This window comes from uncultured Sulfitobacter sp. (genome assembly GCF_964021855.1).
Lineage (GTDB): Bacteria > Pseudomonadota > Alphaproteobacteria > Rhodobacterales > Rhodobacteraceae > Sulfitobacter.
Map to the genome: position 1 here is coordinate 1,022,636 of NZ_CAXHZD010000001.1, position 57,671 is coordinate 1,080,306.

The 57,671-nt window shown below is 58.5% G+C and carries 52 protein-coding genes and 1 tRNA gene (2 of these 53 running past the window's edge); 29 read left to right on the plus strand and 24 right to left on the minus strand.

Annotated features, from left to right (window positions below):
• The 5 genes from AADJ11_RS04985 to AADJ11_RS05005 form a co-directional block, all read left to right on the plus strand.
• A protein-coding gene (locus tag AADJ11_RS04985; RefSeq protein ID WP_341233428.1) for a cytochrome c oxidase subunit 3 crosses the window boundary here: on the plus strand, window positions 1–248 show its 3' portion. Its footprint begins 556 nt before the window's first position; the window shows 248 of its 804 coding nt (coding positions 557–804); the start codon falls outside the window, past its left edge; it ends in the stop codon at window positions 246–248.
• 118 nt (window positions 249–366) lie between these two features.
• A complete protein-coding gene (locus AADJ11_RS04990; RefSeq protein ID WP_341233429.1) occupies window positions 367–1,047 on the plus strand; it encodes an SURF1 family protein in 681 nt (226 codons plus the stop codon).
• 8 nt (window positions 1,048–1,055) lie between these two features.
• Window positions 1,056–2,444: a threonine synthase gene (gene thrC, locus AADJ11_RS04995; protein WP_341233430.1), complete on the plus strand. Its 1,389-nt coding sequence runs from the start codon at window positions 1,056–1,058 to the stop codon at window positions 2,442–2,444.
• Window positions 2,441–3,703, plus strand: a complete 1,263-nt coding sequence (locus tag AADJ11_RS05000) for a pitrilysin family protein (RefSeq protein WP_341233431.1) — start codon at window positions 2,441–2,443, stop codon at window positions 3,701–3,703. Before thrC ends, AADJ11_RS05000 begins: the two co-directional genes overlap by 4 nt.
• Window positions 3,703–4,287: a GNAT family protein gene (locus AADJ11_RS05005; RefSeq protein ID WP_341233432.1), complete on the plus strand. Its 585-nt coding sequence runs from the start codon at window positions 3,703–3,705 to the stop codon at window positions 4,285–4,287. Before AADJ11_RS05000 ends, AADJ11_RS05005 begins: the two co-directional genes overlap by 1 nt.
• 73 nt (window positions 4,288–4,360) lie before the next feature.
• On the opposite strand, the gene AADJ11_RS05010 is transcribed toward AADJ11_RS05005, so the two are convergent.
• Window positions 4,361–4,936, minus strand: a complete 576-nt coding sequence (locus AADJ11_RS05010; RefSeq protein WP_341233433.1) for a GcrA family cell cycle regulator — start codon at window positions 4,934–4,936, stop codon at window positions 4,361–4,363.
• Between the two features lie 427 nt (window positions 4,937–5,363).
• Here AADJ11_RS05010 and AADJ11_RS05015 point away from each other — a divergent pair, with 427 nt between their 5' ends.
• The 3 genes from AADJ11_RS05015 to AADJ11_RS05025 all read left to right on the plus strand — a co-directional run bounded on the left by AADJ11_RS05015 (window position 5,364) and on the right by AADJ11_RS05025 (window position 8,505).
• On the plus strand, window positions 5,364–6,539 hold the full coding sequence (locus AADJ11_RS05015; protein WP_341233434.1) for an aspartate aminotransferase family protein: 1,176 nt from the start codon (window positions 5,364–5,366) through the stop codon (window positions 6,537–6,539).
• A 74-nt stretch (window positions 6,540–6,613) separates the two neighbouring features.
• A complete protein-coding gene (gene argF, locus AADJ11_RS05020; protein WP_341233435.1) occupies window positions 6,614–7,519 on the plus strand; it encodes an ornithine carbamoyltransferase in 906 nt (301 codons plus the stop codon).
• On the plus strand, window positions 7,519–8,505 hold the full coding sequence (locus tag AADJ11_RS05025) for a 2-dehydropantoate 2-reductase (RefSeq protein ID WP_341233436.1): 987 nt from the start codon (window positions 7,519–7,521) through the stop codon (window positions 8,503–8,505). The genes argF and AADJ11_RS05025 overlap by 1 nt, the downstream gene beginning before the upstream one ends.
• On the opposite strand, the gene AADJ11_RS05030 is transcribed toward AADJ11_RS05025, so the two are convergent.
• Window positions 8,502–9,983, minus strand: coding sequence for an inorganic phosphate transporter (locus tag AADJ11_RS05030; RefSeq protein WP_341233437.1), 1,482 nt, complete (start codon window positions 9,981–9,983; stop codon window positions 8,502–8,504). The genes AADJ11_RS05025 and AADJ11_RS05030 overlap by 4 nt on opposite strands.
• 94 nt (window positions 9,984–10,077) lie before the next feature.
• On the minus strand, window positions 10,078–10,536 hold the full coding sequence (locus AADJ11_RS05035; RefSeq protein WP_341233438.1) for an NUDIX hydrolase: 459 nt from the start codon (window positions 10,534–10,536) through the stop codon (window positions 10,078–10,080).
• A gap of 149 nt (window positions 10,537–10,685) precedes the next feature.
• On the opposite strand from AADJ11_RS05035, the gene gndA reads away from it, so the two are divergent.
• The gene (gene gndA, locus AADJ11_RS05040) at window positions 10,686–12,113 is read left to right on the plus strand and encodes an NADP-dependent phosphogluconate dehydrogenase (RefSeq protein WP_341233439.1); all 1,428 of its coding nucleotides are present in this window, start codon (window positions 10,686–10,688) and stop codon (window positions 12,111–12,113) included.
• Here the strand turns inward: gndA and truA are convergent.
• The gene (gene truA / locus AADJ11_RS05045; protein ID WP_341233440.1) at window positions 12,110–12,880 is read right to left on the minus strand and encodes a tRNA pseudouridine(38-40) synthase TruA; all 771 of its coding nucleotides are present in this window, start codon (window positions 12,878–12,880) and stop codon (window positions 12,110–12,112) included. The two genes, gndA and truA, sit on opposite strands and share 4 nt — an antisense overlap.
• A 93-nt stretch (window positions 12,881–12,973) precedes the next feature.
• Between truA and AADJ11_RS05050 the strand changes: the two genes are divergently transcribed.
• The 5 genes from AADJ11_RS05050 to AADJ11_RS05070 all read left to right on the plus strand — a co-directional run bounded on the left by AADJ11_RS05050 (window position 12,974) and on the right by AADJ11_RS05070 (window position 19,493).
• Complete coding sequence (locus tag AADJ11_RS05050) at window positions 12,974–14,386, plus strand: YcjX family protein (protein ID WP_341233441.1); 1,413 nt, start codon at window positions 12,974–12,976, stop codon at window positions 14,384–14,386.
• Window positions 14,383–14,826, plus strand: a complete 444-nt coding sequence (locus tag AADJ11_RS05055) for a GNAT family N-acetyltransferase (protein WP_341233442.1) — start codon at window positions 14,383–14,385, stop codon at window positions 14,824–14,826. Before AADJ11_RS05050 ends, AADJ11_RS05055 begins: the two co-directional genes overlap by 4 nt.
• Window positions 14,826–15,839 (plus strand): TIGR01620 family protein, encoded by a 1,014-nt coding sequence (locus AADJ11_RS05060; protein ID WP_341233443.1) that lies wholly within the window; start codon window positions 14,826–14,828, stop codon window positions 15,837–15,839. The genes AADJ11_RS05055 and AADJ11_RS05060 overlap by 1 nt, the downstream gene beginning before the upstream one ends.
• Before the next feature lie 251 nt (window positions 15,840–16,090).
• Window positions 16,091–19,006, plus strand: coding sequence for an isoleucine--tRNA ligase (ileS, locus tag AADJ11_RS05065; RefSeq protein WP_341233444.1), 2,916 nt, complete (start codon window positions 16,091–16,093; stop codon window positions 19,004–19,006).
• A gap of 73 nt (window positions 19,007–19,079) precedes the next feature.
• Window positions 19,080–19,493 (plus strand): methylated-DNA--[protein]-cysteine S-methyltransferase, encoded by a 414-nt coding sequence (locus AADJ11_RS05070; protein ID WP_341233445.1) that lies wholly within the window; start codon window positions 19,080–19,082, stop codon window positions 19,491–19,493.
• Between the two features lie 61 nt (window positions 19,494–19,554).
• Here AADJ11_RS05070 and AADJ11_RS05075 read toward each other — a convergent pair whose 3' ends face one another.
• The gene (locus tag AADJ11_RS05075; RefSeq protein WP_341233446.1) at window positions 19,555–20,250 is read right to left on the minus strand and encodes a CDP-alcohol phosphatidyltransferase family protein; all 696 of its coding nucleotides are present in this window, start codon (window positions 20,248–20,250) and stop codon (window positions 19,555–19,557) included.
• A gap of 188 nt (window positions 20,251–20,438) precedes the next feature.
• On the opposite strand from AADJ11_RS05075, the gene rpmB reads away from it, so the two are divergent.
• From rpmB to AADJ11_RS05090, 3 genes are all read left to right on the plus strand, one after another.
• Complete coding sequence (gene rpmB / locus AADJ11_RS05080; RefSeq protein WP_341233447.1) at window positions 20,439–20,738, plus strand: 50S ribosomal protein L28; 300 nt, start codon at window positions 20,439–20,441, stop codon at window positions 20,736–20,738.
• Between the two features lie 99 nt (window positions 20,739–20,837).
• The gene (locus tag AADJ11_RS05085) at window positions 20,838–21,182 is read left to right on the plus strand and encodes a hypothetical protein (protein ID WP_341233448.1); all 345 of its coding nucleotides are present in this window, start codon (window positions 20,838–20,840) and stop codon (window positions 21,180–21,182) included.
• Window positions 21,183–21,223: 41 nt separating this feature from the next.
• A complete protein-coding gene (locus AADJ11_RS05090; RefSeq protein WP_341233449.1) occupies window positions 21,224–21,745 on the plus strand; it encodes a copper chaperone PCu(A)C in 522 nt (173 codons plus the stop codon).
• Window positions 21,746–21,774: 29 nt separating this feature from the next.
• On the opposite strand, the gene AADJ11_RS05095 is transcribed toward AADJ11_RS05090, so the two are convergent.
• Both AADJ11_RS05095 and AADJ11_RS05100 read right to left on the minus strand, forming a co-directional pair.
• Window positions 21,775–22,497 carry an NAD-dependent deacylase gene (locus AADJ11_RS05095; RefSeq protein ID WP_341233450.1) on the minus strand — a complete coding sequence of 241 codons (723 nt, stop codon included), beginning with the start codon at window positions 22,495–22,497 and terminating at the stop codon, window positions 21,775–21,777.
• A gap of 29 nt (window positions 22,498–22,526) precedes the next feature.
• Window positions 22,527–23,492, minus strand: a complete 966-nt coding sequence (locus AADJ11_RS05100) for a LysR family transcriptional regulator (protein ID WP_341233451.1) — start codon at window positions 23,490–23,492, stop codon at window positions 22,527–22,529.
• Window positions 23,493–23,672: 180 nt separating this feature from the next.
• Between AADJ11_RS05100 and AADJ11_RS05105 the strand changes: the two genes are divergently transcribed.
• From AADJ11_RS05105 to yacG, 5 genes are all read left to right on the plus strand, one after another.
• The gene (locus AADJ11_RS05105) at window positions 23,673–24,548 is read left to right on the plus strand and encodes a carbon-nitrogen hydrolase family protein (RefSeq protein ID WP_341233452.1); all 876 of its coding nucleotides are present in this window, start codon (window positions 23,673–23,675) and stop codon (window positions 24,546–24,548) included.
• Window positions 24,549–24,629: 81 nt separating this feature from the next.
• Window positions 24,630–24,848, plus strand: a complete 219-nt coding sequence (gene infA / locus AADJ11_RS05110; RefSeq protein ID WP_005851736.1) for a translation initiation factor IF-1 — start codon at window positions 24,630–24,632, stop codon at window positions 24,846–24,848.
• 51 nt (window positions 24,849–24,899) lie between these two features.
• Window positions 24,900–25,478 (plus strand): Maf family protein, encoded by a 579-nt coding sequence (locus tag AADJ11_RS05115; RefSeq protein WP_341233453.1) that lies wholly within the window; start codon window positions 24,900–24,902, stop codon window positions 25,476–25,478.
• The gene (locus AADJ11_RS05120) at window positions 25,475–26,497 is read left to right on the plus strand and encodes a ribonuclease E/G (protein WP_341233454.1); all 1,023 of its coding nucleotides are present in this window, start codon (window positions 25,475–25,477) and stop codon (window positions 26,495–26,497) included. The genes AADJ11_RS05115 and AADJ11_RS05120 overlap by 4 nt, the downstream gene beginning before the upstream one ends.
• A complete protein-coding gene (gene yacG, locus AADJ11_RS05125; RefSeq protein ID WP_341233455.1) occupies window positions 26,494–26,685 on the plus strand; it encodes a DNA gyrase inhibitor YacG in 192 nt (63 codons plus the stop codon). The genes AADJ11_RS05120 and yacG overlap by 4 nt, the downstream gene beginning before the upstream one ends.
• 2 nt (window positions 26,686–26,687) lie before the next feature.
• Here the strand turns inward: yacG and AADJ11_RS05130 are convergent, their stop codons facing one another.
• Complete coding sequence (locus tag AADJ11_RS05130; RefSeq protein WP_341233456.1) at window positions 26,688–27,578, minus strand: hydrogen peroxide-inducible genes activator; 891 nt, start codon at window positions 27,576–27,578, stop codon at window positions 26,688–26,690.
• Between the two features lie 186 nt (window positions 27,579–27,764).
• Between AADJ11_RS05130 and katG the strand changes: the two genes are divergently transcribed.
• On the plus strand, window positions 27,765–29,942 hold the full coding sequence (katG, locus tag AADJ11_RS05135; RefSeq protein WP_341233457.1) for a catalase/peroxidase HPI: 2,178 nt from the start codon (window positions 27,765–27,767) through the stop codon (window positions 29,940–29,942).
• Window positions 29,943–30,170: 228 nt separating this feature from the next.
• On the opposite strand, the gene AADJ11_RS05140 is transcribed toward katG, so the two are convergent.
• The 4 genes from AADJ11_RS05140 to AADJ11_RS05155 form a co-directional block, all read right to left on the minus strand.
• A tRNA-Gln gene (locus AADJ11_RS05140) sits at window positions 30,171–30,245 on the minus strand.
• Window positions 30,246–30,324: 79 nt separating this feature from the next.
• Window positions 30,325–31,641, minus strand: coding sequence for a mechanosensitive ion channel family protein (locus AADJ11_RS05145; RefSeq protein WP_341233458.1), 1,317 nt, complete (start codon window positions 31,639–31,641; stop codon window positions 30,325–30,327).
• A gap of 116 nt (window positions 31,642–31,757) precedes the next feature.
• A complete protein-coding gene (locus AADJ11_RS05150) occupies window positions 31,758–32,747 on the minus strand; it encodes an NADPH:quinone reductase (RefSeq protein WP_341233459.1) in 990 nt (329 codons plus the stop codon).
• A gap of 53 nt (window positions 32,748–32,800) precedes the next feature.
• Window positions 32,801–33,310: an SH3 domain-containing protein gene (locus tag AADJ11_RS05155; RefSeq protein WP_341233460.1), complete on the minus strand. Its 510-nt coding sequence runs from the start codon at window positions 33,308–33,310 to the stop codon at window positions 32,801–32,803.
• 126 nt (window positions 33,311–33,436) lie between these two features.
• Between AADJ11_RS05155 and AADJ11_RS05160 the strand changes: the two genes are divergently transcribed.
• From AADJ11_RS05160 to AADJ11_RS05175, 4 genes are all read left to right on the plus strand, one after another.
• Window positions 33,437–34,423 (plus strand): D-glycerate dehydrogenase, encoded by a 987-nt coding sequence (locus tag AADJ11_RS05160; protein WP_341233461.1) that lies wholly within the window; start codon window positions 33,437–33,439, stop codon window positions 34,421–34,423.
• A 29-nt stretch (window positions 34,424–34,452) separates the two neighbouring features.
• Window positions 34,453–36,231: a gamma-glutamyltransferase gene (gene ggt, locus AADJ11_RS05165; protein ID WP_341233462.1), complete on the plus strand. Its 1,779-nt coding sequence runs from the start codon at window positions 34,453–34,455 to the stop codon at window positions 36,229–36,231.
• A 15-nt stretch (window positions 36,232–36,246) separates the two neighbouring features.
• Entirely contained in the window at window positions 36,247–37,650 is a 1,404-nt protein-coding gene (locus tag AADJ11_RS05170) for an FAD-linked oxidase C-terminal domain-containing protein (protein WP_341233463.1), read from the plus strand.
• A gap of 219 nt (window positions 37,651–37,869) precedes the next feature.
• Complete coding sequence (locus AADJ11_RS05175; protein WP_341233464.1) at window positions 37,870–40,365, plus strand: FAD-dependent oxidoreductase; 2,496 nt, start codon at window positions 37,870–37,872, stop codon at window positions 40,363–40,365.
• A 19-nt stretch (window positions 40,366–40,384) separates the two neighbouring features.
• On the opposite strand, the gene AADJ11_RS05180 is transcribed toward AADJ11_RS05175, so the two are convergent.
• Genes AADJ11_RS05180 through AADJ11_RS05200 form a run of 5 tightly spaced genes read right to left on the minus strand, consistent with a single transcriptional unit; the run spans window position 40,385 to window position 44,588 of the window.
• On the minus strand, window positions 40,385–41,167 hold the full coding sequence (locus AADJ11_RS05180) for a GH25 family lysozyme (protein WP_341233670.1): 783 nt from the start codon (window positions 41,165–41,167) through the stop codon (window positions 40,385–40,387).
• A 2-nt stretch (window positions 41,168–41,169) separates the two neighbouring features.
• Window positions 41,170–41,820 (minus strand): DUF938 domain-containing protein, encoded by a 651-nt coding sequence (locus AADJ11_RS05185; RefSeq protein WP_341233465.1) that lies wholly within the window; start codon window positions 41,818–41,820, stop codon window positions 41,170–41,172.
• Window positions 41,817–42,896 (minus strand): FAD-dependent oxidoreductase, encoded by a 1,080-nt coding sequence (locus AADJ11_RS05190; protein WP_341233466.1) that lies wholly within the window; start codon window positions 42,894–42,896, stop codon window positions 41,817–41,819. Before AADJ11_RS05190 ends, AADJ11_RS05185 begins: the two co-directional genes overlap by 4 nt.
• On the minus strand, window positions 42,893–43,831 hold the full coding sequence (locus tag AADJ11_RS05195; RefSeq protein WP_341233467.1) for an aldo/keto reductase: 939 nt from the start codon (window positions 43,829–43,831) through the stop codon (window positions 42,893–42,895). The genes AADJ11_RS05190 and AADJ11_RS05195 overlap by 4 nt, the downstream gene beginning before the upstream one ends.
• A 43-nt stretch (window positions 43,832–43,874) precedes the next feature.
• A complete protein-coding gene (locus AADJ11_RS05200) occupies window positions 43,875–44,588 on the minus strand; it encodes a glutathione S-transferase (RefSeq protein WP_341233468.1) in 714 nt (237 codons plus the stop codon).
• A 61-nt stretch (window positions 44,589–44,649) separates the two neighbouring features.
• On the opposite strand from AADJ11_RS05200, the gene AADJ11_RS05205 reads away from it, so the two are divergent.
• On the plus strand, window positions 44,650–45,699 hold the full coding sequence (locus AADJ11_RS05205; RefSeq protein WP_341233469.1) for a YeeE/YedE family protein: 1,050 nt from the start codon (window positions 44,650–44,652) through the stop codon (window positions 45,697–45,699).
• Window positions 45,700–45,774: 75 nt separating this feature from the next.
• Here AADJ11_RS05205 and AADJ11_RS05210 read toward each other — a convergent pair whose 3' ends face one another.
• The 7 genes from AADJ11_RS05210 to xdhA form a co-directional block, all read right to left on the minus strand.
• Window positions 45,775–46,848, minus strand: a complete 1,074-nt coding sequence (locus tag AADJ11_RS05210; protein ID WP_341233470.1) for a BMP family ABC transporter substrate-binding protein — start codon at window positions 46,846–46,848, stop codon at window positions 45,775–45,777.
• Between the two features lie 56 nt (window positions 46,849–46,904).
• Window positions 46,905–47,825 carry an ABC transporter permease gene (locus tag AADJ11_RS05215; protein ID WP_341233471.1) on the minus strand — a complete coding sequence of 307 codons (921 nt, stop codon included), beginning with the start codon at window positions 47,823–47,825 and terminating at the stop codon, window positions 46,905–46,907.
• Window positions 47,825–48,907, minus strand: a complete 1,083-nt coding sequence (locus AADJ11_RS05220; RefSeq protein ID WP_341233472.1) for an ABC transporter permease — start codon at window positions 48,905–48,907, stop codon at window positions 47,825–47,827. Before AADJ11_RS05220 ends, AADJ11_RS05215 begins: the two co-directional genes overlap by 1 nt.
• 108 nt (window positions 48,908–49,015) lie before the next feature.
• Window positions 49,016–50,536, minus strand: a complete 1,521-nt coding sequence (locus AADJ11_RS05225) for an ABC transporter ATP-binding protein (RefSeq protein WP_341233473.1) — start codon at window positions 50,534–50,536, stop codon at window positions 49,016–49,018.
• Entirely contained in the window at window positions 50,533–51,297 is a 765-nt protein-coding gene (gene xdhC, locus AADJ11_RS05230) for a xanthine dehydrogenase accessory protein XdhC (RefSeq protein WP_341233474.1), read from the minus strand. The genes AADJ11_RS05225 and xdhC overlap by 4 nt, the downstream gene beginning before the upstream one ends.
• Window positions 51,294–53,579 (minus strand): xanthine dehydrogenase molybdopterin binding subunit, encoded by a 2,286-nt coding sequence (gene xdhB / locus AADJ11_RS05235; protein ID WP_341233475.1) that lies wholly within the window; start codon window positions 53,577–53,579, stop codon window positions 51,294–51,296. Before xdhB ends, xdhC begins: the two co-directional genes overlap by 4 nt.
• Complete coding sequence (gene xdhA / locus AADJ11_RS05240) at window positions 53,576–54,982, minus strand: xanthine dehydrogenase small subunit (RefSeq protein ID WP_341233476.1); 1,407 nt, start codon at window positions 54,980–54,982, stop codon at window positions 53,576–53,578. The genes xdhB and xdhA overlap by 4 nt, the downstream gene beginning before the upstream one ends.
• Before the next feature lie 222 nt (window positions 54,983–55,204).
• Between xdhA and dnaE the strand changes: the two genes are divergently transcribed.
• Window positions 55,205–57,671: the 5' portion of a DNA polymerase III subunit alpha gene (gene dnaE / locus AADJ11_RS05245; RefSeq protein WP_341233477.1), read on the plus strand. It continues 1,067 nt past the right edge of the window; only the first 2,467 of its 3,534 coding nucleotides appear in the window; its start codon is at window positions 55,205–55,207; the stop codon falls past the right edge of the window.

Genomic DNA, 57,671 nt, shown 5'->3' on the forward strand with positions numbered 1-57,671 from the left:
TGCTTGCGCATGATGACTGGACCTTTGGCGGTGATCTGTTCTTCTCCAGCTTCTTTATGGCAACCGGCTTTCACGGTTTTCACGTGATCATCGGCACGATCTTTCTGACCGTGTGTCTGATCCGCGCGATGCGGGGCGATTTCACGCCCGAGCAGCACGTTGGTTTCGAAGCCGCAGCATGGTACTGGCACTTTGTTGATGTGGTATGGCTGTTTCTTTTCTTCGCCGTCTACATGTGGGGCATCTAAACGCCCCGCCTGCTTGCAAACCGGCAGGTAATCACTAAAAGCAACAGGCGCGTAAGGGGAACCTTGCGCGCCTTTGTCTTGATGTTGCCCCGGCGGTAACCAACCACAAGAGAGCCGTATGCGCCGCACGCTATTCCTGCTGATTATCGGCCTTGGGGGGGCTGCTATCCTGATCTCTCTTGGGGTCTGGCAGGTACAGCGGCTTGCTTGGAAGCAGGCAATCATCGCCGATATCAACGCGCGTATTACCGCAACACCTGTCACGCTGCCTGAAACTGTCGACCCGCTGACCGATGCCTATCTGCCGATTACCGCAGATGGCGTCATAGAGGACGGCGAAATTCACGTGCTGGTGTCGCAAAAGGACATCGGTGCAGGCTACCGCATTATCGCGCCGTTCCAATTGCAAGATGGCCGCCAAATCATGGTCGACCGCGGCTTTGCCCTTACCACAGCCAAAGACACCGAACGCGCCCTCGGCCCTGCGACGGTCATTGGTAATCTGCAATGGCCCCAAGAGACCGATGGCTTTACCCCCGCGCCAGACATGAATGCCAACATCTGGTTCGCGCGCGACGTGGGTGCAATGGCCGCGCAGTTACAAACCCTACCGATCTTGCTGGTGGCGCGGTCAAGCTCTTTGCCCGAGCCGGGGATAAGTGCGCTGCCTGTTGATACAGCCCGTATTCCCAATGACCACTTGCAATACGCGATCACCTGGTTCTCTCTTGCCGCCATCTGGCTTGGCATGAGCCTATTTTTCCTGCGCCGCCGTGGCGCATCCAAAGTCGAAAGCTGACCTTCCTTATGCGTTATGTATCTACTCGTGGATCTGCCCCTGTTCTGAACTTCGAAGAGGCGTTGCTGACCGGCCTTGCCCGCGATGGCGGCCTTTATGTGCCCGAAACGATCCCGACCCTATCACGCGAAGACCTGACCGAGATGGCAACGATGTCTTACGAAGACGTCGCATTCAAAGTGATGCGCCCCTTTGTCGGTGACACGTTCACGGATGAAGAATTCAAACAGCTCATTGCCAAAGCCTATGCCGGGTTCAACCACACGGTCCGCGCGCCTTTGGTGCAATTGGATCAGGGGCATTTCTTGCTGGAACTGTTCCACGGCCCGACACTGGCTTTCAAAGATTTCGCCATGCAATTGATCGGCCACATGTTTCAGGCGGTTCTGTCGCGCAAGGGTGACCGGGTGACCATCGTCGGCGCAACCTCTGGCGATACCGGATCGGCCGCGATCGAGGCATTTCGCGGATTGGACAATGTCGACGTGTTTATCCTGTACCCGCATGGCCGCGTGTCCGACGTGCAGCGCCGCCAGATGACCACCCCATCTGAAAGCAACGTGCATGCCTTGGCGCTGGACGGGGATTTCGACGATTGTCAGGCCCGCCTCAAGGACATGTTCAACGACCATGAATTCCGCGACGGCGTAAAGCTGGCTGGTGTGAACAGCATCAACTGGGGCCGTGTGCTGGCGCAGGTTGTTTACTATTTCACCGCAGGGCTGGCGATGGGCGCGTTGGATCGCAAGGTCAGCTTTACCGTTCCAACTGGAAACTTTGGCGATATTTTTGCGGGCTATATTGCCCGCCAGATGGGCCTACCGATTGCCGATCTGGTCGTCGCGACAAACCAGAATGACATTCTGCACCGTTGCCTGATCACTGGCGGCTACCACAAGGGCGAGGTGCATCCGTCAATCAGCCCGTCGATGGATATTCAGGTCAGCTCGAACTTTGAACGCGCATTGTATTTCGCCTATGGGCAGGACAGTGACGCGATCAACGGTTTGATGGACGATCTGGCCAAGGGCGGTTTTGATGTCGGCGACAATGCCCTGCGCGATCTAAAGAATACCTACAAGTCCGGTCGCGTGTCGGAAGAGGAAACCTCGGCCACGATCAAGGAATTCTATGCCAACACAAACGAGCTTCTGTGCCCGCATTCAGCCATCGGTGTGCGCGTGGCCCAAGCGCTGCGTGATCCGGCGACGCCCATGATCACCTTGGCCACCGCGCATCCGGCGAAATTCCCCGACGCGGTCGAGGCGGCCACAGGCGTGCGCCCACCATTGCCACCGCATATGGCAGATTTATTCGACCGCGAGGAACGTATGACTCGTGTGCCCAACGATCTGGCCGCCCTCAAGGACATCATCAAAGGGGGCATCGCCCAGTGAGCCTGCAACAACACCGCCTGTCCAACGGGTTCCGCATCGTAACAGAGCATATGCCCGGTCTGGCCTCGGCCTCCATCGGGGTGTGGGTGACGGCAGGCGCGCGCCACGAGACGCCGAAACAGAACGGCATCGCGCATTTTCTTGAACACATGGCGTTTAAAGGCACGGCAAAGCGCACGTCGCTGCAAATTGCCGAGGCAATTGAGGACGTTGGCGGCTATATCAACGCCTATACCTCGCGCGAGGTGACGGCTTATTACGTGCGGGTGCTAGAAAACGATGTGGCGCTTGGGCTGGACGTGATCGCCGATATTCTGCGCAATCCGATCTTGGACAAGAACGAGATCGAGGTCGAGCGCGGCGTGATCTTGCAAGAGATCGGCCAGGCATTGGACACGCCAGATGATGTGATCTTTGACTGGTTGCAGGAAGAGGCGTATCCGGATCAACCACTGGGTCGCACCATTCTTGGCCCCCAAGAACGCGTTTCCAATTTCACCCGCGAAGACCTGTCTGGTTTCATCGCGCAGCATTACGGGCCTGAACAGATGATCCTGTCGGCAGCGGGTGCCGTTGATCATGATGAAATCATTCGACTGGCCGAGAAACTATTCGGTGACATGCCAGCCAAGCCGCTGTTCGATGTGGACGCTGCGAAGTTTTCAGGCGGGGAAATCCGCCAGATCAAACCGCTTGAGCAGGCGCATTTCGCCCTTGGTTTTGAATCGCCCGGCTACCGCGCTGATGATATCTATGTCGCGCAAATTTATGCGTCCGCACTTGGCGGCGGCATGTCGAGCCGTCTGTTTCAGGAAATCCGCGAAAACCGTGGGCTGTGCTATACGATCTTTGCACAAGCGGGGGCCTATGCCGACACAGGCATGATGACGATCTATGCGGGCACCAGCGGTGAACAACTGCCCGAACTTGCAGGCATCACCATCGACGAGATGAAGCGCGCCGCATCAGATATGTCACCTGCCGAGGTCGCACGCGCGCGCGCGCAGATGAAAGCCGGGTTGCTGATGGGGCTGGAAAGCCCGTCAAACCGCGCCGAACGTCTGGCGCGACTGATGCAGATTTGGGATCGCATTCCACCGTTGGAGGAAACGATTGCGCAAATCGATGCCGTAACCACAGGCGACGTGCGTGACATTGCCCAACAGATGGCATCAACGGCCCCGGCTGCCTTGGCGCTTTACGGACCGGTCGATGCGGCACCAACTTTGGAAGCCCTACAAGAGCGTCGCGCTGCCTGATGCTATTGGTTAAACGGAAAATCGCGATTGAGACGGAGCGGCTGACGTTGCGCCCTCCGATCCATTCCGATTTCCGGCCTTGGGCCACTTTGCGGGCCGAAAGCATTGATTACCTTACCGCGTGGGAGCCGTCTTGGGCCAGCGACCACCTGTCGCGTAAATCCTTTACGAACCGGGTCTATTGGGCCTCGCGGTCGGTTTCGGGTGGCACAGCGCTGCCGTTGTTTCTGGTCCGGCGTAAAGACAATGCGCTGATCGGGGCCATCACCCTTGATAACATCCGCAGGGGACCAGCGCAGGCGGGCACACTGGGCTATTGGACCGGCGAAAGGTTTGCCCGCCGCGGCTATATGCGCGAGGCGATCGAGGCGACCGTTCATTATGCGTTTACGCGCCTGGACCTCAGCCGGATCGAGGCCGCCTGCCTGCCGGAAAACGTTGCCTCGCGTGGGCTGCTGGAAAAGACCGGCTTCAAATACGAGGGTGTCGCGCAAAGCTATCTGCAGATCGACGGGCGCTGGCGCAATCACGTGCTCTATGCACAACTGCGCAATGACCGGCGTGGCAAGACCGCGGCGGGATAGTCTTGCCGTCGCTATCGGGCAAAAATAAAGGGGGCCAAAGCCCCCCTTACATCATCTCAAATTTTTTGTTCCGTTACCGGCGACGATCCCGGCGTGCGCTCATCGGTTGGAACGCCACGCCAACATGGGCCTCGCAATAGGGTTTGCCTTGTTGAACAGGCAGACCACAGAACCAGAAATCATCTGTCGCGGGGTCACCAACGGGCCATTTGCAGGTCCGCTCTGTCAGGTCCATCAAGCCGATCTTTTTCGACTTCTTCTCGATCTCGCTGACCTTGGCCAAGGCCTCGGGGCTGATCTCGTTTGCAGATGGCTGTGGGGGCAGGGGCTGACCCGCCGGAATAATCTTGGCACGTGCCGGCAGATTTGGCCGTGGCGCAGGTGCGGCCTCGACTTCTTCTTCTTTCGGTTCCGGTTTTGGCTTCGCGGCAGCCTTTGGTGCCGGCTTTGGCTTGGCCTCTGCCTTGGGGGCTGCGGCGGCGGGCGCTGCGGCACCTGTCGTTGTGCGGTTCGACAGGCCCAGGCGGTGAACCTTACCAATCACGGCATTACGGGTGACGCCGCCCAGTTCTTTTGCGATCTGGCTGGCCGATTGGCCCTCGCCCCACATTTTCTTCAAAATCTCTACGCGGTCATCAGTCCAAGACATTTGGCGTCCTTAGCTAAAAAGCGGCCCCATTCCGGACCGCCTTGGAAAATCTCAAGGCCCTATACTAATCACTGACAGCTTGGGTGCAAGGCGCGATGCGGAATTTGGGCGGGTTGTGTCCTTATTCGGGGCCGCAAAACCACATCAAAACTGAACTCTTTGGCTTAAACTGAACGAAAATAGGTGGGCTGTAAAATTTACGCTATGCAATACGGGTCCATTCCATTAACAAAACCGCATGATCAATTGCGTAGCACATATTTCGCGACGACGCCAAAGCTGACCACAGCTTCGCCATCCCTCCTATGGGGTGTGTTTGATCATATGCGGTAATAATCCGCAAAAACCCCTTAAATTCCATTGACCCTTTCCGCCTCGCGTGGCCTTTTGTGGCTTTGATGCGGCCAACCCCACAAGGATGATCCCGATGATCCCATCTGTTCTGCCGACCTATTCCCGTGCGCCCCTTAGCTTTGTCAAAGGCGAAGGCAGCTGGCTGATCGAGGAAGATGGCCGCCGATTTCTGGATCTGGGCGCGGGTATTGCTGTGAATGCACTGGGTCATGCCCACCCTGCATTGATCGCAGCGCTGACGGAACAGGCGGGCAAGCTTTGGCACACGTCGAACCTGTATGAAATCCCGCAGCAGCAGGCGCTGGCCGATAAACTCGTCGACCTCAGCTTTGCCGACACGGTGTTTTTCACCAACTCAGGCACAGAATCTTGCGAACTGGCCGTGAAAATGGCGCGCAAGTATTTCTACGATAAGGGGCAGCTGGACCGGGTCGAGATTATTACCTTCTCCGGCTCGTTTCACGGCCGTTCCTCCGCAGGTATTGCGGCGGCGGGTTCCGAGAAAATGATCAAAGGGTTTGGCCCGCTTCTGCCAGGGTTCATACATCTTGAGTTTGGCGATGACGACGCGCTCAAGGCTGCGATTACAGATAATACTGCCGCGATTATGATCGAACCGATCCAAGGTGAAGGCGGTATTCGCCCTGTGCCGGATCAAGCCCTGAAAGACATGCGCGCGCTGTGCGATGAACACGGCATCCTGCTGATCCTGGACGAGGTGCAATGCGGCGTTGGCCGGTCGGGCAAGCTTTTTGCGCATGAATGGGCAGGCATCACACCGGACATCATGATGGTTGCCAAAGGCATCGGTGGTGGCTTCCCCTTGGGCGCTGTGCTGGCCACCGAAGACGCGGCATCAGGCATGACGGCGGGCACCCACGGGTCCACCTATGGCGGTAACCCGCTGGGCTGCGCCGTCGGCAACGCGGTCATTGATATCATCGGCGATCCGGCCTTTCTGGACGAGGTCAACCGCAAGGCTGGCATGATCCGTCAAAAGCTCGAAGGTCTAGTTGCCAACCATCCCGATGTCTTCGAAGCCGTGCGTGGCAACGGGCTGATGCTGGGCCTTAAATGCAAAGCAACGAACAGCGATGTGGTCGCTGCCGGCTATAAACATGAAATCGTCACCGTACCGGCTGCCGACAACGTGATCCGCCTGCTTCCACCTCTGACAATCACCGATGAAGAGATCGCGGAAGCGATCGCGCGGCTCGATAAAACCGCCAGCAGCCTGACCTCTGCCTGATCTTCATTTTGCCAAATAAACTCCGGGGGGTTCGGGGGGCTGGCCCCCCGTCCTTTCAAACAGAAGAATAACCTATGCAACATTTTCTAGACATCCACCAAACCGACCCCGCTGATCTGCGCGGTATCATCGACAGCGCCGCCGCGATGAAGGCCAATCGCCAGGGGCGTCCACGCGGTGCGCCTGACGATGAACAACCGCTCAAAGACCATATGGTCGCGCTGATCTTTGAAAAGCCATCAACACGTACCCGCGTCAGCTTTGATGTGGGCGTGCGCCAGATGGGCGGCCAAACCATGGTGCTGTCCGGCGCGGATATGCAACTGGGTCACGGCGAGACGATCGCCGACACGGCACGTGTTCTGTCGCGCTATGTCGACTTGATCATGATCCGCACCTTCGAAGAAGCGACGCTTTTGGAAATGGCCGAATACGCTACCGTGCCCGTGATCAACGGGCTGACCAACCGCACGCATCCTTGCCAGATCATGGCCGATATCATGACGTTCGAGGAACACAGCGGCCCGATCAAAGGGAAAAAGGTCGTCTGGTCCGGCGACGGCAACAATGTCTTTGCCAGCTTTGCCCATGCGGCCAAAAGCTTTGACTTCGAGCTGGTCTTTACCGGCCCGCCGACCTTGGATCCTGAGGCCGCCTTGAACGGTCTCTACACCACCGAACGTGACCCGAACAAAGCGGTCGAGGGTGCCGATCTGGTGGTCACCGACACATGGGTTTCCATGCATGACCCGCAATCGGCGCGCGAACGTCGGCACAACCAATTGCGCGGTTATCAGGTCAATGACGGGCTGATGTCCAAGGCCAAACCGGACGCATTGTTCATGCACTGCCTGCCCGCCCACCGCGATGACGAGGTGACAAGCGCGGTTATGGATGGCCCCAATTCCGTGATCTTTGACGAGGCTGAAAACCGCTTGCACGCGCAGAAATCGATCATGCGCTGGTGCTTGGGTAAATGATGGAAAAGCAGCCCATCGTCGTTGCGGGTGCAGGGGCGATCGGTTGCTTTGTGGGCGGTCTTTTGGCGGCGCGCGGGTATGATGTGACATTGCTTGCGCGCCGCCGCGTCATGGACCAGATCTCGGAACATGGCCTTCATTTGACGGACTTTGCCGGGTTAAACGTGGATGTCCCCGCCGAAAACCTGACGCTGACCGATGATCCAGATTGTCTGCAGACGGAGGCGCTGGTTTTAGTGACGGTCAAGACGGCAGATACTGCTGCGATGGCGCAGGAAATCGGTCGTAACGCCCCCAAAGACGCTGTTGTGATCAGCCTGCAAAACGGGCTGGAGGCAGCGCAAACCCTACGCGATATCCTACCCAGCCATGATGTCAGCGCAGGTATGGTGCCGTTCAACGTGGTGCCTGCAGGTCCCGGTTCGTACCACCGCTCCACCAGCGGGAACATTGTGATCGAGGCGGGCAAGATGCCCTTGGCTGATCACCTGTCGCACCCTGATCTGGTGTTTGAAAACAGCAATGACATCGCCGCCGTTCAATGGGGAAAATTGTTGATCAATTTGAACAATGCGCTGAACGCCTTGTCGGGTTTGACGCTTCAGGCGCAACTGCTCAGCCGTCCTTGGCGCTTGGTCATGGCCGCGCAGATGGCCGAGGCGCTAAAGGTGCTCAAGGCCCATGGCATTCAAACGAAATCCTCAACACCGCTGCCATCTGCGTCGATCCCTTGGGTTTTGCGCCTCCCTACGCCGATCTTTCAACGGGGCGCGGCCAAGATGCTTACAATCGACCCCACGGCGCGTACGTCGATGTCTTATGATCTTGAGGCCGGAAAACCGACCGAGATCGACGCGCTGCAAGGGGTGATCGTCAGGCTGGGCGCTGAAAAATCGGTACCGACCCCGCTGTGCACACGCGTGCGGAAACACATCAATCAGGCGACAGGGCAGGGGATACCCCACCTAACACCTACTCAGATTTAGTGAACAATCGCCGTCAGTATGAGAAAGATAAGCGCAGACATCGTAGCCGCTGCCGGAACGGTAATCACCCAAGCAGCAATGATGGTCATGAAATGCGACCGGCGTACCAGCTTGCGGCGGCGGCGTTCTTCGACGGCGATGCGTTTGACCCGGACAATGGTGGCATCGGGGCCGCGCAAGCGTCGTTCCATATGCCACTCGCGGTAAAACCCAACGCCAAAGACGCCGCCGACCGCGATATGGGTCGAACTGACGGGCAACCCCAACCACGACGCCACAATCACGGTGATGGCCGCCGACAATGCCACGCAATAAGCGCGCATCGGGTTCAGCTTGGTAATCTGGCTGCCGACCATGCGGATCAGCTTTGGTCCGAACAAAAACAGCCCGAACGAGATGCCAAAGGCACCGATCACCATGACCCATGTGGGAATGGATACTTTGGCTTCGAAACCACCAAACTCGGACGCGTGGACAATCGCGGCCAGGGGGCCAACCGCATTGGCGACGTCGTTGGCCCCATGCGCAAAGCTGAGCAATGCGGCTGAAAACACTAACGGCAGGCCGAACAATATCTTTACGGATTTGTTGCGGTTTTCCATGCCTACAGAAGCGCGGAAAATAGCGGGGCGCGACACGGCATAGGCCACGATCCCCAGAACCAAGCCGATGAACAGCGCCATGCCCATGTCGATATGCACGATCTTTTTCAGACCCTTAAGCGACAGATAGGTGGCGAAAACGCCCGCCATGACGCCAACTAAAATCGGGACCCAGCGGCGTGATGCGGCGATCTTGTCTTCTTGGTACAGGATTTTTGCTTTGATCAGCGCCAGAAACCCGGCGGCAACGACGCCACCCAAGACGGGCGAGATGACCCAGCTTGCGGCGATCATGCTCATCGATGACCAATTCACAGCCGTCAGGCCCGCGGCAGCGATGCCCGCGCCCAACACGCCCCCGACTACGGAATGGGTTGTGGATACAGGCGCACCGACCCATGTGGCCAAATTCACCCATAGTGCGGAGGAGATCAGCGCGGCCATCATCGCCCAGATAAACACCTGCGCATCTGCAACCGATGTCGGGTCAATAATCCCCTTTGAAATGGTCGATACAACATCGCCCCCTGCCAGCAGCGCGCCGGCGCTTTCGCAGATGGCGGCGATCAGAATGGCACCGCCCATGCTTAGTGCTTTGGCACCGACGGCGGGGCCCATATTGTTGGCAACGTCATTGGCCCCGATATTGACGGCCATATAGGCACCAAAGGCGGCAGCGGCGATAACCACGTAAGTAGAGGACGAATAGCCAAGGAAAATGCCCGCAGAAAGCGCAGCGAATACGATAAATGCCAGCGCAATCCCAAAACCGACCATCGGGCGGGCGGCATAGGTTGCGGCTTGTTCCACCCGCGAAATACGGTGCAGATCAGTGTCTAGCGTCTTCCATTGCTGGCCTTTTGGCGCGTCACTCATAGCTGCTCCAATCAATACAATTGGCGCGTCCTGCCAGAAACGGGACAGCTATACAAGTCTGCGCCGAAGGACCGCGCAGCCAACGCAGAAAAGATCAAAGCGAGCGCAGAATATCCTGCAGGTCCGGTTCGTCCACCAGCTCTGCCGCCTCTGCGGGCGCAAACCACTTGCGTTTGCGTTCATTTACCTCTGGGTATTTGTCTTCAAGGTTCCGGACGCGCGTCAGGTATACTTGCGCGTTTACAGGTGTGGTTAACCCGTGATCCAGACGTTTGTCATAATCGTAATACCCGATTGGGTCGCTTTCGATATCGGCCTTTGAAACACCGGCTTCTTCCCACGCTTCTTGCAGGGCGGCTTCGGCGCCATCAAGCCCGTCAACGGGCCAACCCTTTGGCACGATCCACCGTCCGGTGTCACGGCTTGTGATCAACAGTACCTGTTTGCCTTTGCTGGTCTCGCGATAGCATAGCGCTGCCACTTGCAGCCGTTTCGGGCGCTGCCACATAGGAAGAAACATTTCATCCCATGCGCGTTTTAATACGTGCATCATTTTATTACCTGCCAATAGATCGTTTTTTGGTTTTTATCCCTAAGTTGTAAACGAATTTGTAAAAGGAATCAATTTCTTAGGATTTGGCCCCTTGCGGCTGCGCGCTGTGCGTTCCACTTTGGGCGGGCCACCTTGGAAGGGATATAGTTATGAAAGACCGCGAAACCAGTGCCGATATCGGGGTTTTCGGCTTGGGCACCATGGGCAGCGCGTTGGCGTTGAACCTTGCCGAACATGGCTTCAAGGTGGCGGTCAGCAACAAGGAAGCGGATTGGATCGCCCCGTTTATTGCGGCATCAGGCCCCCTTGCTGCGCAGTTTACCGGTGCTGCTGATCTGGCTGAATTTGTGGGTGCGATATCGCGGCCCCGTAGCATTCTGTTTATGATCCCGTCCGGCGCGCCAATGGATGCGATGATCGACGTGATTTTGCCGCATCTCGACAGCGGTGACACGATCATCGATGGCGGCAACGCTGATTTCCATGACACCAGACGGCGGTCCACTACGGTTGAAAAGACCGGATGCCATTTTGTTGGCATGGGTGTTTCCGGCGGGGCAGAGGGCGCACGACATGGCCCGTCGATTATGGTGGGCGGCACCAAAGAAAGCTGGCAACACATGCGCCCCATGGTCGAAGCCATCGCCGCCAAATTCGAAGGGGAGCCTTGCGTCGATCATTTGGGCCCCGACGGTGCGGGCCACTTCGTCAAAACTGTGCACAACGGCATTGAATACGCGGATATGCAGATGATCGCAGAGGTTTACGGCATTTTGCGCGACGCGGGCGGGCAAGACGCAGCCGACATTGGACGTCTGTTTGAAAGCTGGCAAAACGGGCGGCTAAGTTCCTATCTGATCGAGGTGTCGGCGGCAGCTTTGCAAACTACGGATGCCGCCACGGGCAGCCCTCTTGTCGATGTGATCAAGGACCAAGCGGGCCAGAAAGGCACGGGCCGCTGGACATTGATCGAGGCGCTGAAACTGGGCCAATCGGCGAGCACAATCGAGGCAGCCGTGGGCGCGCGCGGCTGGTCGAGCGAAAAGAAAACCCGCCAGATCGCCGAACCGCTGTTGGCGGCGAACGCGCAAACGACACCAATGCCGGATGCGGATGACCTGCAACAGGCCTTGCTGGCTGCACGTATCATCGGCCATGCGCAGGGCTTTCGCGTTTTAGCCGCGGCATCTGACGAATTTGTGTGGGACTTGGACATGGCGCGCATTTCCGAGATTTGGCGTGCAGGATGTATCATCCGGTCGGCCCTTTTGGATGATTTCGCGACCGCATTCCGCAGTGAACTGCCCGGCGGCGAACTGATCCTTGCCCCTGCTATTCGCGATCTGCTGGACGGATCAATCGGGGCGTTGCGGCGGGTCGTCGCGGCGGCTGTGTTGTCTGGTGTGGCAGTGCCTGCGCTTGGCGCGTCTTTGGCGTGGTATGACAGCATCAGACGCGGGCGGGGCACCGCGAACCTGATCCAAGCGCAACGTGATTTCTTTGGTGCGCATGGGTTTGAACGTCTGGATCAAGACGGGTCACATCACGGCGACTGGGCACCGATCGCCAAAACCTAACCCGCGAACGGATCCACGGGATATCCGACATGGGACAGGTACAACCCATGGGGCGGTGATACCGGCCCGCAGGCCTGACGGTCGCGCGCCTCAAGCATGGTTTTGACGTCTTCGGGGCGCAAGGACCCTGCGCCGACCCGTTCCAGCGTGCCAACAAAACTGCGGACTTGGTTGTGCAAGAACGACCGTGCACGCACATCGAAATGCAGTTCGGGGCCCACAGGGGTGTCCACCAATGTCATGTCCAGACGGTCAACGGTTTTGACTGGCGTCACGGATTGGCAAATCGTCGACCGGAATGTCGTGAAATCATGCTTGCCCAGCAGATGGCTTGCCCCTTCGCGCATAGCATCCAGATCAAGCGGCTTTTTCACATTCCAGACCAGCCCCGCCTGCAGGGCCACCGGCGCGCGGCGCACGAGGATACGAAACAAATACCGCCGCTCTTGAGCGGAAAAACGGGCGTGGAATGTGTCATCGACCTGCACACAGTCCACAATCGCCACCGGATTAGGCTTCATGTGATAGTTTAACGCTTCGGCCAATCTGAACGGGGTCCAGTCACGTTCCATATCGCAATGGGCGACCTGTGCTATTGCGTGAACGCCTTTGTCAGTGCGGCCCGCCGCTGCGATGTTGTGATCGCGGGGTTCGATCTTGGCCAGCGCAGCCTCGATCACGCCCTGAACCGAGGGCACGTCGTTCTGGCGTTGCCACCCGTGAAAGGGCGCGCCGTGGTATTCGATTTTCAGGGCATAGCGATACATGGCGCGGGCTTAGCGTGGGTGGTGGCTTCTGGCAATCCCTGCACCCCGTGCTTATGTTCACTTTCAACAGTAAGGTAAGGGCGGGCGCAGGCTTTGGTACTCTCAAGAATTGCCGATGGTATTTGGCGGCAGGTGGAAAACGTTCAAGACGGCGTGTCAGAAGCGTTCTTTGAACCCGTCATCCGTTTGGGCGTCACCGGGCTGGCGCGGTCGGGCAAGACGGTTTTTATCACCTCGCTGGTGGCGAACCTGCTGGACCGTGGTCGTATGCCGGGATTGCTCGCCGCATCCGAAGGGCGGATCGAGGCCGCGTTTTTGCAGCCCCAGCCAGACGATACGGTGCCGCGCTTTGAGTATGAAAACCACCTTGCCGCTTTGACCGGCCCCACGCCCCATTGGCCAGAAAGCACCCGCGCGATATCGCAACTGCGCCTATCCTTGCGCGTGCGCCCGAACGGCCTGCTCGCAGGGTTTCAGGGGCCGCGCACGATCCATCTGGATATTGTGGACTACCCCGGCGAATGGCTGCTGGATCTGGCACTGCTGGACGTGGATTATACGCAATGGTCTGCGCAGGTCCTCAAACGGATCGAGGGGCGCGACGAGGCAGAGGCCTACCGCGCGCTGGTTGCAGGCACGAATGCGCAGGCGGCCCTTGATGAGCCCACGGCGCAGGCGCTTGCCGCCAGCTTTGCCGGGTATCTGCAAGAGGCGCGGGCCAATGGCTATTCCGACTGCACGCCGGGGCGGTTTTTGCTGCCCGGTGATCTGGCCGGATCGCCGGTGCTGACCTTTGCGCCCCTGCCCGGCGAGGGTGGCCCCCGCGGATCGCTGCTGCGCGAAATGGCACGGCGGTTCGAGGCGTATAAACGCAAAGTCGTGCAACCGTTTTTCCGCGATCATTTTGCCAAGATCGACCGCCAAGTCGTGCTGGTCGATGCGCTAGGCGCGATCAATCAGGGCCCCCGTGCCGTCGAAGACCTACGCGCCGCGATGACCGAAATTCTGAGCAGTTTTAGACCCGGGCGCAACGGGTTCCTGACGCAAATCCTGCGCGGGAAACGGGTCGAGAAAATTCTGTTCGCCGCGACCAAGGCCGATCATCTGCACCATTCCCAGCATCCCAGCCTGACCGCGATTATGGAGGCCTTGACCCGCGACGCCCGTGATCGTGCGCGGTTTGCGGGGGCTGCGACCTCTGCCATGTCGCTGGCATCCCTGCGCGCCACGACCGAAGCGTCGATGCAGCATGATGGTGAAACCTTGGATGTTGTGCGCGGCTGTCTGCTTGAGACCGGAAAAGAGGCGGCGTTCTATCCCGGCGAGTTGCCCAAAGACCCCGCGCATCTGCTCAGCCCCGCGCGGGCGGGTGCAGAAAAATGGTTGGATCAGGATTACCAGATAATGCGTTTTGCCCCGGCGAAACTAAACCTGCGACCCGGCGACGGGCCGCCCCATATCCGGCTGGACCGCGCGGCCGAGTTTCTGATCGGGGACCGGCTGTGACCAATTTGCGTATGGCACGCGACTTGGACGCCGGGGCTGTGGGCGCGATCCTGTCGGAATTCGTGGATACATCGGATTGGATGCCGCGCATTCATACCCGCGCCGAAGATATCTCACATGCGGCGCGTATGATTGATCTGGGACGGGTCCATGTGGCCGAGGATAACGGCACGGTGATCGGGTTCTGCGCAAGGAATGGCGACGATCTGGATGCACTTTATGTGGCTGCAGATAAGCGCGGGCAGGGCGTTGGGGCGGCATTGTTGCACCATGCGCAAAGCGTGGTGGACCGTTTGGAATTGTGGACGTTTCAGGCCAATGAAGGGGCGCAGCGGTTTTACCTGCGTCACGGGTTTGTCGAAGTGCAGCGCACGGATGGCAGCGGCAATGATGAACGCTTGCCGGATATTCAATACGAATGGCAACGGGAGACTGTGTGATGGCCAAGGGCCCGGTATTGTTTGATCTTGAGGAAGACGTCGCCCCGCGTCCGTCAGTCTCCGAAGCGCCGCCCGTGCCCGATGTCGGCGCGCCTGCACCGCAGGGCCAAGCGATGCAAATTGCCGCGCGACTAGGGGCGCGCAAACCGTCGAAACTGGTCAAGCTGTTCTGGTGGTTGCTGACGGCATTTATCGGCGCATTGGTGTCGATCACCGCATGGAATTTTGTCGCGGGGTTGATGGCCAGCTATCCGGTGATCGGGATGGCGATGACCGTGTTGATTGGCGCGTTGCTGGTGGTGCTCGCATTGCTGTGCCTGCGCGAACTTGCGGCGTTCAGCCGGTTGGCACGGTTGGACGGGTTGCACCACGACGTTGGCGAAGCCTTGGCACAGGATGATTTGAAAGCCGCGCGATCGGTGACGGATCGGTTGGTCGCACTGTATCAGGGCCGCGAGGATACCCGCTGGGGCCGCGACCGTTTGGCAGAATTGCGCGCGGATCAATTGGATGCACAAAGCCTGCTGGCCTTGACAGAAGCGGAATTGCTGGGTCCGCTGGACATCGCCGCTAGTCGGGAGGTTGAAGCCGCTGCACGGCAGGTGGCGACGGTGACCGCATTGGTGCCACTGGCGCTGGCCGATGTGGTCGCAGCCCTGACCAGCAACCTGCGCATGATCCGCCGCATTGCCGAGATTTATGGCGGGCGATCAGGGTTCTTTGGATCGTGGCGGCTGACGCGGGTGGTGATGTCGCATCTGGTCGCTACCGGCGCTGTTGCGGTGGGGGATGACATGCTGGAGCCGATCCTTGGCGGTACGATATTGGCCAAGCTGTCGCGGCGCTTTGGCGAGGGGCTGGTGAACGGCGCGTTGACGGCACGGGTTGGTGTTGCCGCTATGGAGGTGTGCCGCCCGATGCCGTTTTCTCAAGGACGTAGACCCAAGGTGCGCAGTATCATCAAGCGGGCCTTGTCGGGGTTGTTTGGCAAGGGATCACAGGCAGAGGGTTGATCGGGGTTCAGGATTGGGGCGCTGCCCCAAACCCCGGGATATTTAAGAGCCAGAGAACGAGGGGCGTAGGGGCTTGTCGCTTGTGATGGGGGGGCTTATAAGGCGCGTCATGAGCCGGATATCCGTGATCATTATTCGAATTATTTTCCCGGCGCTCTGATCCCACGAGACGCCGGGCCTTAGGTGTTCGAGATAGTCGCACCGCACCTGAACATCCATTCCCATACTCCGTTTGCCAAAGGACGCCCCCTATGTGCGCCGACACCCCAGAGACATTTGATTACAAATCCACGCTGAACCTGCCCAAGATCGATTTCCCGATGCGTGCAGGCCTGCCCAAGCGCGAGCCTGAATGGCTGGCACGCTGGGAGGATATTGGCGTGTATGACCGGCTGCGTGAAAAGCCGGACCGCACACCCTTTACCCTGCATGACGGCCCGCCCTATGCGAACGGGCATCTGCACATCGGTCACGCGTTGAATAAGACGATCAAGGATATGATCGTGCGCAGCCATCAGATGATGGGTTTCGACGCGCGCTATATCCCCGGTTGGGATTGCCACGGCTTGCCGATCGAATGGAAGATCGAGGAGCAGTACCGCCAGAAGGGCAAGAACAAGGACGACGTGCCGATCAATGATTTCCGCGCCGAGTGCCGCAAGTTTGCCGCCGGTTGGGTGGACATCCAGCGCGAAGAATTCAAGCGTCTGGGCATCACCGGCAATTGGGCCGATCCGTATCTGACGATGGATTTCCACGCCGAACGCGTGATCGCCGAGGAGTTCATGAAGTTCCTGATGAACGGCACGCTTTATCAAGGGTCTAAGCCCGTGATGTGGTCACCGGTTGAGAAAACCGCGCTGGCCGAGGCCGAGGTCGAGTATCACGACAAGGAAAGCTTTACCATTTGGGTGAAGTTCAAGGTTGTCGGCACGGGCGATGCAACGTTGGACGGTGCGCAGGTTGTGATCTGGACCACGACACCTTGGACCATGCCCAGCAACAAGGCTGTCGTTTATGGCAAGGATATTTCCTATGGCCTGTACGAAGTAACGGGCCGCCCCGAGGAATCTTGGGTCAGCATCGGTGATCGTTACATTCTGTCTGATGCCATGGCGATGGATGTCTTTGGCCGTGCGCGTCTGGATGAAACCATGGTGCGCCGTCTGTGTGATGTGACACAAGATGATCTCGCGAAAATCAAGTTACAGCACCCGCTGGCTGGTGCCGAAGGCAGCAATGGCGAGTGGGATGATATCCGTGACTTCCGCGCCGCTGATTTCGTGACTGACACCGAAGGTACGGGCTTTGTGCATTGCGCGCCAAGCCACGGTCTTGAGGAATACGAGCTCTACCGTGATCTGGGCATGCTGGAGCAGGTGATCACCTATAACGTGATCGAAGATGGGTCGTTCCGCGCGGATCTGCCGTTCTTTGGTGGCAAAGCGATCCTCAAGCCCAACGGCAAGGAAGGCGACGCGAACACCGCCGTGATCAACAAGCTGGTCGAAGTTGGCGGGCTGTTGGCGCGTGGCAAGATCAAGCACAGCTATCCGCATTCGTGGCGGTCCAAGGCGCCGGTTATCTATCGCAACACCGCACAGTGGTTTGCGGCCATCGACAAGCCCGTTGGCGATGGGTTGGATACGTTCGGTAAGACCATCCGCGAACGTGCCCTGACCGAGATTGATAACGTCAACTGGGTCCCGAAAAAGGGCCGCAACCGTTTGCATTCGATGATGGAGGCACGGCCCGATTGGGTGTTGTCGCGTCAACGTGCATGGGGTGTGCCGCTGACATGTTTCACCAAGAAGGGCGCGTTGCCGACCGACGCCGACTTCCTGCTGCGCAATCCGGAAGTGAACAAACGGATCGTTGATGCGTTTGAGGCGGACGGGGCGGATGTCTGGTACGAGGACGGCGCGAAAGAGCGGTTCTTGGGCGGGATCGTGAACCCCGATGATTATAACCAAGTGTTCGACATCTTGGATGTGTGGTTTGATTCCGGCTCGACACATGCCTTCGTTCTGCGTGACCGCCCGGATGGCACCAAGGACGGCATTGCGGATGTTTATATGGAAGGCACCGACCAACACCGAGGCTGGTTCCATTCGTCGCTGTTGCAATCGGTTGGCACCACGGGCCACGCGCCTTACCGCAATGTGGTAACGCATGGCTTTACGCTGGATGCGAAGGGCATGAAGATGTCCAAATCCATCGGCAACACCATCGTGCCGGAAAAGATCGTGCAGCAATATGGCGCGGATATCCTGCGTCTTTGGGTGGCGCAGACAGATTATACCGCAGACCAGCGGATCGGGGATGAAATCCTGAAAGGTGTCGCGGACAGCTATCGCCGTTTACGCAACACCATGCGTTATATGCTGGGCTCGCTTAAGGATTTTGACAAATCCAAGGCGGTCGCCGTTGAAGATATGCCCGAGCTGGAGCGTCTGATCCTCCACAAGCTGGCCATTCTGGATGGTGTTGTGCGCGAAGGCTATGCCAAGTTCGATTTTCAAGGTGTGTTCCGCGCGGTATTCGAATTTGCGACGCTTGATCTGTCGTCCTTCTACTTCGATATCCGCAAGGATGCGCTGTATTGCGACGGTGACACGACGCGCAAACTGGCCGCGCTGACCGTGCTGGATCATCTCTACAACCGTCTGACCACATGGCTAGCCCCGATTCTTGTCTTCACGATGGAGGAAGTCTGGTTGGAGCGTCACGGGGGCGAAGACGCGTCGGTTCATTTGCAGGACTTCCCTGAAACGCCTGCCGAATGGCGCGATGATGTGCTGGCTGCCCGTGCTGAAAAGGTGCGCGCAGTGCGCCGCGTGGTCACCGGTGCGTTGGAAGAACAACGTACAGCCAAGGTGATCGGTTCGTCGCTGGAAGCGGCACCGACCGTGTATCTTGCGCCTGAATATGCAGAGGTCATCACCAACCCCGAAACCTTTGCCGATCTGTGCATCACCAGCCAGATCACCCTGACGACCGGGGACGCACCCGAAGGGGCGTGGACATCTGATGATGTGGCAGGGGTCGCCGTGGTCTTTGCCAAGGCTGAGGGCGAGAAATGCGCGCGTTGCTGGAAAGTGCTGCCAGACGTTGGCACGCATACGCACCCGGCCGTGTGTAAACGGTGCGACGATGCGATGTCTTAAGCCGGGGTTGCACCCCAAATACGTCTAGGTGGTTCTGCAACGGTCCATAAAGACGCAATTCGGCATCCTGACAGTGACCGAAGAGGCAGGCGCAATCACGCGCCTGTCTTGGGGTGATGTTTCGAGCCAAGACAGCAGTGATTTGCTGGAGGAAGCTGTCCGTCAGCTGGCCGGTTTTGACGCAGGCACGCTGACCGAATTCACGCTTCCCTTACGTGTCGAGGGGAGCGATTTCCTTGTTGCCGTGTGTGACGCGATGTTCGCGATCCCCTTTGGCGAAACCCGTACCTATGGCGACATCGCGAAAGAGCTGAATGCCCCGGCGCAGGCGGTGGGGCAGGCCTGCGGGCAAAACCCCATCCCTGTGATCATCCCGTGTCACCGTGTGATGGGGGCAAAGGGCCTGACAGGATATTCAGGGGCAGGGGGCGTTGAGACTAAAATCGCCCTGCTGCGCCACGAAGGGGCGGCGGGGCTGCTGATTTAGATTATTTAAGCGGGGTGTGGGTTATGACGCGTGGGCCATGACGCGTGGGTTGGCACCCACCCTACGGGTTGCGTTCGTACAGGAACTGTTGCGTGACACCGGCAAAGGTCAGATAGAGGCTGGTCAGGATCAGACCCCAATGGGCCCAGCTGTCGGGGTGAAAATCAACCCAGGCCGCCCAGCCTGCAAAGAACGTCCAAGCCAGCGCCATGGGTAGCGTCACAACGCGCCAGCGTTCTGTCCGAACGGGGTGCACAAATTTCAGGGGTGCAAACATGGTGATGGCAAGGAATGTCACCAAGATCAGCGAGACCCACCAAGGGGGGGACAGGGCGAACAGCACCAACACCAGCATGTTCCAACACCCCGGGAAGCCCCAGAACGAATTGTCCTTTGTCTTCATACGGGTGTCACAGAAATACATGGCGCTGGCGAAGGTGATGATAATGATCATGACCCAGCCGCTCCACCCATCCATCAGGCCGGATTTGAACAGGGCAAAGGCGGGGATGAACACATAGGTCAGATAATCGATGATCAGATCCAGCAGCACCCCGTCAAACTCGGGGGCGTTCGTCTTTACATTATATCTGCGGGCCAGGGGGCCATCGATTCCATCTACGAAAAAGGCGACAACCAACCATAGGAACATCAGATCCCATTCTTGGTCGGCGGCTGCTAACATGGCCAACATGGCGAATATCGCGCCGGTTGCTGTGAACAAATGAACAAGAAGGGCGCGTGACTGGATACTCATGCGCCACAGATGCCAAATCTTTCTGGTAAGTGCAAAAGGAAAAGCGCAAGGAACCGCGTCGCCTTGGGTTGACCCCGCTGGTGATTCCGCCTAAAGCCTGACAACCAATTTCAGGGTTGCCCTTGTGCAGCCCATTCGGGTGTTGCGTCGGATCGCCGATGACACCTCTGTAGCAAAAGGATGAACCCATGTCGCGCGTTTGCGAATTGACCGGAAAAGGCCCGATGTCGGGCAACAACGTAAGCCACGCCAAAAACCGCACGCGCCGTCGGTTCTTGCCAAACCTGAACGATGTGACCTTACAGTCCGAATCGTTGGGCCGCAGCTTTAAGTTCCGCATTTCTGCGGCTGCTTTGCGCACTGTCGATCACCGCGGTGGTCTGGACAAGTTCATGGCCAAAGCAAAGGACACCGAGCTGTCCGGCAACGCTTTGAAAGTGAAAAAGGCGATTGCAAAGTCCAGCGCGACTGCTGACGCTCTTTCCTAAGACGTTCTAAAGTTTTTCTATGCAACCCTGGCTTAACCGCCGGGGTTGCGTCGTTTTTACATATCGAAACCTTGCAGCATCTGCGCTAAGGCTTGAGATATGTTGAACCGTTCATTCATTGCTGTCTTGCTTGCCTTGGTATTGGGTCTGACCAGTCAAAGCATGGCCGTCGCACGCGGTGCGTCTGCGGCAACCGGGCAGATGGTGCTGTGTACCGGCACGGGGCCGGTCGCGATTTATCTGGATGCCGAGGGTCAGCCGACCTCGGCCCCGCATATTTGCCCTGACGCAGCGCTGAATGTCTTGGTCGATGGTGCCGTAACGCTTCTTGATCCGCCCGCGCAACTGATTGTTTTCCGGGTATTCGTATCGCAGCCCGGCGCGCGGCAATTTGTTCGCCCACAGCACTGGCCCGATACGCGGGCACCCCCTGTATTTGTCTAATTTGAAACTATCTTAGACATCTCAAAATACAGGAATACCCAATGAAACTTGCTTCTTTTACCCGCGCTGTTTGCGCGATTTTTCTGCTGTCTGCTGGCCCTTTGGCGGCCCAAGGCATGATGGTGCATGACGCTTATGCGCGCAGCTCGACCGCGGCCTCGACCTCTGGTGCGGCATTTATGGTGCTGATGAACCATTCAGGCAGCGATGACCGGCTGATCGGCGCATCGTCGGATGTGGCTGCGAAAGTCGAACTGCACCAACATGCTGAGGATTCCAATGGCGTGATGCGTATGGGCGAGATTGAAGGCGGCGTGCCGATCGCCAACGACGAGGCGCACACCTTCCAGCGCGGCGGCGACCACCTGATGTTCATGGGGCTAAAGCGCCCGTTGGAGCAGGGCGAAATGATCAATGTGACGCTTGAGTTTGAAAAAGCCGGCGCGGTCGACATCGAAATCATGGTCGATCAAGAGCGTCAGCCTGATCACGGTGCGATGGATCATAGCAAAATGGACCACGGCACCATGGATCACTCCGGCCACAGCAAAGCGTCAGAGTAAACGCGCTCAGGCGGCCAGAGGGTAGGGTTCTACCTAAACTCTGGCCGCTTCGGCACGACACAGCCGCCCAGCAATTCGTCGACCCAATCGCTGACAATGCGAGTAGCAGGGCCGGTACGGTGTTCCGCAAACTGGTTCCCCACAGCCGAGCGTTCAAGGTTCATTTCAATCGTATGCGCCCCGTTGCGGCGGGCATCAGCGACGAACCCCGCAGCAGGATACACATTTCCCGAGGTGCCGATTGCCGCGAAAATATCGGCCTCGGCAAGGTGGTCGAAAATCACATCCATGTCATAGGGCATTTCGCCGAACCAAACGATGTCAGGCCGCGCCGCAGGGGCGTGGCATTTCGGGCAGGCGTCGCCGGGGGCCATCACCATGGGCGCGGGCCAGCGATGGTCACAAGCTGCACAAAGCGCGGATTTCAGCGCGCCGTGCATATGCATCACCGCTGCCGCCCCACCTTGTTCATGCAGATCATCCACGTTCTGGGTGACGATCACGACCTCGCCGTCATGGTACTGTTGCAGCTTGGCCAGTGCCCTGTGCGCGGCGTTCGGCGCAACCTCTGACGCCTGCTTGCGGCGGGCGTTATAGAAATCGACGACCAGCTTGGGATCGCGGGCAAAGCCTTCGGGGGTGGCCACGTCTTCGACCCGGTGCTGCGCCCACAGTCCGTCTTCGGCGCGGAATGTTTCGATGCCGCTTTCAGCTGAAATACCGGCACCGGTGAGAATGACAATCTTGCTCATCTTTGCTGCCTTTCGATGTCTTTCATACATTACCCGTCGAGGGTGTGAAAACTGCTGGAAAGCCATGGCATTTGCGCCAGCGTGGGCGCAATCATATGGGTTTGAAGCAGTTGGCGCATGGTGTCCGCGATGTTTTGCGGTACGGGGCCCGTCCAATCCGCACCGGCAAACAGCGATATCTGCCGCGATGGCCCTGATGCAGGCAATGCATAGGCCTGCAATGCACCGTGAAACCGTTCCGCCCTGCCATAGCCAAAGGGGGTTGTGATCGCCCAGCCGATGCCCCGTGCGACCATGGCCATCAACGCCAGATGGCTGCCAATCTCGAACTGCGAAGCAAGGGTGATATTGTTGCGTGTCAGATGATTGTTGATCTGTTCCGCGATCATCTGATCGGCGTCATACCGGATAAACGGCAGCGGCGCATGGCCTGACAGCAGGTCTGCAGGCGGCACGGCATTGTCGCCGGGGGCAACAATGATGAAAGGGTCGCGAGCGAGGGGGATTTCAATCAGCCCGCTCTTGGCGTCCCCGCTGGTGGCGGCGATGGCCATGTGCAAGGTTTTGTCTTGAACGGCCTGTATCAACCCCTTGCTGCCATCCGTGATCATTCGAAACCGGCAGCCTTCCATGCTGTCGGCCAGTATGGTGGCAAGGCGTGGTGTCAGATCGTTTTCGAAATCATCAATGACGCCGAGGCTTAGATCCGACAGATTGGCCAGATCCATGACCGTCAGTTCCGTTTGCGCCAGCCGCAGTTGCGCCAATGCAGCGCTTGCATGTTTTAGAAAACTGTCGCCCTGCGGGGTCAGGCGCATCGGGCGGCGGCTGTGGTCCATCAAGGGGGCGCCAATCGCGGCCTCTAGGTTGGTCATTTGCTGGCTGACGGCAGGCTGGCTAAGGCCGGTCGCCGCGGCGGCTTGGGCGACGGACCCCGTGCTGGCCAATGCCTCGAACACTTCGATGCCGCGCAGTGTTACACCTTTTTTGAACATCGTAGTCGCCTTTTGGCAGTTTTCAGTTTTCAAAAACGCTTTTGGATGGATCGTTGCTGGCTGGCTTTGTCGTGCCGATAGTTTCAGGAAATCAAAATAGATCGACTCGGGTCATTTGACCATTGAAGCGGCTGCAGAACAAGCGCACGATTACCGCGAAACCTGACAGAGACCCAAGTGATGAAAATAGCCACAGCCGCCTACACCCAAGATATCCTGACAAGTTGGGCCCATTACGAAGACAAGCTGGCCAATTGGGTCGCAACCGCCGCTGGGAACGGGGCCGATCTGTTGGTTTTTCCCGAATATGGCGCGATGGAACTGGCCACGCTGGCAGGGCTGGACGTTGCAGGCGATCTTGAGGCGTCGCTATTTGCCGTGTCTGATCGTTTGCCCGACGCCGATGTGCTGCACCAGCGGCTGGCGGCTGAATATGGGGTCCACATCGTTGCAGCATCGGCACCCGCAGCAACGGCCACACGGCCCGTGAACCGCGCACGGTTAATTACACCAGATGGTAAAATTGGCGTTCAGGACAAGCAAATTATGACCCGTTTTGAACGCGAGGTTTGGGGCGTGGTCGGCGGCAACCCCTTGCAGGTTTTCGAGACGGCGATTGGCAAGATCGGTATCTTGATCTGCTACGACAGTGAATTCCCGCTTTTGGGCCGTGCGCTGGCCGATTGCGATATCATCGCGGTGCCCAGCGTGACCGAAGCGTTGGCCGGCTATTGGCGCGTGCGCATCGGGTCCATGGCCCGCGCTCTTGAGAATCAGTGCATCACGGCCATGTCGTCTTGTGTCGGCCCCGCTGATTGGTCCGACGCTTTGGGCGATTCCTATGGGGCGGGGGGCATTTTTTGCCCACCTGACGTCGGGTTTCCATCCACGGGTGTGCTGGCTGCGGCGCAGATCAACGTGCCCGGTTGGACCTATGCCGAGGTGGATATAGTGCAAATCGCCAATGTGCGCGCCGATGGGGTTGTGTTGAACCGCAGGCACTGGGCAGATCAGGCTGGCCGCGATAGCGTGGCGATAAACACGTCGTTGCTGTGAATAGGTCTTGAAAAAAGGGAAAATTGCGCCCATTTAAGCCTGCGCTCTGCATTTGCAGGGCAAAGTGTTCAAGGAGAGACCATGGCTAAGGAAGACACGCTCGAATTCCCCGGTATCGTCAAGGAACTCCTGCCGAATGCGACATTCCGGGTCGAGCTTGAAAACGGCCATGAGATTATCGCACATACGGCAGGCAAAATGCGCAAAAACCGCATTCGTGTTCTGGCAGGCGACAAAGTACAGGTGGAAATGACCCCCTATGATCTGAGCAAAGGCCGGATCAATTATCGCTTTAAATAACGTGCTTTACCGAGAACCTGCGGGTTCGCGGTTGGCGCTTTGGGTTTGCATATGACCTTTATCCTCGGATCAGGCAGTCCGCGCCGCAAGGAATTGCTGGCGCAGATTGGCGTTGTGGCCGATGATATTCGCGCGCCCGACATCGATGAAACCCCGCAAAAAGCCGAATTGCCGCGCCCCTATTGCGCGCGCATGGCCCGTGAAAAGGTGGCGGCAGTGCCCGCTGGCCCCGATGATATCGTGCTTTGCGCCGATACCACCGTTGCCGTTGGTCGCCGTATTCTGGGCAAACCCGAAAACGCCGAGGAAGCCGCCAGTTTTTTGCGGCTGATGTCGGGGCGGCGTCACAAGGTGATCACAGCCGTCGCGGTGAAACGCGGCGACAAGCTGTGGGAACGCGACGTGGTCAGTACCGTACGTATGAAGCGGCTGTCGGATGCCGAGCTGGCCGCCTATCTTGCCACCGGCGATTGGCAGGGCAAGGCCGGCGGCTATGGTATCCAAGGCCCCGCAGGCGCGTTGATCCCGTGGATCAGCGGATCATTTACCGGTATCGTGGGCTTGCCCCTTGCCGAAACCGCAAACCTGCTGCGCGCAGCGGGCTATATCTTTGACGGAGAGACATCATGAAAGGTCGTACGATCATTCTGGACCATCTGGGCGAGGTCGAGGCCGCCGCGTTGATGGTGGATGGCAAGCTGGACGATCTGTTGGTCGACAGCGATGGCCCGCGCCCCGGTACGATTTACCGTGCGATTGCTGACCGTCCCGTCAAAGGGCAGGGCGGTATGTTCCTGAAAACGCCCGACGGGTCTGCGTTCTTGCGCCAGATCAAAGGGCTGGCCCCCGGTCAGCCGATTTTGGTTCAGGTGTCTGGCTATGCGGAACCCGGCAAGGCGATCCCCGTTACGCAAAAGGTTTTGTTCAAAAGCCGTTACGCGATTGTGACGCCCGGCGCACCTGGCACCAATATCTCGCGGTCCATCCGAGACGAGGAAGAACGCGACCGCCTGCTTGAGGTTGCCCACGAGGCCGCCCAAGGCGCGACCCATGGCCTGATTTTGCGGTCGTCTTGCGCGGGTGCGGATGGCGATGACATTGCCGATGACATTGATGCGATGCTGACCCTCGCCGACAAAGTGTTGGGCGATGAGGCGACAGAGATGGAACTGCTTGCCGAAGGTGATGGCCCGCATATTCTGGCGTGGCGCGACTGGGTGGCCCCTGCCGATGTCGTGACTGAACCGGGCAGCTTTGACGCTCACGGTGTGCTGGACGATGTTGAAGACTTACGGCAGCCGCGTGTTCAGCTTGAGGGCGGTGCGTCGATGTATGTCGAACCGACCCGTGCCTTGGTCGCCGTCGATGTAAACACTGGCGCTGATGTGTCGCTTGCTGCTGGTATTAAAGCCAATATGTCCTGCGCCCGCGCCTTGCCTCGCGCGTTGCGTCTGCGCGGTTTGGGCGGACAAATCACCCTTGATCTCGCCCCCATGCCCAAGAAAGACCGCCGCCCGTTCGAGACCGCCTTGCGTCAGGCATTCCGTACAGATGATGTTGAAACCACCTTGATCGGGTGGACGCCTTTGGGTCACTATGAACTGCAACGCAAACGCGCACGCCTGCCCATAGCCGAGGTTCTAAAGTGAGCTGCCCGATCTGTTCTGACGACACGTCGCCCGCCTATCGCCCGTTTTGTTCGCGCCGCTGTGCCGACATTGATTTGGCCAAATGGCTGAACGGCAGCTATGCGACGCCAAGCCGCGACCCCGAAGACGTCGAGGCCGCGATTGATGCGGTCGAAGAAGCATTGAACACGCCACCAAAGCCCCACTAAGTTTACGCGGGCAAGCAGGTCTCGCGGACGGTTTGCGCGATATGTTTCAACTGCCCGGCTAGCGGGTTTGTTTTACGCCACACCATCCCAATCGTCCGCGACGGACGCGGTGGGGGCAGGCGCGCGATGGATACTTCGGCTGAACGGGTTTCAATCGGCACGGCCATATCGGGAATAAGCGTCACCCCGATCCCCGCGCTGACCATCTGAACCAATGTCGATAGGGAACTCCCCTCCATCAAGTCACGCGGGACGGCGGATGGCATGCTGCAATAGGACAGCGCCTGATCGCGAAAGCAATGCCCCTCTTCCAGCAACAACAGGCGCATTTCGCGCAGCAATTGGGAATTTGGCACGGGTTTGTTTTGGTCTTCGATCTGGCGCACCAGTACGAATTCCTCGTCGAGTAGTACCTCTTCGTGCAAGGTCGGCTCTGATATCGGTAGGGCCACGATGGCCGTGTCTAGCTGCCCGCCCAACAGCCCCTCAATCAGTTTTTGTGTGACGGCTTCACGTGGGCGCAGATCTAACCCAGCGTAATCTTGGGAGATGCATTTGATGAAGCGGGGCAGAAAATAAGGGGCGACCGTCGGTATAATCCCAAACCGCAACCGCCCGATCAGCGGGCTGTGCGAGGCGCGCGCCAGATCGCCCAGCTCATCCATGGACTGCAGTATTTCTCGCGCGCGCGCGACAAAGGTTTCACCAAACCCCGTCAGGCGCAGCTGTTTTGCAGACCGCTCAACCAGCGGCGTGCCGACCATGTCTTCCAACGCTTTGATCTGTACGGATAAGGCGGGCTGCGAAATACCGCAATCATCGGCCGCCCGGCCAAAGTGATGGTGCCGGGCCAATGCTTCGAAATAGCGTAAGTGTTTGATCGTTATCTCCATAACCCCTGATTATCACGGTGATTAGAAAATGCAATTTTTCTTAATGTTCAGGATGGTGTAGGACTGCGCCTAAGCGGTGACGCCGGACCCATCTTGCTGAATTCCTGTTGGAGCGATGTTTTGATGTCTGCACCCACTGCGCCATTCTAAATAAAACACCAGATCACATACCAATCGGAGATGAACATGGACGGCAATGATAACGGTTCGATGGGCAAATGCCCTGTAATGCACGGCGGTAATACGGCTAGCAAATCCTCTGTAATGTCTTGGTGGCCCAATTCGCTAAACCTCGACATTTTGCACCAGAAAGACAGCAAGACGAATCCGATGGATGCGGATTTTGATTATCGCAAAGAGGTTCAGAAACTTGACGTTGAGGCGCTTAAGCAAGACCTGCACGCGCTGATGACGGACAGCCAAGAATGGTGGCCTGCTGACTGGGGTCACTATGGTGGCTTCATGATCCGTATGGCGTGGCACTCCGCCGGCACATACCGTCTGGCCGATGGTCGTGGCGGTGGCGGCACGGGCAGCTTGCGTTTTGCGCCTTTGAACTCCTGGCCTGACAACGTCAGCCTTGATAAAGCGCGCCGCTTGTTGTGGCCGATCAAAAAGAAATACGGCAACAAGCTGAGCTGGGCCGACTTGATGATCCTTGCGGGCAACATCGCATATGAATCGATGGGCCTGAAAACGTTTGGTTTCGCCTTTGGTCGCGAAGACATCTGGCACCCGGAAATCGACACCTATTGGGGTGCGGAAAAAGAATGGCTGGCCGACAGCGATGGCCGCTATGAAGATATGGAAAACCCCGCATCCATGGAAAACCCGTTGGCTGCTGTGCAAATGGGCCTGATCTATGTGAACCCAGAAGGGGTGAATGGCCAGTCCGACCCGATCAGATCGGGTTTGCATGTGCGCGAGACATTCAAGCGGATGGCGATGAACGACGAAGAAACCGCCGCGCTGACCGCAGGTGGTCACACAGTCGGCAAATGTCACGGCAATGGCGATGCGGCGACCCTTGCCGCTGAACCGGAGTCTGGTGAAATCGAAACGCAAGGTTTCGGTTGGGGCAACCCAAAGGGGACTGGCACCGCCAGCATGGCGATCAGCAGCGGCCTTGAAGGTGCATGGACAACCGACCCGACCAAATTCGACATGGGCTATTTCAAGCTGCTGTTCGGATACGAATGGGAGATCAAGAAAAGCCCCGCCGGCGCGTCGCAGTGGGAACCAATCGATATCAAGGAAGAAGACAAACCCCTTGATGCGAGCGATCCAACAATCCGCCGCAACCCGATCATGACGGACGCCGATATGGCGATGAAGATGGACCCGATCTATCGCGAGATCTGTGAACGGTTCATGGCTGATCCTGAGTATTTCAAAGACACGTTCGCACGTGCTTGGTTCAAACTGACCCACCGCGACATGGGCCCCAAAGAACGCTATCTTGGCCCCGACGCACCTCAAGAAACGCTGATCTGGCAAGATCCGGTACCCGCGGGCAACACCGGCTATGATGTCGAAGCAGTCAAGGTACGCATCGCAGACAGCGGCTTGTCGCTGGAAGAAAAGGTATCAACCGCATGGGACAGCGCGCGCACATATCGCGGCTCTGACATGCGTGGCGGTGCCAATGGTGCGCGCATTCGTCTGGCCCCCCAGAAAGACTGGGAAGGCAACGAACCTGCGCGCCTTGCCAAAGTTCTTGGTGTGCTGGAAGGCATTGCGAACGACACCGGCGCAAGCATCGCTGATGTGATCGTTCTGGCCGGTAGCCAAGGTGTCGAAGACGCTGCAAAAGCCGCTGGTTTCGACATTTCGGTTCCGTTCATCCCGGGTCGCGGCGACGCCACAGACGAGATGACCGATGCGGCATCCTTTGAACCGCTTGAGCCGCTTGCCGACGGGTATCGCAACTGGATGAAGAAGGACTATGTGACCAGCCCCGAAGAAATGTTGCTGGATCGCACACAGCTTATGGGCCTGACAGCCCCCGAGATGACAGTCCTGATCGGTGGTATGCGTGCCATGGGGACCAACTATGGTGGTACCAAGCATGGTGTGTTCACAGACCGTGTTGGCGCGTTGACACCTGATTTCTTCGTCAACCTGACTGACATGCGCTATTCTTGGCATCCTGTTGACGGCGGCATCTATGAGATCCGGGATCGTGGCACCGAGAATGTGAAATGGACAGCAACCCGTGCGGATCTGGTGTTCGGGTCCAACTCGATCCTGCGGTCCTATGCCGAAGTGTACGCCCAAGACGGCAATGCCGAAAAATTCGTCAAGGATTTCGTGGCAGCTTGGGTCAAAGTCATGAACGCTGACCGCTTCGACGTCGCGGCATAAATTGCCCTCACCCCTGCGCTGCTTAACTAAAGCGGCGCGGGGGTATTTTCTTGGGTAATATCCAATCGGACATCATGAAACGGTGTCATCAGCAAATGATCCGCTAAAAAGCGCGGAGCTTTAGCTGGCAATTCTTCAACCTACATTCTGGAACGCAAAGCCGCACAGCTGATCAACAATCAGCACGGCGGCTGGTTGGCGTTCTTACATCAATGTTCAGAAGAGTAGTGGCTGGGATGGTAGGATTCGAACCTACGATCTACTGTACCAAAAACAGGTGCCCTACCGCTAGGCCACATCCCATCACTGGCCGTTATTTAGTCCGGGATCGGGGATGGTGCAAGACCTGAATGGAGAAAAAATGCAGAGTTTTGGCTGAAACTCATTCGTTTGCGGCTTCTTCCGTGAGTAAGTCGTCTTCTGTCCCCGCGCGCTCTTGATCGACGATCTGTTCCAGCGCTTTCTCGGCGTTTGCGTCGACGTCTTGCGGGGCTGTGGTCGCCGGTGCGGGCGAATCGCGTCTGGCCTTGGTCTCAGGCTCTGCCGGGGTGGTCTGCGATGGATGCACCACGCGATAGGTGGGTTCCGGCATGGCGTAGCCGGCTTGGTCAAAGGCCGCGATTGTCAGGCGGATGGCCTCGCCACGGGCAAGGCTAATGCTGGTATCTGTTTGATCCACCCAAGCGGTGAATTGCAGTGAAATGGTGCTGTCGCCAATCGTTTCGATCCAAACGCTGGGTTCGGGGTTTTTCAGGACAAAGGGCAACGCGAGCAGTGTTTCTAGCCCCAGCTTGCGCGCAGCGGCGAAATCGGTGTCGGGGGCCATGCCCAGCTCAAACGAAAACCGGCGCTCTGCGTTGCGGGTGAAATTCACGATGCGCGCCTTAAAGACGGTCGAATTCGGGATACGGATATGGTTGCCATCAAAGCTCAGCAAAATCGTGGCGCGGCTGGTCAGTCGAATCACCTTGCCGGTGTCGCCTTCAATCTCGACCGTGTCATTAGGGCGAAAGGGCTGGCGCACGGAGAGCATGATCGAGGCGATGAAATTTTCCACGGTGTCGCGCACCGCAAACCCGATGGCGAGGCCCGCAATACCCGCCGCACCCAAAATGCCCGACAAAAGGGCGGTTGCGCCAACAATATCAAGGGCAAGCACCAAGGCGGCGATAATAAACACCAGCCTGATAATCTGGCGGTATATGTCAGCGATGAAGGCGTTCGGGGCAAGCCTGTCCCACGGCTGCTGCCATCTGGCGATGAAAAACCCCAATAGAACGACAAACGCAAAAATCGCCAGCGCGACCCCGGCAAGCGGTAGAAACGCCACGGTTTGGGCCATGCGGCTTTTGAACCGGTCCAGCGCGGGGTTCAGCCGCTGACTGACATCTGTGGTTTCCGAAATCTCGTTCTCGATGGCGACAATGCCTTCGATCCGCCCGACAAGATCGGTCAACTGCTTGGCCGTTTGGGCATCAACGGTGGTTCCCGTAAGGGTCACGATCCCGGCAGATACCGCAACATCGACGCTGCTGTATCCGTCGAGCTCGGCAATAATTTCACGGATGCGCTGTGCTATGGCACGGTCGTCATCGGTGCTTTCTTGAACGGCTATAGCACCGGTGGGTTGGACGGTCGTATTTTGCGCCGCCACGCTTAGCGGCGACAGCAGGCAAAGAAGCAGCGCAAGATATTTCATAGGGTGTCTCCTGAGGTCCAAGCCATGCTGATTGCCAGATAGTTTGACGTATAGCACGATTTCTTTCAAAGAAATCGCCCCGGAATTTTTGAAAAATTCCGCCCCGCGCGGATATCTTACGCGGAACAATCCACCAGAATGGCACCCATCCGCGCCCCGGCTTCGACGGCCTCATGGGCGCGGATTGTTTCTGACAACGGGAATATCTGTTCAACCGGACAGTCCAGCGCGCCGTCGGCCAAGGCCTGATGGACCTTGTCGATGGCAACCCGGCGTTGGGCGTCCGTCAGAAGGTAAACCAGAATAATATCGATTGTGACCGCTTTGAAGAGCAGCGGCAGGAAAGGCAGGGTCGGCGTCATTTCCTTGGCCGATCCATAGGCTGCAATGCGCCCGTTTGGTTTGATCACTTCGGCATCCAGCCCGATATTCACGCCGAATTCGACCTCAATCACCGTATCGACCGGCTTGCCATCATTGGCAGCCAGAACCTGTTCCAACAAATCGGGGGAGGCATAATCCAGCACCACATCGGCCCCGGCTTTTTGTGCGCGGCGCGCGCCGTCTTTGCCTGTGGTGGCGATCACACGTGCGCCTGCCCATTTGGCCAGTTGCACGGCCAGATAGCCCACAGTGCCAGCGCCGCCTTGGATCAGGATCGTCTGGCCCTTGACGTCTTCACCGTTAAAAACGGCGTGGCAGGCGGTAAGGGCAGGAATGCCGAAACTTGCGGCGGCCTCAAACGAAACCTCATCGGCCAGATCAACGGCTTGCGCAGAGGGAAGCGCGATATGCGTAGCAGCGGTGCCAAAGGGGCGCTGCCACTGGCCGTTCCAAATCCAGACCCGTTGTCCAATCCGCGCGGCATCGACACCTTCGCCAACCGCCTCGATCACGCCTGCGCCATCGCTGTGGGGAATAACCTGATCAAAGGGCGGCTTTGTCATGCCCGGTCTGCCACGCCGCGATTTGACGTCGGACGGGTTCACGCCGGACGTGGCCAGACACACCAAAACCTCGTCTTGGGCCGGAGAGGGCGTTGCCATCTCAACCAGCTTGAGAACATCGCGGGCTTCGCCCAACGTGGAATAGGTGATCGCGCGCATGGCTGTATCCTTGTCTTGTCAGATGTGGTCGATCCAAAGACCGCTGCGCAACCCTAGTCGCGTATCTCTCGGGTGCCAACGCCCCAAAGACGTGCCTTGGGGGCCCAGCCTTTGTACCCGCCCGCGCGCAGGAAGCACCATTCAAGGCTGCATTCCCCCAGCCGTGCAATGGCACCGACTTCGAATTCAGCGGCAACAGGGGCGTTCGGGTCTGGGCGGGTCAAGAGTTTCAGTTTGTCTTGTTCGATCAATACAGTGCGGGTGCCGGATAACAGCGAATAATGCACCCAGCCGCCCATGCCATCGCGGTCTTCGACGCGGCGCCAGTGGCCATGTTCGGCTGTGATGCGCAGGGGCATGTCGCGGTGTTTGAAAACCCAATCGATCCTGTGGGTCAGCGACGGCCCGCGCCGCACATTGCCTTCGGCGGCCTTCATCGACACGTATCGTGGCACGGGCAGATTGGTGACCTGGCCAACCTCCTCGGCCGCCTGGGCGGTGCTGAAAGCCAGTTGAATCGATACCAGCGCCCCCAATAGGGCGAAACTGAACTTGGGTGTCATGACGGCCTGCTTGGTCTTTGGTTGTTGATTTTGTGCTCTTTTACGCCGCGAAGTTCTTGTGCCTCGTCGCCGCTTGGGACACCATGCCACCAAGCAAAGCGCAAAGCCAGATTTGGGAGGCTCAAAATGTCAAAGCAACCGCTAAGTGTTGTAGTCACGCGACGGTTGCCGGAGGTCGTTGAGAAGCGATTGTCGGAACTTTTCAAGGTGACATTGCGCGAAGATGATACGCCAATGACCCGGGCTGAATTGGCCACGGCTATGAAGACGGCTGACATTCTGGTGCCTACGGTCACGGATGAAATCGATGCGGCCCTTTTGGGCCAAGCGGGCGAACAGTTGAAACTGATTGCGAATTATGGCGCTGGTGTTGACCATATTGATGTCACGACAGCCCGCCAGCGCGGCATTCTTGTGTCCAACACCCCCGGCGTTTTGACCGATGATACGGCTGACATGACCATGGCGCTTATTCTCGCGGTGACGCGCCGCATGTCCGAAGGCATGGCGCAAATGCAATCGGGCGACTGGAAAGGCTGGGCCCCTACGGCGTTGCTGGGCGGTCGGGTCAGTGGGCGCCGTTTGGGTATCCTTGGTATGGGCCGTATTGGTCAGGCCGTTGCGCGCCGGGCTGCGGCCTTTGGCATGCAGGTGCATTACCACAACCGCCGCCGTTTGCGCCCCGAGGTTGAGGAAGCACTGGGTGCCACCTATTGGGAAAGCCTGGATCAGATGGTCGCGCGTATGGATGTGCTGAGTATCAACTGTCCGCATACCCCGAGCACCTTTCATCTGATGAACGCCCGTCGTTTGAGACTGATGAAGCCCGAAGCGGTGATCGTGAACACCTCGCGCGGGGAAGTGATCGACGAAAACGCCCTGACGCGGATGCTGCGGGCTGGCGAATTGCAGGGTGCTGGCTTGGATGTTTATGAACACGGCACCGACATCAACCCGCGCCTGCGCGAATTGGATAACGTGGTACTGTTGCCGCACATGGGGTCCGCCACGCTAGAAGGCCGGATCGAGATGGGCGAGAAAGTTATCATCAATATCAAGACCTTCGAAGACGGCCACCGCCCGCCGGATCAGGTTGTCCCCTCAATGCTGTAACCCCCTTTAACAAAGACGGAGTTTCCCCCATGCGCATGACCCTAACAGCCGTAGCAATATGTTTGGCCGGTGGGGCGCTTGCCCAACAGGCCGCCGATACTGTGGCACCAGAGGCAGCAGGAGCGGGGGCGTTCGAGGCGATATCGGCAGACGTGACCGCTGCCTTTGCCGCCAAAGACGCGGGAAAACCGGTGTTGGCGGAAAACTGGATGGTCGCAGCGGCCAACCCCCATGCGGTTCAGGCCGGCGCGGATGTGCTGGCTGCAGGCGGTACGGCGGCAGATGCGTTGGTGGCCGTGCAGACCGTACTGGGGCTGGTCGAACCGCAAAGCTCGGGCCTTGGCGGTGGCGCGTTTCTGGTTTGGTACGATGCAGCCAGCGGTGAAATCACAACCCTAGATGGCCGCGAAACGGCCCCCGTGGCTGCGACGCCGCAGTTGTTTCAAGATGATGCGGGCGCGCCGCTCAAGTTCTTTGACGCCGTGGTCGGCGGGCGGTCTGTCGGTACCCCTGGCACACCTGCGCTGCTTGAGGCGGCTCATGCCCGTTGGGGCACGCAGAATTGGGCCGACCTGCTGGCCCCCGCGACGGACCTAGCGGAAAAAGGGTTTACCGTATCGCCACGTCTGGCGGGTCTTGTGGCAAGCGACGCGGAACGGCTGGCAAGCTCTGCCACCACGGCCGCGTATTTCCTGCCCGGCGGGCAACCTATCACGGCAGGGATGACATTGAAAAACCCTGACTACGCAAACACGCTTGCGTTATTGGCGGATCAGGGTGCGGATGCTTTTTACGCAGGCGACATTGCTGCTGATATCGTTGCCACCGTCCAAGGGGCAGCAGGCAATCCCGGTGTTTTATCGCCGGTGGATCTGTCGATCTATCAGGTCAGGGAACGGGCCGCCGTCTGCGCCGCCTACCGCGCCCATGATGTCTGCGGTATGGGGCCGCCATCCTCGGGCGCTTTGGCTGTCGGGCAGATATTGGGCCTTCTTGAAGGGTACGATCTAAGCGCCGGACCCCAAGACCCGAATGTATTGCGCTTGATCGGCGACGCGTCTCGATTGGCCTTTGCGGACCGTGGCCGCTATGTCGCCGACAGCGATTATGTGCCCGTTCCCGTGCAAGGCATGCTGGACCCCAGCTATCTGGCCGAGCGCGCCAAGCTGTTGGCGGGCGATGACGCGCTGCCCCAAGTTGCCCCCGGCAATCCGGCTTTTGATCACGCTTTGAACTGGGCGGATGATATGGCGATTGAGCTGCCATCGACCTCGCATATCTCGATTGTGGATGGCATGGGCAATGTGGCCAGCATGACCACAACAATCGAAAACGGCTTTGGCAGTCGTTTGATGGTGCGTGGCTTTTTGCTGAACAATGAATTGACCGATTTTTCATTCCGGTCCCATGTGGACGGCGTGCCGATTGCCAATCGGGTTGAACCGGGCAAACGGCCCCGGTCATCAATGGCCCCAACGATTGTGATGAAAGACGGCAAACCCGTTTTGGCGGTGGGCAGCCCGGGTGGCAGCCGCATCATCGGCTATGTGGCGGGGGCGATCATTGCACATATCGATTGGGGCATGGATGTGCAGCAAGCGGCAAATCTGCCCCATGCTGTGAACCGGTTCGGGACCTATGATCTGGAAGAGGGCACCGACATGGCGGTTTCGGTCGACGCGTTGGAAAACCTCGGCTACAAAACAGCGACGCGGGCGCTGACATCGGGCCTGCATATGATCGCCATCGGCGACAGTCTAAGCGGCGGTGCCGATCCGCGCCGCGAAGGCATCGCCCTTGGTCAGTAACCAAGGGACGACTACATGGTACAGCCGACAGATTTGCCCAGAAATGAAACTGGCATTGCCACCGTTTTGGGTATTCTAAAACAGCAATTTGCAGAGCAGTTTCAGACCGGTCAGGCGATCCGTGAGCAGCACGGGCATACAACGACGTGGATCAAGACACAGGCACCCGATGCCGTGATCTTTGCCCGATCAACGCAAGACGTCTCGGACGCGATAAAAGTCTGCGCGGCACATAAAGTGCCCGTGATTGCCTTTGGCACCGGCACGTCGCTAGAGGGGCATGTGAACGCGCCGGCTGGGGGTATTTCGATTGACCTGTCGCAGATGGACCGCGTGTTGCAGGTTAACGCAGGTGATCTGGATTGCCGTGTGCTACCGGGCGTAACTCGCGAGGCGCTGAACACGCATTTGCGCGATCAGGGGCTGTTTTTTCCAATCGATCCTGGGGCCAATGCATCACTTGGTGGTATGGCCGCGACACGGGCGTCAGGCACAAACGCTGTGCGCTATGGCACGATGAAGGACAACGTAATCGCGGTCGAGGCCGTGATGGCGGATGGCACCGTGATCCGAACCGGTGGGCGTGCGCGTAAATCCTCTGCTGGGTATGATTTGACACGGTTGATGGTCGGGTCCGAAGGGACATTGGGGATTATCACCGAGATTACCCTGAAATTGCAGGGCATCCCCGAGGCCATCAATTCAGCGCGCTGTTCATTTCCAAGCCTTGAAGCAGCTTGCGAAACAGTGATGAGCGTCATCCAGTTCGGGCTGCCCGTGGCCCGGATCGAGCTTTTGGATGCGATGGTGGTCAAGGCGGTGAATGGCTATTCCAAGCTGTCTCTGCCCGAAACGCCGATGCTGCTGCTGGAATTCCACGGATCGGAAGCGGGTGTAGCCGAGCAGGCCGAGACCTTTAGCATGTTAGCGGATGAAAACGGCGGTTCCGATTATCAGGCGACCACCACAGTCGAGGAACGCAACAAGCTGTGGCAGGCGCGCCATGGCGCTTATTGGGCCATGCTGGCGCTGCGCCCCGGCTGCAAGGCTGTTGCGACGGATGTGTGTGTTCCGATCTCGCGCTTGGCCGATGCGGTGGGGGCCGCGAATGCCAAGGCAGATGAGTTAGGTTTGATCGCGCCGATCGTTGGCCACGCAGGCGACGGTAATTTTCACGCGTCGCTGTTGCTGGATATGGACAATGCGGACGAGGTTGCACGGGCCGAGGAATACGTCAGCTGGTTGAGCAGCTTGGCGATCTCGATGGAGGGGACCTGCACCGGCGAGCATGGCATCGGTCAGGGCAAACGCCCCTATCTGATCTCGGAGCTTGGCGCTGCTGTGGATGTGATGGGCACGCTCAAACGCGCGCTGGACCCGGACAATATCATGAACCCGGGTAAAATCTTGCCAAGCTGATCCAAAGGACGCGCTGACGCGCGACATGATGTTTGCCCCTGCGTCCCGCAGGGGCGTTTGATGCCTCCGGCGGGGATTTATTTCCATTTGGAAAGGGTTTGCGGGCTGGTTTTTGGGGTCGCGTCGCATTTGGGCTGTCATGGGTCGGCTGGGCTGTGCGTTTTACGCTGGGGCTGTTAAATATCGGCGCAACCCTTAGTCCGGCGGAGCATTGGATACATGAAAACTCAAGTCAAAGCATTGGTTGTTGGCGGCGGTGCTGTTGGCACGTCGATTGCGTATCATCTGGCCCGTGCGGGATGGGATGATGTCATGTTGTTGGAGCGTGACGAGTTGACCAGCGGGTCGACTTGGCATGCGGCGGGGCTGTTGCCTTATTTTAACATGTCCTATGCGACCACGCATATTCATGACTATTCGATCAAGTTTTATAAAACGCTTGAGGAAGAGACCGGGTTGAACGCGGGCTTTGCTGTCGTGGGCAATCTGCGCATGGCGCAGACCGATGAACGTATGGACGAATACATGCTCTATGCGGCCACGGCCGAGACCTGTGGTGTGCCCTATGAGTGGCTGACCCCTGATCAGATCAAGGCGAAATGGCCGCTGATCCGCACCGAAGATTTGAAAGGCGCGATCTATCACCAGACGGATGGCTATATTAACCCTGCCGATGTGACCATGGCGATGGCCAAGGGCGCGCGGCAGCGGGGCGTTGTGATTGAGCGTAAATGGCAGGCCGATGCATTTCACTGGAATGGTGAAGCCTGGGAAGTGACCGTGACCAAAATGGTCGAGCGCGGCGGGAATCTGGTGCCGTCAGACGAGCAGGTCGTGATTACGGCCGAGCATGTGGTGACCGCGTCGGGCAACCACGCGCAGCGCACCGCCAAGATGCTGGGCATCAAGATGCCTGCCATTCCGGTCGAGCATCAGTTTATCGTTATGGATCAGGACCCGGAGTTGGTGGAATTCCGCAAGGGTGAAGGCAATGTCGAGCACCCCGTAATTCGTGACGCCGATGCGCAATCTTATGTGCGCGAGGAACGCGGTGGTTGGATCTTGGGCGTTTACGAGAAAAACGCGCCGGCGCGGTTTGAATATGGGGTGCCGGATAGCTTCCGTGCCGATTTGTTCCAGCTGGATCTGGACCGGATCGAAGACCAGTATATGGCGATGAACCATCGTATCCCGTCGGCTGAAAGCTGCGGGTTGAAGGATGATTTCAACGGTCCGATCTGTTACACGCCGGATGGTAACCCGCTGGTTGGCCCCGCACCGGGCTTGCGCAACATGTGGCTGGCCGAAGGGTTTTCATTCGGGATCACAGCGGCGGGCGGTACGGGGTATTATCTGGCGCAGTTGATGGTCGAGGGCGAGGCCGAGATCGACATGGCATCGCTGGACCCCAAACGCTACGGCGATTGGATGACCACCGAATATGCCGCGCGCAAGAACGAAGAAGCGTATGAGCATGTCTATATCCTGCACCATCCCGACGAGGAGCGCCCCGCGTGCCGTCCGTTGCGCACATCGCCCTCCTATGACCGTCAAGCTGTACGGGGTGCGCAGTTTGGCCATGTGAACGGTTGGGAGCGTCCGAACTATTTTGCGCCGATGGGGTTCAATGACCACGACAGCCGGTCGTTCCGGCGCGGGGGCTGGTGGCAATATGCGGTCGAGGAGGCCAAGGCAATCCGCGAGGGCGTCGGCCTGATTGATGCAACAGCGTTCACCAAGCATCTGGTCAAAGGGCCGGGTGCCACGGAATTCCTGAACTGGTTCACCTGTAACAAGCTGCCGTCGGTTGGCCGGATCAACCTGACCTATGCGCTGACCAGCCACGGCACGACACGCACGGAATATACGATCGTGCGGTTGGCGGAAGACGAATACTACCTCGTTTCGGCAGGGGCGTGGACGGCCTATGACAGCGATTACTTGCGCAAGGCGATTGCGGATAAGGCACCTGAATTTGGCTATATCGAATGCCATGACGTGACCACGCAATGGGGTGTTTTCGCCATCGCGGGGCCGAAATCGCGCGATGTGTTGAAAGAGGTGATCAAGGACGCCGATCCCGAAACCGTGCTATCCAACAAGCGTTTCCCGTGGCTGACCATGCGCAATATTGAACTGGGTATGGTGCCGGTGCGCGCCATTCGCGTCGCCTATACCGGTGAATTGGGTTGGGAATTGCACCACCCGATTGAAATGCAAAACCATCTGTTTGATCTGCTGGAAAAGGCGGGCGAAAAGCACGGGATGAAGCTGGTCGGCGCGCGGGCGCAAAACTGGCTGCGTCAGGAGAAGTCTTATCGCGCGTTTGGCACTGAACTGGGCCGTGATGCGACCCCGCTTGAGGCTGATCTGCCGCGGTTTGTTGATCTGTCCAAGGACTTCTACGGCAAGGATGCGATGCAGGAACATGGCATCCGCGCGCAATGTGTGACCTTGCTGATTGACGGGCCGGATGATGCTGATCCGTGGGGCCGTGAGGTTTTGTATCACGGCGATACGCGCGTGGGGCGCTTGACCTCGGGCGGGTATTCGGTGGCGTTCGGGAAGTCCATCGGCATGGGCTATGTCAAACCCGAGCAAGCCGCGGTTGGCACCAAGCTGAAGGTCAAAATGTTTGATCAGCTGTGGGATGCCGAAGTGGTCGAAGACAGCCCTTATGATCCGAAAAACGCCACCATTCGAATGGACGGGTAACGCGCGACTATAGGCGTGATTACCGGATCTGCCGGCGGGCCAGCCAGTTTGCCCAGCTCGCCGTGCTGCCCGCATATACGTTGATGTCCAGATCACCCAAGGCACCGGGCACGCGGCCGGTGCTGGTGTATTGCCAGAATGTCCAACGCTCGTTCGGGTATTTCTCGGATGGGTGGGCGGCGGTTGAACGCAGCCAGAACTCTGTCCCGCCCAAGCGGCCCATCTGGTTTGTTTCGTAGAAATCCGGGGTGGTATAGACGATGGGCTGCTGCCCGTAATGGTCCTTGAGAATGCGCAAGAATATTTGAGCGTTCCGGCGCACGATATGGGCTGGCGGGCGCAGGGTGCAGGTGGGGGAAAACGGGTTCCATTCCATATCCAGCACCGGGGGCAACATGCCGGGTGTTTTCGGCACGTTCTGGATGAACCAGCGCGCCTGCGCTTGGGGTGTCGTGCAGAAATAATAGAAGTGATAGGCCCCGCGCGCGACGCCGGATCGCCCCGCACCCCGCCAGTGGTCCGCGAACATGGGGTCAAGCAGATCACCGCCTTCGGTCGCTTTGATAAACGCAAAGTTTACGCCGTTTATGCGGGCCTGACCCCAGTTCAGCGGGCTTTGAAAACGCGCGACGTCGATACCGTGCACGGCATAGCTTTGCGGGGTACGACGCGCCCAATCATGTGGTTTGCGGTCTGTAAAGTTTGCAGTCGTTACCATGCCAAGCGGCACGGACACTGGCGGTGCTGCACAAGCGGCGACGGCAAGGGACGTGAGCAGAACAAGGATGCGCAGGGGCGACATGTTCATGGCTTCCTCGCGGCAAAGGCCAGGTTGTTGGCGGGCATCTCGACCTGATCAATCGGGCTGAACCCAGCATTGCTAAGCCAAATGGTGACGTCCGTTGTGTCTTTATACCCGATTTTTGGGTCGGCATCGCGAAGCTCGCGATCAAATTTTGCGTCGCCTTCTGAGGTCAGATGGCCTGCGCGCCTGAACGGGCCGTATAGGATGAAACAACCGCCGGGTGCTGTGGCACGTGCGGCTTCGGCGATCAGCCGCTGCGCGGCATCTGCGGGAATGAGGTGAAGCAAATTCGACAGGAAGATCACATTTTGCGGCGCGAACTGCGCGTGCCATCCAGCTTGGGTCGCATCAAGCGCAATCGCGGGGGCGACGTTTTTCGCAAGCGACTGGGCGGTATAGGCGTCGATGCTGGCGCGGCGTGCGGCGTCAGGTTCGGTCGGTTGCCAGTGAAGGTCTGGGAAAGCCGTTGCAAAGGCGCTGATATGCTGGCCGGTGCCGCTCGCGATTTCCAAGCCCTGCCCATGCCGCGGCGCATGTTTGCCTAGCAACTCAACCAAGGCGGCACGGTTACGATCAGCGGCAGGGGCATGCAGTTTCGCATCCCCTGTGGGCAGGGCAACACTGGCGCTGGGCGGCAGTTTCGGGGTCATGGGCGCAGCCTGTCGGGGCGCAACGCACTAACGGTTTCATCGGGCAGGGGTGACGGGCGGGCAAAAGTCAGATCGGCCACCAGCTGCGATGCGGCTGGGCTGGTCTGAAACCCATAGCCACCTTGCCCGGCGCACCAGATGAAATCGGGCTGGTCGGGATCGGGGCCCAGCACAAGCGTCCGGTCAGGGGTAAAACTGCGCAGGCCCGCCCAAGTTGAAATCGGTTTTGTCAGGGGGATCGCGACCATGTTCTGATACCTCTCCAACCCCTCGGCCAGCACCATATCGTCCGCCCATGCGTCATGGGGTTCAACGGGGTCTTCGTCTGCGGGTGAAATGATCAGCGCGCCCGCATCAGGTTTCGCATACCATGTTTCGTGGACGCCAAAGAACATCGGCCAGCGGGCAGGGTCATGCCCGCCGGGGGTCGCGATCCGTGCCATGGACCGACGGTAAGGAATAATGCCAACGGGCCGGATGCCTGCCATCACCGCGATTTGATCGGCCCATGCCCCTGCTGCGTTCACGATCTTGTCGGCGTACAGTGTGTCGCCACCCGCTGTGACCTCCCAGCCCTGCGGCGTATGGGCGATTGCGGTTACAGGTTGCCCTGTCAGAACGCTGCCGCCGTTGCTGCGCAGGACCTTGGCGAAATCCTGCATCAACCGATCCGTATCAATATCATGGGCATCGGCGTGGTAGCCTGCAAAAGCCACCTTTTTAGGATCAAGCACCGGCACCATCTTTAGCGCCTCGTCCGGAGTGATCCGTTCCAGCCCCATCGTCTTTAAATCATCGTCTAATGCCGCTTCCTCGTGGGTGTCTGCGATGATCATCAAGCCACGCTGCGTCAGATATCCGCCGTTGGCTTGGCCCAGATAGTCGACGCTGGCACGGTTCAGCGCTTGGACTGACGGCGCACCATAGTTCTTTTCAATCAACGCGGCAGAGCGGCCCGAGGCGTGGTAGCCAAGCGCCTTTTCCCCTTCGATCAGCGTTACATCGGCATCGGCTGACAGCCGCGCTGCAGCAGATATGCCCGCGATGCCGCCGCCTATCACAATGATCTTTGTCATGCTTGTTCTTCGATGCGGTCCGTGGCGGGGGGCGGTGTGGGCGAAAGCGCGGCAATCTCGGCGTATACATCAGCGGGCGTGTCATATGTCATTGCAGCCAGCGACGGGGCCAGCTGCGCCACCGACCGGCCAGAGATAATTGGCGATGGGCCTGTAGGGTGGGCCGCGATCCATGCCACGGCCAAGGTCGCGGGATGCACGCCGAGCCCGTCGGCGAGATCGGACAGGCCCACAGCGGTCTGATGCATCACATCAGGCGCATAGCGTGCGGCATAACGGTCATCCTGCGTTAAACGGCCGGCCTCGCCCCTCGCGTATTTTCCGGTCAGCAGCCCGCCCCCGAGGGGGGAATACGGCGCAACCAGAATGCCCAGATCATCGGCCATCGGCAGAATTTCAACCTCGGCCTGACGTTTTACCAGATTATACATCGGTTGCATCACGGCGATATCCAGATCGAATTTAGCCGCTATCCCAGCCGCCTTGACGACCTGCCACGCGGCAAAGTTGGACAGGCCGATTTGGCGGATATGCCCGGCGGTTTTCAGCTCGGCCATGGTTTCAAACGTCTCATGCATATCCGTGTCGGGATCAAAGCGATGCAGGTACAACACATCAAGCGTGTCGAGCTTCATCCGACTGCGGGACGTCTCGCAGGACTGCAGCAGATTGGCACGGCCCGCCCCGCCTTCATACGCCGCCTTGGTCGCGATAATCAGATCATCGCGGCGGTCGCCCAGAAAGCTGCCCAGCAGTGTTTCCGAGGCACCGTCGGTATAGACATGGGCGGTATCGAAATGCGTGATCCCCGCATCAAGGCAGGCATCGAACATGGCGCGCGAGGCATCGGCATCCGCGCGCCCGCCAAATTGCATGGTGCCAAAGGCAAGGCGGCTGGCGGGGGTGCCGTTTGGGCTGGTCAGGGTGTGTTTCATGCCCAAACCGTGACACGGCACGCCCCCCTTCGCAACGGCGATCTTAGTCCTGTATCGCGCCCTTTTCCGTGGCGCGCTGATAGGCGGGGCGGGCATGGATCATATCAACAAAACCGGCCAGCGCCGGATAACGCGCGGCACCATCCCCGCCACGCATCGCGATCTCTGCCGGAAAGCTGAGCATGATGTCGGCAGCCGACAGGCTGTCTTGGACGAAATGGCCGGATGGACGCACGAGGCTGTCCATATAGCTAAAGTGATTGTGCAGCTCATCCTTGATTCTTGGGTGCAACGGGGCACCCGCATCGCCCAAACGGCTGACATAGAGGTTCAACAGGATCGGCGTCATTGCAGACCCTTCGGCGAAATGCATCATCTCAAGATGCTGCAAATATGCAGTGGTATCTGGCGAAGGGATCATCTGCGGCGCAAAGCGCGCGCAGAGCGTTTCAGTGATCGCGGCACTTTCGGCAACCAACACATCGTCGATTTCCATCATTGGTGATTTGCCCAGCGGGTGAACCGATTTCAGCTCGGGCGGGGCAAGGTTCGTGACAGCGTCACGCTTGTAGGGAGCGATGGTATAAGGCTGTTCGATTTCCTCGAGCAGCCACAAAATACGGTGAGAGCGGGACCTGTTAAGGTGATGAATTTTTATCATGGCCCGACGATAGCGTTTTGCCGCGTAATGGGTAGCGCAATGATACGCAGCTTGCCCCGAGATCACCGTGTCGACAGGCCTTTTGCGGGCGGCCATGACACAGATCAATGTCCGAAACCCATCTATCGCCGATACATGCGAAAAATAGGATGTGTTTATGGATATGACATCAGTCTTGGAAACAGTGGGCGAGCCGGGGATCGCGGCGTTGGCCGGTGTGGTCACGGGCATCATCTTTGGCCTATCAGCCGAGCAAAGCCGGTTCTGCCTGCGCGCTGCTGCGGTCGAGGTCGCGCGCGCCACTTTGGGGCCGCGCATGGCGGTATGGCTTTTGACCTTTTCAACCGGGCTGCTGTGGACGCAGGTAATGCACGCCACCGGCGTTATTGATCTGGGAACCAGCCGCTGGCTTGCCTCCCCCGGTACGATCTCGGGGGCTGTGATCGGTGGCATGATCTTTGGCGTCGGCATGATCCTTGCGCGGGGATGTCCGGGACGGCTGCTGGTGTTGGGGGCAACAGGCAACTTGCGCGCGATCTTGTCGGGGCTGGTCTTTGCTGTGGTCGCGCAGATGAGCCTTGAGGGCGCGTTGTCGCCCCTGCGCGAATGGATATCCGGCGGATGGATCACCCATGGGCCGAACCCGAATATCTTGTGGGCACTACACATGCCCACGGGCAGCGGCATCGCAATAGGCATCGGCTTTGCGGCTTTGGCGCTGGTCATAGCATTTCGAAACCGGGTGTCTTGGGTCACGCTTTTGTTCGGCTGCGGGGTCGGGTTTTCCGTCGCTGTGGGCTGGTATCTGACCTATACCCTCTCGCAGATCAGCTTTGACCCCGTTCCTGTTGGCAGTTTGACGTTTTCAGGACCGTCTGCCGATACGCTGATGTATCTTTTGTCGGCAAATTCTGTGCTGGAATTTGATGTTGGTCTGGTTCCCGGCGTGGCTGTCGGTGCGTTTGTGTCTGCGCTGATGGCAGGGCGATTGATCTGGCAAGGCTGGGATGGCGCGCGGTCCATGCAGCGCTATCTGGCGGGGGCCGCGATGATGGGCTTTGGCGCGATGACAGCGGGTGGTTGCACCATCGGGGCCGGTGTTACGGGCGGGTCGACCTTTGCGCTGACCGCTTGGGTGGCTTTGGTATCCATGTGGCTTTCGGGGATGGCTGCAGATCGGTTGATTGACCGCGCACCCCGCGGGTAACCGCACAAAGCAGGCCCCGACACGAAAAAAGGCCCCGCGTCAGCAGGGCCTTTCAAGCTTCAACAGCGGGTCCGATTAGTTCGGGATGTCGCCTGTGATGCCTTCAACGTAAAAGTTCATGCCAGCCAGTGTGCCATCATCAGCTGTTTCGCCATCTGCCAAGAAGTCAGTGCCGTCCTGCTTTTTCAGCGGGCCGGTGAACGGGTGGTACGAACCGTCGGCGATGGACGCCTTCAGCGCCAATGCTTCGGCTTTCACGTCTGCTGGAACCGCGTCTGTGATTTCACCGATGCCAACCATGCCAGCGCCGATGCCGTCCCATGTGTCGGTCGACGTCCATGTGCCATCCATTACGGCCTTGGTGCGTGCAACATAGTAAGGTGCCCAATCATCAATGATCGAAGACACGCGCGGCATGGGTGCATATTGCGCCATGTCGGATGCCTGACCAAAGGTGATCACGTTGCCTGCTTCTTGGGCTGCTGCCTGTGGCGCGGTGGAATCGGTGTGCTGCAATACAACGTCAGCGCCTTGTTCGATCAGCACCTTGGCTGCGTCCGCTTCTTTTGCGGGGTCGAACCATGTGTAGGCCCAAACGATCTTGAACTCGACGTCAGGGTTAACCTTTTTAGCGTGGATATAGGCAGAGTTGATGCCGCGAATAACTTCGGGGATCGGGAAGGAACCGATGTAACCGATGATGTTCGATTTGGTCATCTTGCCCGCGATGTGGCCCTGAATGGCGCGACCTTCGTAGAAACGTGCGGAGTATGTGGAAACGTTATCGGCGCGCTTGTATCCGGTGGCGTGTTCGAATTTCACGTTTGGAAATTTGGCCGCAACATTGATCGTTGGGTCCATATAGCCAAAGGATGTGGTGAAGATCAGGTCGGCACCGTCCAGCGCCATTTGCGTCATAACGCGTTCGGAATCGGGGCCCTCGGCCACGTTTTCAACAAACACGGTTTCGACTTTATCGCCGAATTCGGCCTCAACGGCCAAACGGCCTTGGTTATGTTCATACGTCCAGCCGCCGTCACCGACAGGGCCCACGAAGACAAATCCGACTTTGGTCTTGTCGTCGGCATAAGCGCCGCCCGCAAGACCGATCGCCAGCGCAGCGCTGGCGAGGAGTGTTGATAGTTTCATAACATAGTCCCCTGAATATTCTGCCCTTTTATAGGGCATTTTGAAGTGTAACCCCGTTAAGACGAGGCATGGAAAGTGCGGCCAAGCGATGCCGGAGCACTGCTTTTATCCGCGGAAAGAACCACCAATACAAGGATGGTGATGATATAGGGCGACATTGCCAGATACTCGACCGGAATGGCAACGCCTGCACCTTGTAGATTTAGCTGCAACTGGGTGATTCCGCCAAATAAATAGGCACCCAGCAGCAGACGCCATGGTTTCCAGCTGGCAAACACGACCAAGGCGAGCGCAATCCAGCCCACGCCAGCGGTCATCCCTTCGGTCCATTGGGGCACACGGATCAGGCTGATATAGGCCCCGCCCAGCCCCGCACAGGCCCCGCCGAACATGATCGCCAAGGTTCTGATGCGCACCACCTTATAGCCAAGCGCATGCGCGGCATCATGGCTTTCGCCCACCGCACGCAGGATCAAACCGGCGCGCGTGAATTTCAACATGGCCCATACCGCGACGACCAATGCGAACCCCAGATACAGAATAATATCATGCGAGAATAAAATCGGGCCGATAACCGGGATATCGTGCAAGGGGCCAAAGTTCACTTCGGCCAGTCGTGGCGGTTTGATCCCGACATAGCTTTGGCCCAGCAACGCTGAAAACCCCAGCCCGAAGAGGGTGAGCGCCAGCCCCGATGCCACCTGATTGGCCAAGGTGATCTGGGTCAGGAACGCAAACAACAAGCTAAGAAGCGCACCGCCAATAGCCGCCGCAGCAAAGCCCAGCAGCGGCGATCCGGTTTCCACGGCAGTGGCAAAGCCGCAAATGGCCCCCATGATCATCATGCCCTCGACGCCCAGGTTCAGGACGCCCGATTTCTCAACGACCAGCTCGCCCAAAGCGGCAAAGATCAGCGGCGTCGCTGCGACCAGAAAGCCGGCAACGAACAAGATTGGATTAATGGCTGAAAGATCCATTACGCGACCTCCGCCCGGCCGATGCGCAGCCGGTAATTGGTGAAAAGATCAAAGGCGAGTAGGAAAAACAGCAGCATGCCCTGGAACACTTGAATGGCAGCGGCTGGCAGACCCAGCTGGCTTTGTGCGATATCGCCACCGATATAGGTCAAGGCCATCAGCCCGCCCGCAAGCAGAATACCGATGGGGTGCAAGCGGCCCAGAAACGCAACGATGATGGCGGTGAACCCATAGCCGACGTTGAAATCAATGGTGATCTGCCCCGCTGGGCCTGCGACCTCGAACATGCCGGCAAGACCAGCAAGCAGTCCGGACATGCCCATGCAAAACAACACCAGACGTGTCGGGTTTACGCCAGAGAATTTAGCGGCGCGCGGTGCCTCGCCTGTGACACGAATTGCAAAACCCAGCCGGTGCCGCGCGAGCAATACATAGGCAAAGATCACCGCAACGAATGCCGCAACCGCACCCCAATGCATGCCCGATCCTGCGATCAGCTCCGCATTATGGGCCGATGCATATTGCTGCAAATTGCGACTGCCGGGAAAGCCGAAACCTTCGGGGTTCTTCAAAAGGCCAAGCGCCATCGAGGACAGAAATTGCTCGGCCACATAGACCAGCATCAAGGATACCAAAATCTCGTTTGTGCCGAATTTAACTTTTAACAGCGCGGGGATCATCGCCCAAATCCAGCCGCCCAATGCACCGGCCAAAATCATCAGCGGAAAGATCAGAAAACTCTCGGTCGGGTAGAAGGCCAATCCGGTCGCCGCGCCGAAAATGGCCCCCATGATATACTGGCCTTCTGCGCCAATATTCCAGATGCCCGCCTTGAAGCCGAGGGACAAACCGATGGCGATCAACACCAAAGGTGCGCCTTTGATCAGCAGTTGCGGGCGGTAATAAAACGCGAAATCACCGAACAGAGGCTCCCAGAAGATCGTTTCAATCGACGCCAAAGGGTCCTTGCCCAAAGCAGCAAACAAAAGCCCGCCAAAAAACATCGTCGCCAAAACGGCCAAAACCGGTGCCGCCCAAGAAAACGCCTGACTTGCCTGCGGCCGCTTTTCCAATCTGATCACTGGGCTGCCCCTTCTCTGGCTCTTAAATATCCCACGGGGGGGCAGATTTTATGCGCCATTGGTTCAAGCCCAATGGACGACGGGTGTGAAACCCCCGTCTGCACCAAATCAAACATGCGCGACCTCCATCCCATGGGCACCGCCCATCATCAACCCGATCTCGTCCACCGTCAGACCTTGCGCCGGGCGCGGCTCTGACAAGCGGCCCTCGTTCAGCGCGGCAAACCGGTCTGATATCTCCATCAACTCGTCCAGATCCTGACTGATGACGATGACAGCGGCACCGTTTTCGGCCAAATCCAGCAGTGCCTGCCGGATCGATGCGGCGGCTGACGCGTCAACGCCCCAGGTTGGCTGGTTCACGATCAACACCTCGGGGCGCTGCAAAACCTCGCGACCGATGACGAATTTTTGCAGGTTGCCGCCAGATAATGAACGCGCCGCGTTACCGGGGCCGGGGGTGCGGACGTCGAATTCCTTGATGATCCGCTCGGCAAAGCGCGTGGCAGCAGGCCAGTTCAGCATGCCGCGGCGCTCTAGTTTTTCGCGGACGGCACCAGTGAGCATCGCGTTTTCGGTCAGCGTCATATCAGGCGCGGCAGCGTGGCCCAATCGTTCCTCTGGGGCGGCAAGAATACCAAGGCCGCGCCGCGCGATAGGGCCAAGCTGGCCAATGTCGTCGCCCTTGAAAAAGACCATACCCGAATGAGACAAGTTTTCGCCGGACAGCGCGGCCAGCAATTCGTCTTGGCCGTTGCCCGCAACACCGCCGATGCCCAAAACTTCGCCAGCGCGCACCTGAACCGATATGTCGCGTAGTGGCATGCCAAAGGCTGACGGCGACTTTGCATTCAGGGCCTGCAAGTCCAACAACACATCCCCCGGCGTTTTACCCGTGCGCAGCGGCGTTTTCAGGATGCTGCCCACCATCATCTCGGCCATGTCGCGGGCGGATGTTTCTGACGGCGTGCAATGGCCAACAACCTTGCCCAGCCGTAAAATGGTGGCACTGTCGCACAGGCTGCGGATCTCTTCGAGCTTGTGGGAGATATACAAAATTGCTGTCCCCTCGGCGCTAAGCTTGCGCAGGGTTTTGAACAGGATTTCGACCTCTTGCGGGGTCAGAACCGACGTGGGTTCATCCATGATCAACAGCTTGGGGTCCTGCAAAAGGCAGCGAATAATCTCGACCCGCTGACGTTCCCCTGCTGAAAGATCGCCGACAACGCGGTCGGGTGATAATGGCAGTCCGTAGGCTTCGGACACGTCGCGGATCTGTTTGCTCAATGCACCCAACTTGGGCGCATCCTCCATCCCGAGGGCGATGTTTTCCGCAACACTTAACGCATCGAATAGCGAAAAATGTTGAAATACCATGCCAACGCCAGCGGCCCGAGCCGCGCGTGGTTCGTTGGGGTGGAACGCCGCGCCATGCATCTGCATCGTGCCGCTGTCCGGCTTGACCAGACCATAGATCATCTTGACCAGCGTCGATTTACCAGCACCGTTTTCCCCCAGCAGCGCATGAACCTCACCGGGGGCGATTGTCAGCGACACATCATCGTTGGCAACCACACCGGGATAGGCCTTGGTCAGGCCGGAAAGCGCAAGAAGGGGGGGAGTGTTCATAGAAATTCCTTGGTTTTCGCTTGGTCAAGAAGCCTGCTCAGGCACCCGTTTGCAATAGCGTCAGGGGTTTTGCCAAGTGATTTATCACCTATGGGGCAGATGATGGGCGCGGGATCACGCCCCGCCGCGCGCAATCTTTTGCGAAAACGTGACCATTTGGTGTCTGAACCGATCAGGCCGATGCTGGCGGCGGTCCGGTCCAGCAAAGCCGCGCACAGCGCCAGATCGATGTCATGGGAATAGGTGAAGATCAGGTGGTGCGCAGAGGTCGGCGCATGCTTTACAACACGCGGCATATCGGCGGCTGGCAGGACGGTGATGTCAGGGGAAATATCGGGCGGAAACCGGTCATAATCTGTATCGACCCACGTGATGTTCAACGCGCCTTTCGGGCTGTTGCGCACAACTGCACGCCCCACATGGCCCGCGCCCCAGAGCCATAGATCAAGCGGCGCATGGTCCGTAATGCGTATTTTGGGTGGCACCACGATGGGATCGGTTTGCCGCAGACTATCGGTGAAGTTCAACGTGACAGCCCCGCCGCAGCATTGCCCAAGGTTCGGGCCCAACGGCACCGTGAGCGTTTGCGCCTTTCGGCCCTGCCCAAGCATTTCGCGGGCCGTCAAAATGGCCTGATGTTCCAGCGCACCGCCGCCGATGGTGCCTGCGATGTCGTTCGCCGTCACCTTCATCGCGGTGCCCGCATCGCGCGGGGTCGAACCGCGCGTCGCGGTGATTTCTATATATATTGCGTCGCTCATGCGCGGGCCTTGAGGGTGGCGGTCAGCACAGCCTCGGCGGTCGCAGGTGTTTGCAAATCCGCGTAAGTCGCCCCACAGGCGCGGATCGCATCCGAGAGCGCCATAAACGCCGATATGCCCAGCATCAGGGGCGGCTCGCCCACGGCTTTGGACCGGTACACCGTCTGCGCCGGGTTCGGCTGATCCCAAAGTGCGACGTTAAAGATATCGGGCCGGTCCGAAATGGCGGGTATTTTATAGGTCGACGGTGCGTGTGTTTTTAGGGTGCCCTGATCATCCCACACCAGTTCTTCGGTGGTCAGCCAGCCAGCGCCTTGCACGTATCCGCCTTCGATCTGACCAATATCCAGCGCGGGGTTCAGAGACGCGCCTGCGTCATGCAAAATATCTGCCCTCAGGATACGGTTTTCACCCGTCAGCGTGTCAATCACGACCTCGGTCACGGCGGCCCCATAGGCAAAGTAAAAGAACGGGCTACCACGCCCCGTGATGCGATCCCATTCGATGTCTGGTGTTTTGTAAAAACCGGTTGAGGAAAGCGAGACGCGCGCGAGATACGCCGACATGACGGCCTCGACAAAGGTGACCTGCCCATCGCCGATTGTGACCATGCCGTCCGCAAATGTCACGGCTTCTGGCGCGACATTGTGGGTTTGCGCCAGATGCGCCGTGATCCGGTCGCGGATTGTATCGCAGGCCGCTTGTACCGCCATCCCGTTCAGATCAGTGCCGGAGGACGCAGCAGTGGCAGAGGTGTTGGGCACCTTGCCAGTATCCGTCGCCGTAATCTTGACCGCGCTGACATCGACGCCAAAGCGGCTGGCCGCGACTTGGGCGATTTTCTGAAACAACCCTTGGCCCATTTCGGTGCCGCCGTGGTTCAGATGGATCGATCCATCGTTATAGACATGCACCAATGCCCCTGCCTGATTGAGATGGGTCAGGGTGAAGGAGATGCCGAATTTGACCGGCGTGAGCGCAATGCCACGTTTCAACACGGGTTGGCTGGCGTTCCACGCATCAATCGCCGCACGACGCGCGACGTAATCTGATGAGGCGACCAGCCGGTCGGTCAGCGCATTGATGATCCCGTCTTTCACCGGTTGGTGATAAGGGGTGGTTTGCAGCTGAGCGCTTGGCGCATCGGCGTAATAATTCGCGCGGCGCACGGCCAGCGGGTCGGCATCCAGATGATGGGCGATGTGATCCATCACACGTTCGATCCCGACGATCCCTTGCGGGCCGCCAAACCCGCGAAAGGCCGTCGCGCTTTGCGTATTGGTGCGTAGACGGTGCGAGGTGATGCGGATGTTATCAAGATGATAGGCATTATCCGCGTGCAGCATCGCGCGGTCCGCGACCGGCAGGGAGAGGTCCATGCCCCAGCCACAGCGGGTGAAGTGGGTGAAATCCAGCGCGGTGATCTTGCCCTTGGCATCAAACCCAACGGTATAATCGATCCGGAAATCATGGCGTTTGCCCGTGATGATCATATCGTCGTCGCGGTCATAGCGCATCTTGCAGGGCCGCCCGGTCTTGGATGCCGCAACGGCGCAGGCGATGGCCAGCGCATTGCCCTGACTTTCCTTGCCGCCAAAGCCGCCGCCCATGCGCCGTGTCTCTACGCGCACCGCATGCATATGCACGCCAAGGGCTTCGGCGACTTTGTGTTGGATTTCGGTCGGGTGTTGCGTTGAGGAATGGACGACCATGTCGCCATTGTCCTGCGGCAGGGCAAGGGCGGCTTGCCCTTCGAGGTAGAAATGTTCTTGTCCGCCGATGTTGATAGACCCCGAAAGGGTTTTGGGGGCCTGTTTCAAGGCAACTGCCGCATCACCTTTTTGATAGATACGCGGGCCGTCTTCGAACCGGCTGTCGGCAGCTAGAGCTTGTTCGATTGTCAAAATGGGATCGGTTTCCTCAATCTCGATCCGGCCCAGGCGCGCAGCATGGCGGGCTGCCAGATGGCTGGCGGCTACCACCATGAACAAGGGCTGACCCGCGTAATGCACGGCGTCTGTTGCCAGCAAAGGTTCGTCATGGTTCGACGGGGACACATCATTGGCAAAGGCTAGATCATCCGCCGTATAGACCGCGACCACACCCCGCGCGGCGCGCACGGCGCTTAGATCCATGGAAACCAAACGGCCCGCGGCGGGTTTGCTTAGACCAAAGGCAATGTGGAGCGTGTTCGCGGGCGTTGGAATGTCATCCACATAACGCGCAGCGCCCGTCACATGGAGTTTCGCCGCATCGTGGGGGAGGGGCTTGGCGACGCTCATGCGGACACCGCCTGCACGTCTGTATCGACGCCTTGGATGTCAAAGAAATAGCGCAGCACCATATTCTGGGCGGTTTGTAAGCGATAGCTGGCAGAGGCGCGCATGTCCGAGAGCGGTTGGAAATCTTCTGCGATGTTGTGCATTGCTGCTCGGAATGTTGCCTCGGTAAACGGTTGGTTGATCAGCGCCGCCTCGGTCCGGGCCGCGCGTTTCGGGGTGCCTGCCATGCCGCCAAAGGCAATACGCGCATCGGCGATGGTGTCACCCTCGCGGGTTAGGCTGATGCAGCCACACACGGCCGAAATGTCTTGGTCAAAACGTTTGCTGAGTTTGTAGCAGCGCAGCGTGTCGGGTTGCTTGGGGATCGTGATTGCCTCGACAAATTCGCCGGGTGCGCGGTCTTGCTTGCCGTAGTCGATAAAGAAATCTTCGAGAGGGAGGCTGCGGCGGCTTTCATCGTGGCGCAGGTGCAAGGTGGCCCCCATAGCGATCAAGGCGGGCGGGCCATCCCCAATGGGGGACCCGTTTGCAATGTTGCCACCGATGGTCGCGGCATTGCGCACTTGGGTTGACCCGTAGCGGCGCAGCATGGTGGCAAGGCTGGGATGATGGGGGGCGAAGTGGGATTCAATTTCCGTGATCGTGGTCATCGCGCCAATACGCCAGTGATCACCTGCGTCGGTGATGCCGTGCAGATCGGTGAGCTGGTTCAGAAAAGCTGTGGCCCCAAGGTCGCGGAATTGTTTGGTGGCCCAAAGGCCGACATCTGTGGCCCCCGCAATCAGTGTCGCATCGGGGTGCGCGGCGTACCAGCGGGCCAGTTCATCGGTTGTGGTGGGTTGGATATGTTGAGGGGGCTGTCTGCCCCCATCCGGCTGCGCCGGACCCCCCGAGGATTTTTGTCCATTTGGAATTTTAAGGGCTTTAAGGTGCTGGGGCACGGCTTGGTTTTCGGCAGCTTCTGCGGCGCGAATAATCGGGGCGTAGCCGGTGCAGCGGCACAGGTTCCCGGCGAGTTGTGTGTCGTGGTCAGTTGCCCCGTTGAGGTGGGCGGTGGCCATGGTGACGGCAAAGCCGGGGGTGCAAAATCCGCATTGGCTGCCGTGATGGTCGATCATCGTTTGTTGCACGGGGTGCAGTGTGCCGTCTGGGGCGCTGAGGCCTTCGACGGTGGTGACGGATTTACCGTTGATCTGCGGCAGGAACAGGATGCAGCCGTTCAGGGCGCGGTGACCAGACTGATCGCTGATCATCACGCTGCAGGCACCGCAATCGCCTTCGTTGCAGCCTTCTTTGGTGCCGGTCAGGTGTTTGGTTTCGCGCAGCCAGTCAAGCAAGGTTGTCGTCGGAGAAATGCCGGTCAGCGACACGACTTCCCCGTTGAGGAGAAAAGTGATGTCCATAGGTTCGTTCCGCCGCGGTACCGGAGCCCTAAACATGCGCGAGGTTCGATGCGACGTAGAACGCGGCGCGGGCAAATGCTGATCGAAGCTATGCGCTGGGGCAGGGCATTGGCAAGGGTTTTCCGGTATCCCGCCGGGGTTTTAGTGAGGGGCGGTCGAAATTATGGGCATGACGTGACAGCGGGTATGGCGGCTTTGGGTTTGGTCGCTTAAGCTTGGGGGATGGCAAACACACCCCGATTCATTCACCTGCGCACCCATTCCGAATATTCGCTTCTGGAAGGGGCGTTGCGGCTGAAAAAGCTGCCCGATTTATGTAAATCGGCTGATATGCCTGCAATGGCGTTGACCGACACCAACAACATGTTTGCGGCGCTGGAATTTTCCGTCGCCATGTCGGGCGCTGGTGTTCAGCCAATAATCGGGTGCCAGGTTGATCTGGCCTATGTTGCGGCGCAGCCGGGCGAGAAACCCCGCGATCCCGCCCCTGTTGTGCTGCTGGCGCAGTCAGAGGCCGGGTATGAAAACCTGATGAAGCTGAACTCCTGCCTTTATATCGACAAAGGCGGCGCGCTGCCCGAGGTGACATTAGACGAGCTTGAGCAATATAGCGCGGGGATCATATGCCTGACCGGGGGCGCTGGCGGCCCTGTCGGGCAGTTGCTGCAAGCGGCACAGCGGCCTGCAGCCGAGGCGTTGATGAAACGTTTGCATGGGGCGTTCGGTGATCGTCTGTATGTCGAGTTGCAGCGGCATCCGGACGAGAACGGCCAACCCGAAGCAGAGCGGTTGACCGAACGCGGTTTTGTCGAGATGGCCTATGCGATGGGCATACCCTTGGTGGCCACCAATGACGTCTATTTCCCGAAAACAACGATGTATGAGGCGCATGATGCGCTGATCTGTATTGCCGACGGGGCCTATGTTGATCAGCAGCAAGACCGCCGCCGGCTGACGGCACAGCATTATTTCAAATCACAATCCGAGATGGTGACGCTGTTTGCCGATTTGCCTGAGGCGATTGAAAATACGGTAGAGATCGCCAAGCGCTGCGCCTTTATGGCCTATCGTCGCGATCCGATCTTGCCCAAATTTGCCGATAACGAGATTGAAGAGCTGAAGCGTCAGGCCCATGACGGCTTGAAGGAACGGCTGAAAGTTATTCCACATGCGACCAGCGTAGAGGAATACGAAAAGCGGCTGGATTTCGAGCTGGGTATTATCGAGGGCATGGGCTTTCCCGGCTATTTCTTGATCGTTGCGGATTTTATTAAATGGGCCAAGGATCAGAATATTCCCGTGGGTCCGGGGCGGGGGTCGGGCGCGGGGTCACTGGTGGCCTATGCGCTGACCATCACCGACCTTGATCCGCTGCGCTATCAACTGCTGTTTGAACGGTTCCTAAACCCCGAACGTGTATCGATGCCCGACTTTGACATCGACTTTTGCATGGATCGCCGCGAGGAGGTGATCCAGTACGTGCAGCGTAAATATGGGCGCGACAAAGTGGGGCAGATCATCACCTTTGGTGCGCTGCTGTCCAAGGCGGCGGTACGAGACATTGGGCGCGTTTTGCAGATGCCTTATGGTCAGGTGGATCGCCTGTCCAAGATGATCCCGGTTGAGGGCGTAAAGCCGGTGAGCATCGAGAAAGCTTTGGCAGACGAGCCACGCTTGCGCGAAGAGGCCCGCAATGAGGAGGTCGTTGCGCGGCTGCTGGACTACGGCCAGCAGGTCGAAGGGTTGCTGCGTAACGCATCAACCCACGCGGCGGGTGTTGTGATTGGCGACAGGCCGTTGGATCAGCTTGTGCCGCTATATCAGGATCCGCGATCCGATATGCCTGCGACCCAGTTCAACATGAAATGGGTGGAACAGGCCGGTCTGGTCAAGTTCGACTTTTTGGGCCTGAAAACCCTGACCGTCATTCAGAACGCGGTGGATCAGATCAAGGCATCGGGCCGCCATTTGCATATTGCCGCGGACGGGACCGAATTGTTCGAACCGCCAGAGGGATTGATCGACGATATTGCCACCGTCCCACTGGATGATGAGGCGTCATATAAGCTCTATGCCAGCGCCAAGACTGTGGCCGTGTTTCAGGTTGAATCCAGCGGCATGATGGATGCCCTGAAACGGATGAAACCGACATGTATCGAGGATATCGTGGCCCTGGTGGCGCTGTATCGCCCCGGCCCGATGGAAAACATCCCGACCTATTGCGAGGTCAAAAACGGGATCAAAGAGCGCGAATCCGTGCATCCGTCGATTGACCATATCCTGGAAGAAACCCAAGGTATTATCGTTTACCAAGAACAGGTTATGCAGATCGCGCAGGTTATGGCAGGCTATAGCCTTGGTGGTGCTGACCTGTTGCGCCGCGCGATGGGTAAAAAGATCGCCGAGGAAATGGCCAAGGAACGCCCCAAATTCGAAAAGGGTGCGATGGCCAATGGCGTGGACAAGAAAAAAGCGTCCGAAGTCTTCGACCTTTTGGAAAAATTCGCCAACTATGGTTTCAACAAATCCCACGCGGCTGCCTATGCCGTGGTCAGCTATCAAACCGCATGGCTAAAGGCGAACCACCCGGTCGAATTTATGGCCGGTGTGATGAACTGCGATATTCACCTGACCGACAAGCTGGCAGTGTATTTCGAGGAAGTGCGCAAACGGTTGGAACTGCCATGGG

Bases quoted from the DNA above. Each gene is read 5' to 3' on its own strand.
- AADJ11_RS04990 (WP_341233429.1), top strand. From the start codon at position 367: ATGCGCCGCACGCTATTCCTGCTGATTATCGGCCTTGGGGGGGCTGCT.
- thrC (WP_341233430.1), top strand. From the start codon at position 1,056: ATGCGTTATGTATCTACTCGTGGATCTGCCCCTGTTCTGAACTTCGAA.
- AADJ11_RS05005 (WP_341233432.1), top strand. From the start codon at position 3,703: ATGCTATTGGTTAAACGGAAAATCGCGATTGAGACGGAGCGGCTGACG.
- AADJ11_RS05010 (WP_341233433.1), bottom strand. From the start codon at position 4,936: ATGTCTTGGACTGATGACCGCGTAGAGATTTTGAAGAAAATGTGGGGC.
- AADJ11_RS05015 (WP_341233434.1), top strand. From the start codon at position 5,364: ATGATCCCATCTGTTCTGCCGACCTATTCCCGTGCGCCCCTTAGCTTT.
- argF (WP_341233435.1), top strand. From the start codon at position 6,614: ATGCAACATTTTCTAGACATCCACCAAACCGACCCCGCTGATCTGCGC.
- AADJ11_RS05025 (WP_341233436.1), top strand. From the start codon at position 7,519: ATGGAAAAGCAGCCCATCGTCGTTGCGGGTGCAGGGGCGATCGGTTGC.
- AADJ11_RS05030 (WP_341233437.1), bottom strand. From the start codon at position 9,983: ATGAGTGACGCGCCAAAAGGCCAGCAATGGAAGACGCTAGACACTGAT.
- AADJ11_RS05035 (WP_341233438.1), bottom strand. From the start codon at position 10,536: ATGATGCACGTATTAAAACGCGCATGGGATGAAATGTTTCTTCCTATG.
- gndA (WP_341233439.1), top strand. From the start codon at position 10,686: ATGAAAGACCGCGAAACCAGTGCCGATATCGGGGTTTTCGGCTTGGGC.
- truA (WP_341233440.1), bottom strand. From the start codon at position 12,880: ATGTATCGCTATGCCCTGAAAATCGAATACCACGGCGCGCCCTTTCAC.
- AADJ11_RS05060 (WP_341233443.1), top strand. From the start codon at position 14,826: ATGGCCAAGGGCCCGGTATTGTTTGATCTTGAGGAAGACGTCGCCCCG.
- ileS (WP_341233444.1), top strand. From the start codon at position 16,091: ATGTGCGCCGACACCCCAGAGACATTTGATTACAAATCCACGCTGAAC.
- AADJ11_RS05075 (WP_341233446.1), bottom strand. From the start codon at position 20,250: ATGAGTATCCAGTCACGCGCCCTTCTTGTTCATTTGTTCACAGCAACC.
- rpmB (WP_341233447.1), top strand. From the start codon at position 20,439: ATGTCGCGCGTTTGCGAATTGACCGGAAAAGGCCCGATGTCGGGCAAC.
- AADJ11_RS05085 (WP_341233448.1), top strand. From the start codon at position 20,838: ATGTTGAACCGTTCATTCATTGCTGTCTTGCTTGCCTTGGTATTGGGT.
- AADJ11_RS05090 (WP_341233449.1), top strand. From the start codon at position 21,224: ATGAAACTTGCTTCTTTTACCCGCGCTGTTTGCGCGATTTTTCTGCTG.
- AADJ11_RS05095 (WP_341233450.1), bottom strand. From the start codon at position 22,497: ATGAGCAAGATTGTCATTCTCACCGGTGCCGGTATTTCAGCTGAAAGC.
- AADJ11_RS05100 (WP_341233451.1), bottom strand. From the start codon at position 23,492: ATGTTCAAAAAAGGTGTAACACTGCGCGGCATCGAAGTGTTCGAGGCA.
- AADJ11_RS05105 (WP_341233452.1), top strand. From the start codon at position 23,673: ATGAAAATAGCCACAGCCGCCTACACCCAAGATATCCTGACAAGTTGG.
- infA (WP_005851736.1), top strand. From the start codon at position 24,630: ATGGCTAAGGAAGACACGCTCGAATTCCCCGGTATCGTCAAGGAACTC.
- AADJ11_RS05115 (WP_341233453.1), top strand. From the start codon at position 24,900: ATGACCTTTATCCTCGGATCAGGCAGTCCGCGCCGCAAGGAATTGCTG.
- AADJ11_RS05120 (WP_341233454.1), top strand. From the start codon at position 25,475: ATGAAAGGTCGTACGATCATTCTGGACCATCTGGGCGAGGTCGAGGCC.
- AADJ11_RS05130 (WP_341233456.1), bottom strand. From the start codon at position 27,578: ATGGAGATAACGATCAAACACTTACGCTATTTCGAAGCATTGGCCCGG.
- katG (WP_341233457.1), top strand. From the start codon at position 27,765: ATGGACGGCAATGATAACGGTTCGATGGGCAAATGCCCTGTAATGCAC.
- AADJ11_RS05145 (WP_341233458.1), bottom strand. From the start codon at position 31,641: ATGAAATATCTTGCGCTGCTTCTTTGCCTGCTGTCGCCGCTAAGCGTG.
- AADJ11_RS05150 (WP_341233459.1), bottom strand. From the start codon at position 32,747: ATGCGCGCGATCACCTATTCCACGTTGGGCGAAGCCCGCGATGTTCTC.
- AADJ11_RS05155 (WP_341233460.1), bottom strand. From the start codon at position 33,310: ATGACACCCAAGTTCAGTTTCGCCCTATTGGGGGCGCTGGTATCGATT.
- AADJ11_RS05160 (WP_341233461.1), top strand. From the start codon at position 33,437: ATGTCAAAGCAACCGCTAAGTGTTGTAGTCACGCGACGGTTGCCGGAG.
- ggt (WP_341233462.1), top strand. From the start codon at position 34,453: ATGCGCATGACCCTAACAGCCGTAGCAATATGTTTGGCCGGTGGGGCG.
- AADJ11_RS05170 (WP_341233463.1), top strand. From the start codon at position 36,247: ATGGTACAGCCGACAGATTTGCCCAGAAATGAAACTGGCATTGCCACC.
- AADJ11_RS05175 (WP_341233464.1), top strand. From the start codon at position 37,870: ATGAAAACTCAAGTCAAAGCATTGGTTGTTGGCGGCGGTGCTGTTGGC.
- AADJ11_RS05180 (WP_341233670.1), bottom strand. From the start codon at position 41,167: ATGTCGCCCCTGCGCATCCTTGTTCTGCTCACGTCCCTTGCCGTCGCC.
- AADJ11_RS05185 (WP_341233465.1), bottom strand. From the start codon at position 41,820: ATGACCCCGAAACTGCCGCCCAGCGCCAGTGTTGCCCTGCCCACAGGG.
- AADJ11_RS05190 (WP_341233466.1), bottom strand. From the start codon at position 42,896: ATGACAAAGATCATTGTGATAGGCGGCGGCATCGCGGGCATATCTGCT.
- AADJ11_RS05195 (WP_341233467.1), bottom strand. From the start codon at position 43,831: ATGAAACACACCCTGACCAGCCCAAACGGCACCCCCGCCAGCCGCCTT.
- AADJ11_RS05200 (WP_341233468.1), bottom strand. From the start codon at position 44,588: ATGGCCGCCCGCAAAAGGCCTGTCGACACGGTGATCTCGGGGCAAGCT.
- AADJ11_RS05205 (WP_341233469.1), top strand. From the start codon at position 44,650: ATGGATATGACATCAGTCTTGGAAACAGTGGGCGAGCCGGGGATCGCG.
- AADJ11_RS05210 (WP_341233470.1), bottom strand. From the start codon at position 46,848: ATGAAACTATCAACACTCCTCGCCAGCGCTGCGCTGGCGATCGGTCTT.
- AADJ11_RS05215 (WP_341233471.1), bottom strand. From the start codon at position 47,825: ATGGATCTTTCAGCCATTAATCCAATCTTGTTCGTTGCCGGCTTTCTG.
- AADJ11_RS05225 (WP_341233473.1), bottom strand. From the start codon at position 50,536: ATGAACACTCCCCCCCTTCTTGCGCTTTCCGGCCTGACCAAGGCCTAT.
- xdhC (WP_341233474.1), bottom strand. From the start codon at position 51,297: ATGAGCGACGCAATATATATAGAAATCACCGCGACGCGCGGTTCGACC.
- xdhB (WP_341233475.1), bottom strand. From the start codon at position 53,579: ATGAGCGTCGCCAAGCCCCTCCCCCACGATGCGGCGAAACTCCATGTG.
- xdhA (WP_341233476.1), bottom strand. From the start codon at position 54,982: ATGGACATCACTTTTCTCCTCAACGGGGAAGTCGTGTCGCTGACCGGC.